This window comes from Brevibacillus formosus (assembly GCF_003013405.1).
Taxonomy (GTDB): domain Bacteria; phylum Bacillota; class Bacilli; order Brevibacillales; family Brevibacillaceae; genus Brevibacillus; species Brevibacillus formosus.
In genome coordinates this window covers 113,346-171,016 of record NZ_PXZL01000012.1, presented here as the reverse complement: position 1 = coordinate 171,016, position 57,671 = coordinate 113,346, and the positions used below count along the sequence as shown (strand labels likewise).

The 57,671-nt window shown below is 48.9% G+C and carries 59 protein-coding genes and 1 riboswitch (1 of these 60 only partly in view); of the genes, 13 read left to right on the top strand and 46 right to left on the bottom strand.

Annotation, left to right across the window (positions count from 1 at the left end):
- The first annotated feature begins 210 nt into the window (after positions 1-210).
- A complete protein-coding gene (locus tag C7R91_RS12385) occupies positions 211-492 on the top strand; it encodes a DUF5983 family protein (RefSeq protein ID WP_047070541.1) in 282 nt (93 codons plus the stop codon).
- 336 nt (positions 493-828) lie between these two features.
- Here C7R91_RS12385 and C7R91_RS12380 read toward each other — a convergent pair whose 3' ends face one another.
- From C7R91_RS12380 to C7R91_RS12320, 16 genes are all read right to left on the bottom strand, one after another.
- Positions 829-1,158, bottom strand: coding sequence for a hypothetical protein (locus tag C7R91_RS12380; RefSeq protein WP_047070540.1), 330 nt, complete (start codon positions 1,156-1,158; stop codon positions 829-831).
- Positions 1,159-1,344: 186 nt separating this feature from the next.
- Entirely contained in the window at positions 1,345-2,025 is a 681-nt protein-coding gene (locus C7R91_RS12375; RefSeq protein ID WP_047070539.1) for an SOS response-associated peptidase, read from the bottom strand.
- A 361-nt stretch (positions 2,026-2,386) separates the two neighbouring features.
- Positions 2,387-2,548 (bottom strand): putative holin-like toxin, encoded by a 162-nt coding sequence (locus C7R91_RS29335; protein WP_160309984.1) that lies wholly within the window; start codon positions 2,546-2,548, stop codon positions 2,387-2,389.
- Positions 2,549-3,183: 635 nt separating this feature from the next.
- Positions 3,184-3,582 carry a hypothetical protein gene (locus C7R91_RS12370; RefSeq protein ID WP_052773407.1) on the bottom strand — a complete coding sequence of 133 codons (399 nt, stop codon included), beginning with the start codon at positions 3,580-3,582 and terminating at the stop codon, positions 3,184-3,186.
- A 449-nt stretch (positions 3,583-4,031) separates the two neighbouring features.
- On the bottom strand, positions 4,032-4,277 hold the full coding sequence (locus C7R91_RS29140; protein ID WP_141336881.1) for a hypothetical protein: 246 nt from the start codon (positions 4,275-4,277) through the stop codon (positions 4,032-4,034).
- Positions 4,228-5,568 (bottom strand): hypothetical protein, encoded by a 1,341-nt coding sequence (locus C7R91_RS12365; RefSeq protein ID WP_047070538.1) that lies wholly within the window; start codon positions 5,566-5,568, stop codon positions 4,228-4,230. The genes C7R91_RS29140 and C7R91_RS12365 overlap by 50 nt, the downstream gene beginning before the upstream one ends.
- A 254-nt stretch (positions 5,569-5,822) precedes the next feature.
- Entirely contained in the window at positions 5,823-6,152 is a 330-nt protein-coding gene (gene cdiI / locus C7R91_RS12360; protein ID WP_047070537.1) for a ribonuclease toxin immunity protein CdiI, read from the bottom strand.
- Between the two features lie 9 nt (positions 6,153-6,161).
- Positions 6,162-7,046, bottom strand: coding sequence for a CdiA family toxin C-terminal domain-containing protein (locus tag C7R91_RS29685; protein ID WP_047070536.1), 885 nt, complete (start codon positions 7,044-7,046; stop codon positions 6,162-6,164).
- 40 nt (positions 7,047-7,086) lie between these two features.
- Positions 7,087-7,428: a hypothetical protein gene (locus C7R91_RS29325; RefSeq protein WP_047070534.1), complete on the bottom strand. Its 342-nt coding sequence runs from the start codon at positions 7,426-7,428 to the stop codon at positions 7,087-7,089.
- Positions 7,429-7,771: 343 nt separating this feature from the next.
- Positions 7,772-8,608 (bottom strand): hypothetical protein, encoded by an 837-nt coding sequence (locus C7R91_RS12350; RefSeq protein WP_047074956.1) that lies wholly within the window; start codon positions 8,606-8,608, stop codon positions 7,772-7,774.
- Between the two features lie 104 nt (positions 8,609-8,712).
- Positions 8,713-11,487 (bottom strand): late control protein, encoded by a 2,775-nt coding sequence (locus C7R91_RS12345; RefSeq protein WP_106786193.1) that lies wholly within the window; start codon positions 11,485-11,487, stop codon positions 8,713-8,715.
- A gap of 37 nt (positions 11,488-11,524) precedes the next feature.
- The gene (locus tag C7R91_RS12340) at positions 11,525-11,899 is read right to left on the bottom strand and encodes a DUF4280 domain-containing protein (protein WP_047070533.1); all 375 of its coding nucleotides are present in this window, start codon (positions 11,897-11,899) and stop codon (positions 11,525-11,527) included.
- Between the two features lie 211 nt (positions 11,900-12,110).
- Complete coding sequence (locus C7R91_RS12335; RefSeq protein ID WP_047070532.1) at positions 12,111-13,040, bottom strand: S66 peptidase family protein; 930 nt, start codon at positions 13,038-13,040, stop codon at positions 12,111-12,113.
- Positions 13,041-13,089: 49 nt separating this feature from the next.
- A complete protein-coding gene (locus C7R91_RS12330; RefSeq protein ID WP_047070531.1) occupies positions 13,090-14,457 on the bottom strand; it encodes a sigma-54 interaction domain-containing protein in 1,368 nt (455 codons plus the stop codon).
- Complete coding sequence (locus C7R91_RS12325; RefSeq protein WP_047070530.1) at positions 14,444-15,205, bottom strand: response regulator; 762 nt, start codon at positions 15,203-15,205, stop codon at positions 14,444-14,446. The genes C7R91_RS12330 and C7R91_RS12325 overlap by 14 nt, the downstream gene beginning before the upstream one ends.
- A complete protein-coding gene (locus C7R91_RS12320) occupies positions 15,192-16,763 on the bottom strand; it encodes an ATP-binding protein (protein WP_047070529.1) in 1,572 nt (523 codons plus the stop codon). Before C7R91_RS12320 ends, C7R91_RS12325 begins: the two co-directional genes overlap by 14 nt.
- 98 nt (positions 16,764-16,861) lie before the next feature.
- On the opposite strand from C7R91_RS12320, the gene C7R91_RS12315 reads away from it, so the two are divergent.
- Positions 16,862-17,911 carry a DctP family TRAP transporter solute-binding subunit gene (locus tag C7R91_RS12315; protein ID WP_047070528.1) on the top strand — a complete coding sequence of 350 codons (1,050 nt, stop codon included), beginning with the start codon at positions 16,862-16,864 and terminating at the stop codon, positions 17,909-17,911.
- A 5-nt stretch (positions 17,912-17,916) separates the two neighbouring features.
- Here C7R91_RS12315 and C7R91_RS12310 read toward each other — a convergent pair whose 3' ends face one another.
- The 3 genes from C7R91_RS12310 to C7R91_RS12300 all read right to left on the bottom strand — a co-directional run bounded on the left by C7R91_RS12310 (position 17,917) and on the right by C7R91_RS12300 (position 20,981).
- On the bottom strand, positions 17,917-19,371 hold the full coding sequence (locus C7R91_RS12310; RefSeq protein ID WP_047070527.1) for a HAMP domain-containing sensor histidine kinase: 1,455 nt from the start codon (positions 19,369-19,371) through the stop codon (positions 17,917-17,919).
- Complete coding sequence (locus C7R91_RS12305) at positions 19,337-20,026, bottom strand: response regulator transcription factor (protein WP_047070526.1); 690 nt, start codon at positions 20,024-20,026, stop codon at positions 19,337-19,339. Before C7R91_RS12305 ends, C7R91_RS12310 begins: the two co-directional genes overlap by 35 nt.
- A gap of 211 nt (positions 20,027-20,237) precedes the next feature.
- Positions 20,238-20,981 carry a stalk domain-containing protein gene (locus C7R91_RS12300; protein ID WP_047070525.1) on the bottom strand — a complete coding sequence of 248 codons (744 nt, stop codon included), beginning with the start codon at positions 20,979-20,981 and terminating at the stop codon, positions 20,238-20,240.
- Between the two features lie 248 nt (positions 20,982-21,229).
- On the opposite strand from C7R91_RS12300, the gene C7R91_RS12295 reads away from it, so the two are divergent.
- Positions 21,230-22,522, top strand: a complete 1,293-nt coding sequence (locus tag C7R91_RS12295; protein ID WP_047070524.1) for a dicarboxylate/amino acid:cation symporter — start codon at positions 21,230-21,232, stop codon at positions 22,520-22,522.
- A gap of 48 nt (positions 22,523-22,570) precedes the next feature.
- On the opposite strand, the gene C7R91_RS12290 is transcribed toward C7R91_RS12295, so the two are convergent.
- Positions 22,571-22,825 (bottom strand): hypothetical protein, encoded by a 255-nt coding sequence (locus tag C7R91_RS12290; protein ID WP_047070523.1) that lies wholly within the window; start codon positions 22,823-22,825, stop codon positions 22,571-22,573.
- A 328-nt stretch (positions 22,826-23,153) separates the two neighbouring features.
- Here C7R91_RS12290 and C7R91_RS12285 point away from each other — a divergent pair, with 328 nt between their 5' ends.
- Together C7R91_RS12285 and C7R91_RS12280 are read left to right on the top strand one after the other, a co-directional pair.
- The gene (locus C7R91_RS12285) at positions 23,154-23,651 is read left to right on the top strand and encodes a cation:proton antiporter regulatory subunit (RefSeq protein ID WP_047070522.1); all 498 of its coding nucleotides are present in this window, start codon (positions 23,154-23,156) and stop codon (positions 23,649-23,651) included.
- 2 nt (positions 23,652-23,653) lie between these two features.
- Entirely contained in the window at positions 23,654-24,886 is a 1,233-nt protein-coding gene (locus C7R91_RS12280; protein WP_047070521.1) for a cation:proton antiporter, read from the top strand.
- Positions 24,887-24,933: 47 nt separating this feature from the next.
- Here C7R91_RS12280 and C7R91_RS12275 read toward each other — a convergent pair whose 3' ends face one another.
- Together C7R91_RS12275 and C7R91_RS12270 are read right to left on the bottom strand one after the other, a co-directional pair.
- Positions 24,934-25,494, bottom strand: coding sequence for a peroxiredoxin family protein (locus C7R91_RS12275; RefSeq protein WP_047070520.1), 561 nt, complete (start codon positions 25,492-25,494; stop codon positions 24,934-24,936).
- The gene (locus tag C7R91_RS12270; RefSeq protein ID WP_047070519.1) at positions 25,478-26,173 is read right to left on the bottom strand and encodes a hypothetical protein; all 696 of its coding nucleotides are present in this window, start codon (positions 26,171-26,173) and stop codon (positions 25,478-25,480) included. Before C7R91_RS12270 ends, C7R91_RS12275 begins: the two co-directional genes overlap by 17 nt.
- 90 nt (positions 26,174-26,263) lie before the next feature.
- On the opposite strand from C7R91_RS12270, the gene C7R91_RS12265 reads away from it, so the two are divergent.
- The gene (locus C7R91_RS12265) at positions 26,264-27,043 is read left to right on the top strand and encodes a GNAT family N-acetyltransferase (RefSeq protein WP_047070518.1); all 780 of its coding nucleotides are present in this window, start codon (positions 26,264-26,266) and stop codon (positions 27,041-27,043) included.
- Positions 27,044-27,097: 54 nt separating this feature from the next.
- On the opposite strand, the gene C7R91_RS12260 is transcribed toward C7R91_RS12265, so the two are convergent.
- From C7R91_RS12260 to cobO, 20 genes are read right to left on the bottom strand one after another with little or no spacing between them, the layout of a single operon-like run.
- The gene (locus C7R91_RS12260) at positions 27,098-27,733 is read right to left on the bottom strand and encodes a precorrin-2 dehydrogenase/sirohydrochlorin ferrochelatase family protein (RefSeq protein WP_047070517.1); all 636 of its coding nucleotides are present in this window, start codon (positions 27,731-27,733) and stop codon (positions 27,098-27,100) included.
- Between the two features lie 23 nt (positions 27,734-27,756).
- Entirely contained in the window at positions 27,757-28,542 is a 786-nt protein-coding gene (gene cobA, locus C7R91_RS12255) for a uroporphyrinogen-III C-methyltransferase (RefSeq protein WP_047070516.1), read from the bottom strand.
- On the bottom strand, positions 28,539-29,579 hold the full coding sequence (cobT, locus tag C7R91_RS12250; protein ID WP_047070515.1) for a nicotinate-nucleotide--dimethylbenzimidazole phosphoribosyltransferase: 1,041 nt from the start codon (positions 29,577-29,579) through the stop codon (positions 28,539-28,541). Before cobT ends, cobA begins: the two co-directional genes overlap by 4 nt.
- A complete protein-coding gene (locus C7R91_RS12245; RefSeq protein WP_047070514.1) occupies positions 29,579-31,096 on the bottom strand; it encodes a cobyric acid synthase in 1,518 nt (505 codons plus the stop codon). The genes cobT and C7R91_RS12245 overlap by 1 nt, the downstream gene beginning before the upstream one ends.
- A complete protein-coding gene (locus C7R91_RS12240; RefSeq protein WP_047070513.1) occupies positions 31,089-32,465 on the bottom strand; it encodes a cobyrinic acid a,c-diamide synthase CobB in 1,377 nt (458 codons plus the stop codon). The genes C7R91_RS12245 and C7R91_RS12240 overlap by 8 nt, the downstream gene beginning before the upstream one ends.
- Positions 32,462-33,607: a cobalt-precorrin 5A hydrolase gene (locus tag C7R91_RS12235; protein WP_047070512.1), complete on the bottom strand. Its 1,146-nt coding sequence runs from the start codon at positions 33,605-33,607 to the stop codon at positions 32,462-32,464. Before C7R91_RS12235 ends, C7R91_RS12240 begins: the two co-directional genes overlap by 4 nt.
- Positions 33,607-34,386, bottom strand: a complete 780-nt coding sequence (cobM, locus tag C7R91_RS12230) for a precorrin-4 C(11)-methyltransferase (RefSeq protein ID WP_047070511.1) — start codon at positions 34,384-34,386, stop codon at positions 33,607-33,609. Before cobM ends, C7R91_RS12235 begins: the two co-directional genes overlap by 1 nt.
- The gene (cobI, locus tag C7R91_RS12225) at positions 34,386-35,096 is read right to left on the bottom strand and encodes a precorrin-2 C(20)-methyltransferase (protein ID WP_047070510.1); all 711 of its coding nucleotides are present in this window, start codon (positions 35,094-35,096) and stop codon (positions 34,386-34,388) included. Before cobI ends, cobM begins: the two co-directional genes overlap by 1 nt.
- The gene (locus C7R91_RS12220) at positions 35,093-36,322 is read right to left on the bottom strand and encodes a bifunctional cobalt-precorrin-7 (C(5))-methyltransferase/cobalt-precorrin-6B (C(15))-methyltransferase (protein WP_047070509.1); all 1,230 of its coding nucleotides are present in this window, start codon (positions 36,320-36,322) and stop codon (positions 35,093-35,095) included. The genes cobI and C7R91_RS12220 overlap by 4 nt, the downstream gene beginning before the upstream one ends.
- Positions 36,285-37,421 carry a cobalt-precorrin-5B (C(1))-methyltransferase gene (locus tag C7R91_RS12215; RefSeq protein WP_047070508.1) on the bottom strand — a complete coding sequence of 379 codons (1,137 nt, stop codon included), beginning with the start codon at positions 37,419-37,421 and terminating at the stop codon, positions 36,285-36,287. The genes C7R91_RS12220 and C7R91_RS12215 overlap by 38 nt, the downstream gene beginning before the upstream one ends.
- 4 nt (positions 37,422-37,425) lie before the next feature.
- Positions 37,426-38,076, bottom strand: a complete 651-nt coding sequence (locus tag C7R91_RS12210; protein WP_047070507.1) for a precorrin-8X methylmutase — start codon at positions 38,074-38,076, stop codon at positions 37,426-37,428.
- Positions 38,077-38,078: 2 nt separating this feature from the next.
- The gene (gene cobK, locus C7R91_RS12205; RefSeq protein WP_047070506.1) at positions 38,079-38,852 is read right to left on the bottom strand and encodes a precorrin-6A reductase; all 774 of its coding nucleotides are present in this window, start codon (positions 38,850-38,852) and stop codon (positions 38,079-38,081) included.
- 12 nt (positions 38,853-38,864) lie between these two features.
- Entirely contained in the window at positions 38,865-39,833 is a 969-nt protein-coding gene (locus C7R91_RS12200; RefSeq protein ID WP_047070505.1) for a sirohydrochlorin chelatase, read from the bottom strand.
- A 36-nt stretch (positions 39,834-39,869) separates the two neighbouring features.
- Positions 39,870-41,636 (bottom strand): precorrin-3B C(17)-methyltransferase, encoded by a 1,767-nt coding sequence (cobJ, locus tag C7R91_RS12195; RefSeq protein ID WP_047070504.1) that lies wholly within the window; start codon positions 41,634-41,636, stop codon positions 39,870-39,872.
- 27 nt (positions 41,637-41,663) lie between these two features.
- On the bottom strand, positions 41,664-42,614 hold the full coding sequence (gene cbiB / locus C7R91_RS12190) for an adenosylcobinamide-phosphate synthase CbiB (RefSeq protein ID WP_047070503.1): 951 nt from the start codon (positions 42,612-42,614) through the stop codon (positions 41,664-41,666).
- Entirely contained in the window at positions 42,611-43,243 is a 633-nt protein-coding gene (locus C7R91_RS12185) for a histidine phosphatase family protein (RefSeq protein ID WP_047070502.1), read from the bottom strand. The genes cbiB and C7R91_RS12185 overlap by 4 nt, the downstream gene beginning before the upstream one ends.
- The gene (gene cobS, locus C7R91_RS12180) at positions 43,240-43,980 is read right to left on the bottom strand and encodes an adenosylcobinamide-GDP ribazoletransferase (RefSeq protein ID WP_047070501.1); all 741 of its coding nucleotides are present in this window, start codon (positions 43,978-43,980) and stop codon (positions 43,240-43,242) included. The genes C7R91_RS12185 and cobS overlap by 4 nt, the downstream gene beginning before the upstream one ends.
- Entirely contained in the window at positions 43,977-44,516 is a 540-nt protein-coding gene (cobU, locus tag C7R91_RS12175) for a bifunctional adenosylcobinamide kinase/adenosylcobinamide-phosphate guanylyltransferase (protein WP_047070500.1), read from the bottom strand. Before cobU ends, cobS begins: the two co-directional genes overlap by 4 nt.
- Entirely contained in the window at positions 44,513-45,628 is a 1,116-nt protein-coding gene (gene cobD, locus C7R91_RS12170) for a threonine-phosphate decarboxylase CobD (protein WP_047070499.1), read from the bottom strand. Before cobD ends, cobU begins: the two co-directional genes overlap by 4 nt.
- Positions 45,625-46,173 carry a cob(I)yrinic acid a,c-diamide adenosyltransferase gene (cobO, locus tag C7R91_RS12165; protein WP_047070498.1) on the bottom strand — a complete coding sequence of 183 codons (549 nt, stop codon included), beginning with the start codon at positions 46,171-46,173 and terminating at the stop codon, positions 45,625-45,627. The genes cobD and cobO overlap by 4 nt, the downstream gene beginning before the upstream one ends.
- A 240-nt stretch (positions 46,174-46,413) precedes the next feature.
- A riboswitch (cobalamin riboswitch) is annotated at positions 46,414-46,629 on the bottom strand.
- 183 nt (positions 46,630-46,812) lie between these two features.
- Here cobO and C7R91_RS12155 point away from each other — a divergent pair.
- Positions 46,813-47,505, top strand: coding sequence for a M15 family metallopeptidase (locus C7R91_RS12155; protein WP_047070497.1), 693 nt, complete (start codon positions 46,813-46,815; stop codon positions 47,503-47,505).
- Positions 47,506-47,567: 62 nt separating this feature from the next.
- Here the strand turns inward: C7R91_RS12155 and C7R91_RS12150 are convergent, their stop codons facing one another.
- The gene (locus C7R91_RS12150; RefSeq protein WP_047070496.1) at positions 47,568-49,655 is read right to left on the bottom strand and encodes a TerD family protein; all 2,088 of its coding nucleotides are present in this window, start codon (positions 49,653-49,655) and stop codon (positions 47,568-47,570) included.
- Positions 49,656-49,934: 279 nt separating this feature from the next.
- Here C7R91_RS12150 and C7R91_RS12145 point away from each other — a divergent pair, with 279 nt between their 5' ends.
- On the top strand, positions 49,935-50,819 hold the full coding sequence (locus tag C7R91_RS12145) for a hypothetical protein (protein ID WP_047070495.1): 885 nt from the start codon (positions 49,935-49,937) through the stop codon (positions 50,817-50,819).
- Positions 50,820-50,894: 75 nt separating this feature from the next.
- Positions 50,895-51,425 (top strand): peroxiredoxin, encoded by a 531-nt coding sequence (locus C7R91_RS12140; protein WP_047070494.1) that lies wholly within the window; start codon positions 50,895-50,897, stop codon positions 51,423-51,425.
- A gap of 182 nt (positions 51,426-51,607) precedes the next feature.
- Here C7R91_RS12140 and C7R91_RS12135 read toward each other — a convergent pair whose 3' ends face one another.
- Together C7R91_RS12135 and C7R91_RS12130 are read right to left on the bottom strand one after the other, a co-directional pair.
- Positions 51,608-53,182, bottom strand: a complete 1,575-nt coding sequence (locus tag C7R91_RS12135; RefSeq protein WP_047070493.1) for an FMN-binding glutamate synthase family protein — start codon at positions 53,180-53,182, stop codon at positions 51,608-51,610.
- Between the two features lie 72 nt (positions 53,183-53,254).
- Positions 53,255-53,566, bottom strand: a complete 312-nt coding sequence (locus C7R91_RS12130) for a hypothetical protein (protein ID WP_047070492.1) — start codon at positions 53,564-53,566, stop codon at positions 53,255-53,257.
- 369 nt (positions 53,567-53,935) lie between these two features.
- Between C7R91_RS12130 and C7R91_RS12125 the strand changes: the two genes are divergently transcribed.
- The 4 genes from C7R91_RS12125 to C7R91_RS12110 are packed head-to-tail and all read left to right on the top strand — an operon-like array spanning position 53,936 to position 57,360.
- A complete protein-coding gene (locus C7R91_RS12125) occupies positions 53,936-55,228 on the top strand; it encodes a right-handed parallel beta-helix repeat-containing protein (protein ID WP_047070491.1) in 1,293 nt (430 codons plus the stop codon).
- Positions 55,225-55,806: a nitrous oxide reductase accessory protein NosL gene (locus C7R91_RS12120; protein WP_047070490.1), complete on the top strand. Its 582-nt coding sequence runs from the start codon at positions 55,225-55,227 to the stop codon at positions 55,804-55,806. Before C7R91_RS12125 ends, C7R91_RS12120 begins: the two co-directional genes overlap by 4 nt.
- A 17-nt stretch (positions 55,807-55,823) precedes the next feature.
- Positions 55,824-56,630 carry an ABC transporter permease gene (locus C7R91_RS12115; RefSeq protein WP_047070489.1) on the top strand — a complete coding sequence of 269 codons (807 nt, stop codon included), beginning with the start codon at positions 55,824-55,826 and terminating at the stop codon, positions 56,628-56,630.
- Positions 56,631-56,634: 4 nt separating this feature from the next.
- The gene (locus tag C7R91_RS12110) at positions 56,635-57,360 is read left to right on the top strand and encodes an ABC transporter ATP-binding protein (RefSeq protein WP_047070488.1); all 726 of its coding nucleotides are present in this window, start codon (positions 56,635-56,637) and stop codon (positions 57,358-57,360) included.
- Between the two features lie 53 nt (positions 57,361-57,413).
- Here C7R91_RS12110 and C7R91_RS12105 read toward each other — a convergent pair whose 3' ends face one another.
- Positions 57,414-57,671: the 3' end of a response regulator gene (locus C7R91_RS12105; RefSeq protein ID WP_047070487.1), read on the bottom strand. It continues 660 nt past the right edge of the window; only the last 258 of its 918 coding nucleotides appear in the window; the start codon falls outside the window, past its right edge; it ends in the stop codon at positions 57,414-57,416.

Below are 57,671 nucleotides of genomic sequence, written 5' to 3'. Positions count from 1 at the left end.
CCGCTGAAAGTTGAATTTTGCCGTATCGCCTACGAAGACCATGATCCCTAAGGGTTTGCTGCTTATACGTTGAAATGCTCTGTTGTTTGATAATAAACATTATGTACAGAAACGTCCGAATCCTCGGGCGTTATTGCTGTTTTTGGAGAAAGGTATGGCACCAATTGGTGCCATACTCACCATAACAACAGGATGAAGGAGCGTGCATGTATGAGCCTAACCGTCTTTGCTATGTTGGAATTGTCAACCGTGCACATTTCATTAGAAACCAATCAGATGTTAGAAAAGGACACACTTAGCCTTCCATTCTTTGCAAAGAGCGATATGAACATGCAGTATGGGTGGTTTATATCGGTGCCTTATGATGACGAGGATTGGTTGCCGGATGACTTGCAGAGAATCATGAATCTTGCAAAGGAAAAAAATTTTAAATGGGTCATGCTGGATTGTGAGGGTGCTAGGAGTGAGCATCTTCCTGTTTTTGGTTGGTAGTGCGCCTGCTTAAAAAGAAAACGTTACGGTCGTTCAAGCCGCGACAATCGAGGGAATGGAGGTTCAAGCTGGTAGCCGTATCATCGTGGTTCCGCCTGACGCCGAAGGAGATCAAATAAATATGGGATTGCTGCTGCTTTGGGGCGTGCAGAAGTGGAAGAAGCCATTATGGAGTACAAAAATTTACAGATTGATAGTTATGGGGTACCACCAGCAAATCGCGATTTGCTGGTGGTACCCCATTTTAGAAAAGAATCTTTAGAGAAGAATCTAGTTTCAACCAAAACACTACTTTTGAAGTGCTCTCATAATAGGGGCCTTCTAATCCAATTCCCCTTAGGGAGTTACTGTGACAGAATAAACAACTCTATGACCACTGTTCCATTCAGCAACTACAACACCATTTCCAGGTTTGAAAGCAGTTAATTTTCCGTATCCGTCTAAGCCAATGCAGTCTGTTGGATTTGAATAGGAAAGGGACACAATATCACCAGCAAGTAACCTGTATTCACCGACTCTCATAGAGATGGAAGAATACATTGTAGAATTAGCTACAATCTGATCAGGATTATTTCTTTGTGATGATGCGGCAGATACATCGTTAGCAAATAAATTAAACGAGAAAATGCTTGCAAGTGCTGTTAGAGTTAAGACTGCTTTTTTCATACTATCATCTCCTAATAATGTTATTTATTTTGGAGTTGATCTAGTTGTTGCTCTATACGAATAATAACACCGAACGTGTAAAATAGAAACAAAAAAGTAAGAAAATGGAAATAAATTTATAAATGCTATTGGTAAAATAGTGTTTAAATTCGATCTGACATATTCAATTTAATAACCCGTCCCTTTTTATAGGGACGGGTCAGCTATTTCTTGTATGCATTCTGGCTGATCGTTTTTGGGGTTTCCTACTATTGTGGCCACGGGATAGGCTCTCATTTGATCATGGTCATATGGAACGAGTAACGACTGTAACAAGTCGGCATCGAACTTTTCGCGATCAAGCCATAATTGCTCATCCTGTTTCTTCAATATTACGGGCATGCGGTCGTGTATATCAGCCACAACTTCATTAGGCTTAGTCGTGATAATCGTACAGGAGTGCAGTTTTTCTCCTTCTGGACTTGTCCAAGTATCGTATAAGCCAGCGAACGCAAACGGTTCACCGGTTTTCATCATGATCCGCATAGGCTGCTTATCCTTCCCGACTTTCTTCCATTCATAGAAGCCATCAGCTGGGATGATACAACGCTTACGAGTAAACAAATTTCTGAAAGCAGGTTTTTCCTGGATCGTCTCCGATTTTGCATTGATCATCTTGTAGCCAATCTTTTCGTCTTTTGACCAGAATGGAACCAAGCCCCACTTCAATTGGCCAATGCGCCGTTCTTCTTTATTTTCAATGATGGCAGGTATTTTCTGCCCAGGTGCTACGTTATAAATCTCTCGCCAGTCGAATGGAATGTCCTCAATATCGAAACGATTAAGCAACGTTTCCGCATCAAATACAATCGTAAATCGTCCGCACATTGCGATCACCTCTAACAATCATCATAGCCTACTGAACACGTTACCAACCAGTGCAATACAGACCTCGATGCAATTCCTTTGATCAAATCTAATAACACTTCTTTTGCGGACAAATCAGTTAGTTGATAACCGAATTTTGTTCAAAGTTGTTTACGAGCGTATCAGCCCAGTGATACTATGGATGTAGTAAAGTTGCAGGTAATCCTTTTATACTCAAGGGATTACGGACAAAATAAAAAGACCGACATGGCGCTACCAACACCATGCCGGTTCGTACAGAGAAGGTTCCCTCATGGGATCAGCTCGGCAAACATCAGAGTGTTATAGAACCTAGACCGCCAGGCCGCAAGCATAAGGCGGTCTACTTCTTTTTGGTCAGCATCACGATCAGTGTTCCGAACGTAAGCATAAGCATTAATGCCTCGAATACTGTCATGCTCTCACCCCCCTTGTTATTGGACGTGAGGATGAACTGACCACCTCTGAGAAACCCGTTATCTGTACCGTAGAGACAGTATAGCACGGCAAAAAGCTTCTCCTAGGAGGAGTTTCATAAAAACTTGGAAAAAATTTCAAGATTCCTTTCAGAATGCTATTCAATGTAACGTTAGACACCCCGTATTTAGTCTTCAATTTGACCTGCCCGGATCTCCAATTTGATCCTCCTATTTCTAACATTTATACACCCCATTACGCTCAATTTCGTTCTCATTCGTTCTCGTTTAGGAAGCATTGCATGCCATCATTATGTGTCGATTAACTGGTTACATTAGAAACAAGTTACGTACATAGAAATCGCATGAATTTTTTCTCGTCGTATCACCTACATGTAGTGCTCTGTCCAAGATAAAAGTGTGGGGGCCTCTCTTACAGTGGCGGGACGGCTCATCTGTTTCACCGTATTTTCCACTTTAATTCCTCTCAATGTAACAATCGCGCTTTGCCTCAAAATAGTTGTGATTTGGCTACAAACAAATTTTGGGTGAAAAATGACATTAGAATTTCTGGTTACTCAATCATTCCATATAAAAATGCCCTCCAATAAGGAGGGCATTGAAGGTATCTGCCATGAGGTTTGTAACCATCGAAGAGAGAACAGGCATGGTCGAGAGTGGGTGGAAGTGGAAGGCGGTACGGAGTTCCAAAAAGTGTAACAATTTAAAATGAGAATTTATCCATATTGAATTCATGCCAGTCATCATCTGTCGGTTCTCTAAGAACATATTGAAAACCTGTAAGAAGTATTTCCTTGTATTTCGTAAAGGCATCTTCTGAGATATTACTTTCATGTAAATTGTTCATTATAGCCATTGTATTCTGCATAAATAACAGTGGGTTAGTGAAATCTGTTATGTCTTTCCAGCCACCATAACCGTGTTTTTGTTGCAAAATATCATCGCACTGTCCTTTGCAACTTGGAATTACCTTGGTTATAACGTCTTGGTTGTTCTCAAGAATAATAATGATACCAGGTCCTTTGTCTTCGCTACCCTTGATAATGTCTTTACCACAATTTTCGCATACGATCGTTTTTTCATTACCGTATAAATTTAACATTTCATTTCTCCTCACATTTTTATATTAGGTAAATTGTACTACATCTACTACGCACGGAATTTCTTATAGGCAGCAACAATCTAACTCGCATTCAGAGGAAGACTCATAGACATAGAGAATACGTTTGTTCCACACAAGTTTCATCCTTTCTTTTTTGTATTTCGTTCTACTTTCTACTATCATTTTCGCTGAAATAGTCGTAACGGAACAGGGCGAAAGTATTACGACCTGAGTAATCGTTAAAAAAAATGAGAAGGAAGGGATTAAAAGGAGTTAAAACTGAAAGGTACGAGGTCATTAAAAAACCCCCTTATGCTATGGAAGCAATAAGGGAGTTTGTCTTCAACCGCAGCTTAGATTATAAAGTTACTCTATGGAGTTTCTTATAGTTCCTGTTGTACTACGGGATTCAGATGCAAATAATTCAATTTTATACTGCCAACCGTTATTCATGTAAAATGAAGATAATCTGAGCCGCCTGATTTAGGAAGAAATATCCAACCTGCTCCTGGATCATCTTTTGTCCACTGCTTCCAAACTCCGTCTCCTTTGTTGTAATAAACAAATAAACTCGCATTACCATCCGCTGAAAGTTGAATTTTGCCGTACTTCCCCTTACCATCAACGGCACTTGTCATGCCAACACTATAAGGACCTCCAGTAACACCAGCATCTACTATGAGAATAAAATTCATCCTTGTCAATTCCTTCAATTTCTACCTTCGCATACGCAAAATTTAGATCACCTTTAATCCTATTAGAAAGCTTACTTCTTAACACTTTAACTTTATCAATAATAAAACCTTCTGTTTCTAAATCAATTACTCTTGTTGGGAAAACTTTTCCATGACTTACATTTGGAACTTTACCCGTCCCCTCAGTATCCGGCTTCTTATCTCCTTGAGGATTATTTTTCTTAGTACTATCACCCTTACCCTTAGGAGGCGTAGAATGATTCGAATTCCCAAAATCGCCGTTCACTACCTTTGGTAAATCCTTCTCATCAGGAATCTCGTAAGGTTTTTCAGCATGTTGAGCATGCCCTGTCCTCGATTCAGTATCTGGCTTATTACTTCCTTGAGAATTATTTTTGTTAGCACTATTAGCCTTGCTATTCAGCGACGGAGAATAATTCGAATGTCCAGAATCCTCGTTCACTACCTTTGGTAATACATTTTTATTAGGAATATCGAGAGATTTTGCAGCGTGTCCCGTTTGGGTTTCTGGGGCACGAGAACCAGTATGAACCTTCCCGCCATCCAGTCTATCATCAACCTCTTTATTCGACTGTTCTTTCATTTTCATTTGTAACTTTTCAACTATTGCTTGAATATCTGTCTGCTTATCACCCAGTGTCTTAGCACTCGTCTTCATCTTCCCATCAAAAATCGAGGCGCCACCATCCAAACCCTTTCGACCACCTGGCCCATCCAGCTTATTAGCCAGTTTCACTGTCCGCGTAACGGCTGTACCTGTACCAGCACTAAGAGCGCTTACCGCTACTTCTGCAACCACCATGTCTTTCTTAAACTCATTCTGGCCCTTCGCATAGCTTTGTTCTTCTGATCTGGTCCACAGACCGCCTTTAAACAAGTTATCTTGATCATATTGGGCGTCTTTCACGAATGGGTCGATATAGTCATCGTATAGCCCTTGTCCAAACGACTTTGCATCAGATTTAATTTGTTCCCACGATTTATTGCCCGTTACCGTATCTCCCACGTAATTGACTGCATTCGTAGCGGTTTCTACAGCTCCTCTCGCGAGATCATTTCGTTCGAGGAGTGAAGGTCGCTCTTCCCCAGTCACCCCTTCGTAAATGGCGTCTACCAGATACGATGTTGGTAACGCGGTCGACGCAATATCTCCGGCATCTACTACCACATTCCACAAGCCTAACAAGGTATCTCCGAGAGCATCTAACTTCCCTTTCAGCTCTGAAATCTGGTTATTAATGAGCCCACATTGCCAAGTTGGCAGCCACACTACTTCCCTCCATGCACTTGGCATTTATGCAAATGTTCCTAGGGAAATCTAATCGCCCTCCGTCCCATACAAAACAGGCTCATTCCCTCTCATCGTTCGAGTTGGAATAAGCCATTGAAAGTTTATCAAGTGTTTTTGTCAAGTTTTTAAGAGTTTGGTTTATTGGTTGTATTGTACGATCATATGTGTAATATGTAAACCCTGCCTAATTTTCTTGGTTTTTTTGCTGGTTTATCTAGCGCTGGGTGGAGTTTTTACAAATTTAAAACAACCTTTATCTTGTCGATAAGTAGATTCACTTGAACTTTTTGTTCCGGGTTTTCCCCAATAAATTCTACACATATTTCTTTCAAGCAATCATAGAAATCTGTACTTTTCATAATGATTTCGTTATACGAAGAAGTGTTAATGAATATCATTATGCCTTCTTTAAATTCAATCTCCTCAGAATGCTCTGGAAGTTCATATCCCATCATATGATCTTGCCACGGCTCTCCATTGGATAAACACTCTAGCATATCAAGTAAATCGCTCTTCAAAAAGGAAAAAAAATCTTGAATGACCGGCTGTTTATCTATTAACATAAAACCCTCCTAGTTGCCATAATTTTTCCATTCTAATACAGGGTATACACTCTCTATTTCTCCAGTAGTTGGATTTTTCCATCCTTCAAACTTTAATCCATTTGATGCGGTGCCTTGTATTACCTGTTGCCCACCTCTAGTTAAATATTCGGTTCCGTTATCCATTGCCTCTTGACAATATTTATACATTTGCTCATCAGTAAACACAGTTTCATCGTAAACTGTCTTTTTATGAGTTGATGCTTTAAATTCACTTGTGTATACACCACGTTCTTGTTTTGCTATCTTATAGTACACATCATATACACCAGGGACGGAAGGATGCGGAACCTTGTTCTCTACTTTATATGGAATTCCATTGGCTTCCAAATAGTCGAAAAACTGCTTTGCATTATGACCGCCACTTACGCCTGTTTTATTAACACCCTCAGGTTTTATCAAATGATTTTTGCTGTTAGCAGAATAGTTGTGTTTAGGTACACTATTACCCGTCCCCTCATTACCATTATCACTTCGACGATGATTACCACCACCACCGCCTCCATTACCAGACAAATCATCATGCCGAGCCCAATAAACCCTAGATTGACCCGTATGAGCGTCTCTGAGAAAAACAACTTTCCCCATCTGCTTGAGAAGCTTTTCAACCTCTTTTTGTAATTCAGGAAACGACTCTGGAAAACTTTTAGCCTGTGTCTTTAGCTTCCCACCCTTTAGTGATGAGCTACTGTTCCGGTTGTTATCTGCGCCATCGAGAAGTAATCCCGTTCCATTTCCACCGTCTCGTTTTCCACGTTGGGAATCCCCATCTGGACCTAGGTCAATTGTCTGTTTAGCTGCCTGTTTGTAGGCAGACAAAGCCCCACGGCTTACCACTAGCTCGGCGATAATCAAATCTTGCTTGCCTCTATTTCGACCTTTTTCATAGCTTTCTTCAATCGACCTGGTCCAACGTGCCGCCTTGTGTTTCTTCCAACATGTATTGCCCATCTTTTACAAAGGGTTCTATGAAATCGCTATAGACTCCTTTTGCACCCGACCAAGCCGCTTCTAATGCATCTGTTCCCATTTCTTTCGCCGATTTATTCCCCGTGAGTACATCTCCAGCGTAATTCAAGGCATTGGTAGCACGATCCGCGACTCCCTTTGCCATGATATTTCGCTCGGTAAGTGAACCTACGTCTTCTCCACTCACCCATTCATAAATTTCTTCTGAGCCACCGAACGTTGCTGTGGTAAACACAATATCTACTGTATCAACCACGGCACCCCACAACGCATATCTCCAGAATTATCTAGCTTTGAAAACAAACTTACAAAAAGAAACAAAATATGGTGGATTCCTCTGCAAACAGAAAAGGCTCATTCCCCCTCACCGTTCAAGTTGGAATAGGCCTTTGAAAGTTTATCAAGTTTAGTTTTGTTGATCGTATGGTACGATCCGCTATCAACATCAAATTCAATTCGTAAATATTGTATGTATCACCAGTTAAATTACCATTCATTGTAAAATATGTTATTTAACACAAAATCAATCAATACTTTCTAAATAATCTATGCTTCTTCCTTAGTAATCCAAGGAACATTTCATGAGTCGTTTGATAGATCACTTAAATTTGCTACACCGGCAGAGTAAAGATGACCTCGAATGGATCTTTATTTTGGAAAAAATCATCATACAATTTTCTGACTTCCATCGAATCTAAGTCTTTTCCTTGCATGTTGATTAAACTATCCAACTCTTCTAAAATACTTATTTCCTTTAATGACAATATCTTTGACTTAATAAGTGTGTCTTTCATATTAGGAAGTAAGCCTCTTGGCCAGCAGTCCTCATACACGCCTCTGTATGAATCATACAAGAAAGTGATCTGACTTATTCCCGCATATTTCTGAACGTATGGATTCACTAATAATAAAAATTGCGCAATGATGCCAGAACGCTGACTTAAATAATATGCCTCCTGAGCTTCTTTCAGCAAGGTAGATTTAGCTTCTACAGAATTAGCAAGATAATTCGTATACATTTTTGAGAGTACACTTATTACATATTCTTTCTCTAAATTCTCCTCCAACTTCTTAATTACTTCTTTTTCACTTATTCCCGCTTGTAAAAAACTTATTAAACATGCTGACATCCCTTTCACATTAACAGCTTTTTCGGCTATACATAACACATATTCATCAAAAATTTCCTTGAGGTAGCTTTGACTAAATGTGTAAATATCCAAGCATTCCATAATCGTTTCTATTAGTAAAGCTCTATCATACTTATCTTCTATATGTGGGAGAATCTCTATCATATGCTCTACAAATTCTTTTCCGTAATACTCTAGCAAGCTGGAGTTGTTTTTTATTCTTTCAAGTAGTGCAAAAAACGTATGATATTCGTTTGTATCATTATTTTGCGTTAAATGTTTGAAGAACTCATTTATATATTTGACTTTCTCGTCCACCAGACTGTCTCCCCTTCTCTAGTTAGTGATCCTCAATTTTCACTTTTTTTACGATTTTAAATCAAATTACTATCAATAAAAAGTGGACTCCACCACATAAAAATCTAGTGCCATTGTACTACATTCCATTCAATGCCTTCAGAAGTTTGCCTATAAATAATGCGCATTACACCATTGTTTCCATATTCATCTCGAATATATACAGAATTCCACCCTGCGTAGTTTTGCCCATTTCTTCTATTTTCAAGCACATGATCATTCAATGCCTCTAAACGTGCTCTGGCACTTGCATCACCGCGAGCTTGCGCTGAAATATCATCCAGAATTTGATTAGCTAAATTTCTCTCATGTTTAGTTAAATGACGACTTGCAGGTTTTCCTGATACGCCTCCTCTTATTTGAACTTTTTGATATAAAGCATCTCTAGGATTTAGTATATTTGCATGTTTAATCCCTAATAATTTCTCTGGTGGTATAGATTCTGTCTTAGCAGTGCCAGTCCCCTCATTATCCCCATCTCCACGACGATGATTTCCTCCACCACCGCCATTACCACCAGCCAAATCATCATGCCGAACAAAATAAACCCTATATTCACCCGTATAAGCCTCTCTGAAAACAGCAACTCCACCAAGCATGTTCCCCATCTGCTTAAGAAGCTTATTAACCTCTTTTTGTAAATCAGCAAACGACTCTGTGAAGCTCTTAGCCTGCGTCTTTAGCTTCCCACCCCTTAGGGATGGGCTACTGTTCCGATTGTTATCTGCGCCATCGAGAAGTATTCCCGTCCTAATCCCACTGTCTCGTTTTCCACGTTGGGCATCCCCATCTGGCTCTAAGTCAATTACCTTCTTGGCTCCCTGCTTATAGGCAGACGCAGCCCCACGGCTGAGTAGCAGCTCGGCAATAACTAAATCTTGCTTGCCTCTATTTCGACCTTTTTCGTAGCTTTCTTCAATAGACCTGGTCCACATGCCGCCTTGTGTGTCTTCCAACATGTATTGCCCATCTTTTACAAAGGGTTCTATGAAATCGCTATAGACTCCTTTTGCACCCGACCAAGCCGCTTCTAATGCATCTGTTCCCATTTCTTTCGCCGATTTATTCCCCGTGAGTACATCTCCAGCGTAATTCAAGGCATTGGTAGCACGATCCGAGACTCCCTTTGCCATGATATTTCGCTCGGTAAGTGTACCTACGTCTTCTCCACTCACCCATTCATAAATTTCTTCTGAGCCACCGAACGTTGCTGTGGTAAACACAATATCTGCTGTATCAACCACAGCACCCCACAACGAAGATAAACTATCTCCCCAGAACTCTTTGTTCCCCTGCGTTTCTGCGTCAAAATTTGCCCGCATTCGCTCTTTTTTCACCGTTTCAATACCTTTAGCCTGCACTTGTTTTTCAAATTCACTAAATAGCTGGTTGTACTTCGTTCGTTTGCTCGCCTCTAGCTTAATCTCCTCACTACTGGATTTGTTTTCCTCCAACAGTTCTATCGTATCCGACGCCGTTTTCACGTTCAAGCTCTCAGTCCCGGACAAAGACACGGCTGCCCCTTTCAAGGTCAGGACACCACTCGCACTGATATTCACATTCGAGGTGCTTTTCAGACTGACGCCAACATCCTTGTTCATCGAGATGTAGAGCATCCCTTCCTTGGCCGTCATCGTCAGCTCTTTATCCCCGAGCGTAAACTCTTTTCCCTGCGGATTCCCAAACGTCTTTACACCGGGGTCCTGCATTTGCCGCTCCTGCTTCTCGGCAGCGGCTCCTTTAGGCGCATGGCGCACGGAGTTCATGACCATGCCGTCGTCTTCTTCGGCGCTCGGGAAGTACAGCTTTACCTTTGACCCGATCTCGGGCATGAGGTACAAAATCTGGTTGCCTTCCGCTGCATACGGGAACCACTGGGCCTTGCTTGGCTCTTGCTTTTTGTCCATGTTCAGGTGGAGCTTGACCTGATTCCGTCCGATTTGAATTACTTTTCCGTCGATCGCCGCACCGATAATGGCCTTGTTGTACAGCTTCGTTTGCTTGACGGCTTCTGGCACGGCGCATATGTAGCTCCACCTCAGGAGTCCCTGCTCCAGCTTTCCAGTCACTTTTGTAATGACAAACGTTTGCCCTTCCCGCTGCACCTCATCCCCGATTTGGAGCAGGTCGTCATAATCGAAGGCGTATGTCGTGTACTGGTACTCGCTGACAGACGAGGAGCCGTTTGCGGCTTTTTTCATGTACGGTGCGATGGCCCGGTTGACCTCGTATGGCGATTCATCTTCCAGCTTGATTTGCTTGCGTCCCTCGGGCATACCGATCCACAAGCGTACCTTATGCGCACTCAAATCCGGGACGAGAACGGCTCCAACATGGGACGCGATTCGTTTTAAAAAGGTCCAGTCTGTCTCTTCGTACTGCATGATGAATTTGCCCTGCTGGCGGTCGTCGAAGGCTTGATCGATGACATCTCCACCGTGATAGACGGACATGATTTCGTCTACGACATCCCTGTACAACCGATTCACCTGTTGAAACGAACGTGTTTTCACGCTCATGTCCAACGCATATGTATGCGACACGGCCTTTATCGTGACGTAGTGAATGTCCCGTACGACCTTGATCTCCACATGATCCAGCCGCCCCATGAATATCGGCTGTTTTTGCCCGCCTTCCACCTTGTACAGCTCGATGGGATCGTGGGTGCCAGCACGATTGATGATCTCGTCCTCTTTGTCTTCCGGGACAATTCCTGTGATCGTAAGCTTGGCATGCGTGCCTGTTTGATGGACGAACTCCAGCTGATCCAGCCGGATCAGTCCATATGGCCAGACGACTTTTATATCCTGATAGGTCATGACGCCGCTTGTACGCTGCATGTTCTCTCCCCTCCTTCTCTAGCAAGCGCGATAAGCGTCAATCCTGACCGTCTTTTTCAATCGTGATGATGCCTGAACGATTGCAAACCAGCTGCGACCTGCTCAGCAAAGCATGCTCGTTGTCGATGAGCACATCGTGTTTTCCATCTGTCCATTTCGAGAACGTCTGTGGTATACACTCATCTCCTCCTGCCGCTTTGCAAAACCCAAAGCATCCGATATTCACGCCGGGGACGTGATCGGCGACATTCATGACAGGCTTGTTAAGACTATAAACGCCATGGCACAAGGGTAAATTCAAAATGCCGGGGTCGGTTCCCTGACTGCACTTGAGGGTCGCTCCCCGCACGACATATGAGTACTCGGGGCTGAACAACCCCATTGTAAGTGCTTGAAGTAACGCTAGCATCATTAGACCTATCTCCCCTTCCAAAAAAATCCTCCGCAAGCAACTTCCATATTCCGTCTTATTTTTACATTCCATCTAATAATCGGGATAAATTGGAAAATAATTTATGGGTCAAATGTCCTGTTTCCTTATTTTTCTAAGAAACCCAAAAAGGCCTCCACCAACTCTGCAATGGTTGGGGAAGCCTTCTTGAATTCAAACATATTTACGCTAGCTATATCGTTACGCTCTCTTCGATCACCAGTTCACCGTTTGTCGCATCGAGATTAGCTTCTACGCCCAGGGGGAGAGCGATGTTGCACGCGCCATGTCCGATCTGAATGTTCCAGATGGTCGGCTTTCCGTACGGTACGACGATATTATGAAACACATCCCAGACAGAGAAGCCTTCGCGCTTTTTCGGCTCACAATCGGTCCATGTCCCGAGGACGACGCCCGCACAATCATCAAATAAGCCTCCTTGAGCAAGCTGTGTCAGCATGCGGTCAATCCGGTACGGCTCTTCGTCGATATCCTCCAGGAACAACAGCTTGCCTCTCGTATCGAGCTGGTAAGGCGTCCCCATCAAGGCGGAGACGAGGGCGAGATTTCCGCCGACTACGGGTCCAGCTGCCTGACCTTCGACGAGACAGACGATTTCTTCCCCCGGCGGATTCATGATCGATCCCAATGGCTCGGGGCGAGTCATAGCGCGCAGCAAATATTGCTTGGACCAGTCATCCAGACCATGCGCGATGTCTGAAGTAGCCATCGGCCCGTGAAGGGTAGCCAGATTCGAACGCTGTCCGAAAACAGTATGCAGCGCCGTAATGTCACTATAGCCGATAAACAGCTTTGGGTTTTGGGCGATGAGGTCATAGTCGAGCAAAGGAAGTATTTGCGGGGAACCGTAACCGCCGCGCATGCACATGATCCCGTCCACTTCCTCGTCGACGAACATGGCATTCAGCTCAGCCGCCCGTTGCTCAGGAGTTCCCGCCAAATACCCACCGTACGATTCCCGGCATGTATCCGATATTTTCACCTTGTATCCCAAACCTTGCAGTTCTCCCATTGCTTTGTTCAGCACTTCTTCTGTAGCAGGGCTAGAAGTCGCCACTACTCCGATTGTATCTCCCGCTCGCAATGCTTTCCCTTTGTTCATCTGTCCAGTCTCCTCCTCCGGGTTCTCTCCCCAGTATCGTACATCTATGTCACATGGTGCATAGCCATTTTCGCAGCTTGCGACTTGCAGAAGGCTGGCTGATTCCGAGCGCTTCCGCTACCTTTGTCGTCGTCTTATGCTGCTCATACGCCCGGTGCACGAGCTGCCGCTCCACCTCGTCCATGGCTTCCTGCATCTGCATTACGCGATCGACCTTGATCCCTTTGTGCTCCCTGTACTCTTGGTTATGAATGTAACGTGGAATTTGCGTGGGTGTAATTAGGACATCGTGAGACGTGACGACGAGCCGTTCCACTACATTTTCCAACTCCCGCACATTGCCAGGCCAATCGTATTCACTGAGGATGCGGTAGCAGGTGTCTGCGAGCTGTCTTTCCAAACAGTACTTTTGCGAAAAGACATTGAGAAAGTAATGAACGAGCACGGGTATCTCTTCCCGCCGTTCGCGCAGCGGCGGAATTTCCAATGGGACGACATGAATGCGATAGTACAAATCCTCGCGAAACCTGCCTTCCTTGACCATTTGCCGCAGGTTTTTATTCGTCGCCGTGATCAGCTTTACATCTACTTTTCGCGAAACAGAGCTGCCTACGGGCGTTATCGTTTTTTCTTGCAACACATTCAACAGCTTCACTTGCAAGGAGAGTGACATCTCCCCGATCTCGTCCAAGAACAGCGTGCCTCCGTTTGCCTTTTCAATCAAACCTGCCTTGCCATCTTTGAATGCTCCCGTAAAAGCACCCTTTTCATAGCCAAACAGCTCTGACTCCAGCAATGTCTCGGGAATGGCTCCGCAGTTGATGTGCACGAATGGCTTGTCCACCCGCGGACTGCACTCATGGATGTATTTTGCCAGCACGCCTTTTCCAACGCCTGATTCTCCCAACAAGATCATGGATGATTCTACCTGAGACAGCTTTTTGGCCATCATGGCGACCTGCTCCATGGACTGACTGCGGTAGATCAAGCTAGTCTCTCCTTTTTGCCTGTTGTTCTCCTTGGTCATTTCACTCTGCAAGACCGTCCCGACGTACTTGACTTCATGTAATTCCTGCTGGAGTTGCTCCTGACTCGTTATATCAATGAACGTATGGATCACTCCGCTAAACTCCCCGTCCTGATCCCAAATCGGTGTGCCTTCCACAAAAAGCTTGCGATTTTTGCGGGTGGTTTGAATCGTATGTATCTTTTTCTTGTCGCGAATGACCCGCATCGTGATCGATGGCGCAAAATAACCGAGAGGATAAAACTCCTCGATCGGTTTGCCCATCATCTCCCTGGGATCGATTCCGAAAAATTCCTCGTATCGTCCCGAGCAAAACAAGGTTCTGCCTTCAGCGTCTGTTACGTGCACGATATCAAACAGCGAGCCTAATAACGCTTCATAATCGATCATGGCGCCCTTTACCTCCCGTGCCCCCCGCATCTTGTGAGGTGACACGTACATAGCGATTCGTCGGTCTGCCTACCCCACCATAGCTGACATCCATTCTGACACTCCCGCTCTTCTCCAGATAGTCCAAGTACCGTCTGGCCGTCACTCTCGCGATCCCTACGCGTTCCGCCACGTCATCTGCCGAGAGCGGCTGGCTCTCTTTTTCGATCTGGCGCATGATTTGCTCCATGGTGACAGCGTGCAGTCCCTTCGGCAGCACTCCCCTGCCCGCAGTGGCATCGAATTGTTCTTTTTCTGGACTTTTACGGAATAGCAGCTGGTCAACCTCATCCTGGGATACGGTGCCCTCCCAATCAATCCGTCGGCGAAACTCTCGATAGTTTTCCAACGACTGCTTAATCCGTTCAAACTGAAACGGCTTGATAATATAGTCCATCGCCCCATTGCGCAGCATCGATTGGATCGTGGTTTTGTCCTTTGCAGCTGTTACGACGATGACGTCCACAGCATGTTTGGCGGCGCGCAGCTCCATCAGCGCCTTCACCCCGTCCTGGATCGGCATGAAAATATCAATGATCACCAAGTCGGGAGTAAGCTCATTCACTAGCTTCAGTCCATCTGCCCCGTTGGCTGCAATTCCGACCACGACGAAGCCCGGGACGCGCTCAATGAACTGCTTGTTGATTTCCTGTACCATCGGATCGTCTTCCATAATCAGTACGCGAATGTTATCGTTATCCTTCTCCATGACTCTCCACCTCCCCCATCGGAAACGTTATGAGAAAGCTGGCCCCTTCTCCGCGTGCCGAATGGCAAACCAGCTCGCCTCCCCCTTTATTGACCAACTGATGCACCAGATGCAGACCAAGTCCACGGTGCGCACGTTCTTTCGTAGAAAATCCTCGTTCCAGCATGTGTCGGCGCGTCTCTTCGTCCATGCCGATTCCGTTGTCCTCCACCAGGATGGAGCATATCTCTTCGTCTTGCTCGATGCTAATCATGATCTCCTTCTCCTCGCGTTCGATTCGCTCCAGTGAATCAAAGGCATTCTCGATCAGATTCCCCAAAATAAGCACGAAATTATGATGATCCATGTACGGCGGAAAACGTTCCAGATGACTCCTGCGATCAATGACAACACGAATGCCCAGCTCTCTTCCGCGGCTTACTTTGCCAATCAAGAGCCCAGATAAATTCTCATCCATGATCCGCGTCGTTAAAAAGGAGGTGAGCTCCTCCTGCTGCTCGTTGACCTCGAACAAATACGCGAGTGCCTTTTCATGCTGATGAAGCTGGAGCAAGCCTGCGATGGTGTGCAAATGGTTCATGTGCTCGTGATTTTGTACCCGCAGCGCACCGACGAATTCTTTTACGCCCGTCAGTTCCTCCGCCATTCTCGCCACTTCTGTTCTGTCCTGAAAAATCGCAATGGCGCCGACGATCTTTTCCTCGACCTTGATCAGAAAACGGTTGGACCAGAGCAGCGTATTGCCGACGTGAATTTCCGTGTTGGTAAAATTCTGGCGAAGCTCCAGCACTTCTGGTAATCTGGTGTCGTGCAGGACAGACCGTATGTGCTTGCCCAGCACCTCTCCTTCTATGCCAAAAATTTGCTTCGCCCTGTCGTTAAAGATTGTGATTCGCTCCCGATTATCGATGGCGATAACTCCCTCATGCATGGCATGGAAGGTTGCGGTTCTCTCTACCAGGATTCGCGCGATTTCGTCCGGCTCCAGGTCGAGCATCTGCTTTTTCATGTGACGGGCCAACTGATAGGAGCCCCACACCCCGAACAACAAGGAGAGGAAAAAGGTCAGCGCGATATTGTTTCGCTCGCTGTACAAGATCCCCCAAACATCTGGCATGACACGTCCGACCAAGACAACACCCACCTGCTGATGTTGGTCATCCATGATCGGCACGTAGGCCCGCAGAGCCATCCCCATCTCTCCTTTGACTTTTTGAAAATAGGAGTGCTCGGCATAGGCCTCATCAACCGCAGGGTCCATAAACACCGTACCAATCCGCTCATCTAGCGGGTCTGAGTAACGGACACGCTCCTTATTCAGCACGACGATATACGTCACATCATTAACGACGCGCAGATTGTTTGCTGTCGGTTGGATCACCTTCCAGCCGTCTGGTTCCTGAATGCTTTTTTGTACATTTGGAATCGTCGCAACCGTGCGCGCTGTGGTCATCAGCCGTTGTCCCAATTGGGTTTCTGTAATCCGAATAATCCCTCCGGCCATGATCAGGTTTCCGATGATCAAGGAAAAAAGAACGATTCCGACGGAGAGCAGCATAATCTTCCATTTGATTGTTAAGCGTTCGAACAGGTTCGTTCTTTCCTTTCCATTGGGTTTGCAACTCACATTCATTCAACATAAGCAGGTGTTTGAAAATGAAATCGTTAGTAACCAGTACATTCATTGTCATACTCGGACTTGTGAGCGCTGTCATGATAGGCTTCGGTCCAGATTTCCTGATGGAAAACAGAGGATACGACGAAGAACAGGTAGGGCTGTCCAATCAAATTATCATCAAGTTCAGCCACGTGATCGCGGAAAATACGCCGAAGGGACTGACTATCGAACGCTTTTCCCAGCTAGTGAAGGAAAAGACAAACGGGCGTGTAGAGGTACAGGTCTTTCCCAACAGTATCCTTCACACCGAGAAAACCGAGATGACTGCTTTGCAAAACGGTGAAATCCAGATGATCGCCCCTGCATTCTCCTATCTGTCGAACACGATTCCCGAGTGGGCTGTCCTTGATCTGCCTTATCTGTTTCGATCGCAGGAGGACGTCGAGACCGTATTCAATGGAGAAATCGGCCAAATACTATTTGATAAGCTTGAAGATTCCGACATGAAAGGGCTGGCCTTCTGGGCAAGCGGCTTTAAGCAAGTGACAGCCAACCGACCGTTGATCATGCCTTCCGACTTTGTCGGCCAACGCTTGCGCATCATTCCTGGCGACGTGATCGAAGCTCAGTTTCGTACGCTCCAGGCAATCCCTGTAGGCTCTTCCTTCAATGAATTATACAGCATGCTGGCTGCCGGAAAAGTAGACGGCGAAGAAAATACGATCTCCAATGTGTACACCAAACGGCTCTACCAAGTACAAAAGCACATGACGATCAGCAACCACAGCTATCTGGGCTACGCCGTCGTGATTAATAAAACGTTTTGGAACAACCTCCCCGCCGATATTCAGCAGGCCATATCGGAAGCGATGCAGGAAGCAACAGCGTACAATAATCAATTGGCTGTCTCGATGAATGACAAACAGCTGCGCTTGCTCCAAGAAAATAGGGGGATGCACATCCACGTACAGACAGCAGAAGAACGTGCGGCCTGGATCGAAGCGTTGCAGCCAGTCTACGATCAATTCGCTCCGAGTATCGGAGAGCCCTTGATGCAGAAAATCAGAGAGCTCCACCAACGCCGGTGAAGCTCTCACGCAATCTCCTCGCTCTGCTCCTTGCGCATGGGCAAAATGAGCGTAAAAACAGATCCCTCAGGCGTGCTCTTTGTGAGGAGGAGATCTCCGCCAAGAGCCTTCGCCATCATACGAGAATAGGACAGCCCCAAACCAAGTCCACGTACTTTGTCTTTTTTATTGCTTCCCCGGAAGAAACGCTCAAACACAAGTGGCTGTTCCTTTGCGGGTATTCCTGGTCCATCGTCTTTGACATCGATTCGTAAATCGGTATCCGTTTTGTAAAGTGTGAGCGCAATGTTTCCAGCCTCACCAACAGCCTGTTTCGCGTTGTTCAAAAGGTTAATCAAGATTTGCTGGACACGGCCCGGATCGACATAGATCATCGTCTGCTTTTCCAGAACCCCAACGGTAAGCGTGACGTGACCGAGGTCGTGGACAATCTGCCATTGTGAGGCGATCTCGCGGATCAGCTTGTTCACGTTTTGCTCTTCCTGACAAACGGTGATCGCTCCTACGGCAAATGAATTGAAGTCTAGCAAATCCTCTACCATTTTTTGCAGGCGCTTTGTTTCCTTCAAACAGATTTCCAAAAACTCCTTCTGCTCCTCACCGGAAACCACCTCGTCGTTAATTGCCTGGATCAATCCGCTAATCGACGTAACAGGGGTTTTCAGCTCGTGCGTCACCCCAGCCAAAAGCTCTGTTCGCATGCTTTCCAACTGCCGAAGACGGTCGGCCATTTCCGCAAACGTATGCACCAGCTCGTGAATTTCTTTTTCCTTGATCGTTTTATTGATCAAGACGTCGTAGTTTCCTTCTACGATCTGTCGTGCGGACATCACCACATTTTGAATCGGTTCAGACAGCTTCCGAGCATGAAAATAAATAACTGCCCAACCAAGCACACCCAAACTCCCCAGCATGACGACCAAATATTGAATTTCCTCTTTCCCTACCTTGATATCTGTTTCTGGGAAAAGCAAGATCACCTTGCCAATAATTTGGTCATTGAACTCCAAATTCTTCCTGATTACATACAGGGTCTCACCCGACGGATGCCTCACTTTATTTCGCTTATCTGCCTGCTCCAACAACTCAGGCGCTGCCTGCTGCAAAGGAGGCGGCAGCTTGGTTGGCCGACTGTATACGACCTCGCCTTTTACATCTTCAATGAACAAAATCAGGTTGCGATCAACACCCATAAACTTGCGTCGGTTATCCAATACCTGGTGAAGCTTTTCCCCTACCAAAATATTTCCAACATCATCGACGACTCGATCAGCCACTTCCTCGGCAAACAGCCGCGTGACCTCGATCTGCTTTTCAATCGCAGCGTACTTGATCCAATAGGCAGAGACAGCCCCAATGATGAGCAGTCCGATCACGAGGGTGAGTAGATAGCGTGTAGTCCAATAGCGCAGCAGCGATACGGGCTCATTGTTTTTTATAAACACAGAATTGATACCCAACCCCTCTTTGCGTCTTGATCTCGCCTTCCTGAACTGGCCAATTCTCCAGCGTCTTTCTGACCCGCTTGATCGCCAGGTCTACAGCACGGTCACTCCCGCCATAGTCCATTCCCCATACTTGTTCGATCAATTGCTCGCGGGTAAAGGTTTGATTCGGATTTTGTGCCAGAAAAAGCAGCAAGGACAAATCGCGCGGGTGAAACGTCAGCTCGAGACCGTGCAGCGTCACATGATGGGACTGAAAGTTTATTTTTAAGCTTCCAAATAGTCGGGTTTCCTGATCTTTCACCAAAATAACAGAGCGGCGCAGCACCGCATTGACTCGTGCAACTACTTCATCTGCGACAAAAGGCTTCGTTATGTAGTCATCTGCCCCTTGATTGAGTCCTTTGAGCTTCTGGTCTGTCTGACCGAGCGCCGTCATCATAATGACCGGACAGGAGCTCTTTTCGCGAATGTACTGGAGAATCTCCCAGCCGTTGCGCTCAGGGAGCATGACATCCAACAGAACAAGATCCGGCTTTTTTTCGTCAAAAAGCTCCACTGCCTCGATTCCGTCGTTCGCTTGCCAGACCTCATACCCTGCCTTTTGCAAGTAAGCCTTCAGCACGCGCGATATCACCAGTTCATCTTCTACCAACAAAATGCTTTTCATATCTTCCCTACCTGATTTACAGACATATGATCATTCCTATTCGAGAATTCTCGCATGGTCTCTCTAATAGTCTACGTACTTCTATTCTATCAGTTTACAACCTTGTATTTAAATTTGGCTTTGATGTTTTTGGAAAATAGGAAAAAAGCCTTGCATCCTGTGAAAAGGAGCAAGGCTTTTTTTGTGAGAAATGTCCCCACTTTCGATCATTTTACACGTCAAAGTTGATGTCTTCGTCGCTAGCATCGCCTTCGAACTCATAAATCGTATCGTCAGTATCGCTGTCGATGATTTCACCTGTAATGTCGGCATCTTCGAAATCCTTGTCGTCCCAGATATCTTTGATGATATCTTCAACGAGAGCTTCTACATCGCCATCGTCATCCAGATCATCGAATTCATCTTGGTATTTATCCAGATTGATCTCGATTTCTACATCGACATCATCTTCATCGCCACTCAGGGAGATACTCCATTTGAGGTCTTTGTAGTCATCGTAATCAGAATTCAGATCATCTTCCAGATCATCCAAGGCATCCTGAATATCATCATCATCGTTGTTATTGTTTTTCTTGCTGTTTTTCAAATCAGAGATCTCTTTGTTCAGGCTATCGATGGTGTTTTGCAGGCTTCTGATTTGAGCATCACGTGCAGCCAACTCGTTTGCGTGCTGGGAGTTCGGCTTGTCTTTTACCGTGATGGTGTACTTCGTGCCATCCCATGCTACATCCTTGCTGAACACGTCCGCCATCATACGAAGTGGAATGTACGTCGTTCCGTTTACGATGAATGGTTCGATTGTAGTTGGAACAGCTGCGCCGTTATAAATAACTTTAATGTTGTTGTACTTAGCTTGCAGATTCTTCGTTCCAGTAGCCGCTTGAGAGCTCGTCGGAATAAGTGTGGTAGTCAGAATCAACGCTGAGGCAATCGCCAGATATTGCTTCTTGAACATAGAAAATCCTCCATTCTCCCGGTTGTCTGTTTCTTTCGTGTCACTATGTACATCTCCTACTTTACCTATTGTTCGTGTCGAGAGTATGTCAACAATTGATTTTTTCCTTTCCAATTTGAGGGGATTTCTATGACCAAAAGGACCAAAACAACCAATATGACCGTATCATTTTCAATTTTCCTCACCATTTATACAATGCGAAGGAGAGGAATAAAGCGCTTTCAATTCTTGGAGGAGGAGTGGATTCGATGCGGATCAACTTTAAAAATCTGACCGTACAGGTCGTTATTGCCATCATTCTCGGTATCTTAGTTGGTCATTTTGCACCCAAATTCGGCGCAGAGCTGAAGGTGTTGGCCGATATTTTTGTGAAACTGATCAAAATGGTCATTCCACCGATTGTCTTCTTCACTGTAGTGAATGGAATCGCCAGTATGGGAGACATGAAAAAGGTCGGTAAGATCGGCGGCAAAGCGCTGCTCTATTTTGAAATCGTTACCACAATCGCATTAGCGATCGGATTATTGGTTGTCAACCTGATCAAGCCTGGGGTAGGCTTTGACAAAACGGGACTGACCAGCGGGGACGTCTCCAAGTACACGGAGGCTGCTGCCCAGAGTAACAACGGTTTTATTGATTTTATTGTGAAGATCATCCCGGAAAACGTCGTCGGAGCTATGGCAAATGGCGAGCTGTTGCCGATTCTGTTCTTCGCTGTCCTGTTTGGTCTCTCACTCGCTGCCATGGGGCAAGCGTCCCAGCCTGTCATCAAGCTGTTTGACAAGCTGACACACGGATTTTTTGGCGTCGTCAACATGATCATGAAGGTTTCTCCAATAGCTGCATTTGGCGCGATGGCGTACACGATTGGCAAATTCGGCATCGGATCGCTGACCAGACTGGGCCTTTTAATGACGGCTGTCTATATCACGATGTTTTTGTTCATTATTCTCGTCCTGGGCGGGATCGCGCGCTACTACAAGTTCAGCATCTTCTCGTTTATCAAATACATTCGGGAGGAAATCCTGCTGGTGCTCGGAACATCCTCCTCAGAGTCCGCTCTTCCGAGAATGATGGATCGGCTGGAGAAATACGGCTGTTCCAAATCCGTTGTCGGTCTGGTCGTACCGACGGGCTACTCGTTTAACCTGGATGGTACCTCGATCTATTTATCCATGGCTGCCATTTTTATTGCTCAGGCATATGGTATTGAGCTCAGCTTCTGGGAACAGATCACCCTTTTAGGAATCCTGATGATTACGTCAAAAGGGGCTGCGGGTGTCACAGGTTCTGGTTTCATTACACTCGCCGCTACCTTGGCAGCCTTCCCTGTCATTCCGGTCGAAGGCATTGCCCTCTTGCTCGGCGTTGATCGATTCATGTCAGAAGCTCGTGCCATCACGAATCTGATTGGAAATGGCGTAGCTGCCGTGGTCATAGCCAAGCATGAAAATGAGTTCCATCCGGGACGCGTCCAGCAAACAGACGAAACTGCCAGCGAGTCGGACAACGAGTCAGAAGCAAAACCGCTCATGGCCTAGTCCCTATAAAAAAGAGGTTCTCCTATTGCGAGAGAACCTCTTTTTGCTTTAGTCATTTGGCCATGTTTTACGAAGCTCAACCTCAAATTGGCGCAGGTGATTAATTCGCTTCTGTGCTGCCTGATACTCCTCCTGCCAGCCCTCTTTCTCGCGCTCTCTGATCAGCTCCGCCTTTTTCTCCAGCTCCCTTACCTCATTGCGCAATGCGATCACGATGTCCAATAGCTCATCCATATCCATGGAGCGCATGTCTTGAATAAAGATCCATTCCGCTTCTGTTAATCGATACTGTTTGTTCGCCATGTTTCATCATCCTTAAAATAACCTCTATCGAAGCCCACTCATGGAGGAGCGGCCACATTTTAGAGGAAAGTTAATATTCCTATTCGTTTATAAGTGTGTCATTTTTTAATAAAAGTGTTTCATTTTGAAGAAAAATGACGTCATCTCGTGTATAATGGTTGTTGTAGGTATGAATGTCGACAATAATCCGCACAACGGGGGGGATTATTACTAAAATATCACCGGGATGGATATAATTCCAAATAATTATTGACGACTTGTTGCCTCACTGGTAAAAAAGAGCAGCTATCTAAGCCAATACAGTGTTTTGCGCGAAGGAGGATCTTACATGTTCTCGATCAGAGAATCCGATTTACCAGGAATCGGCAGGAAGTACCAGGTCGAAACCAGAAGTGGCGACAAGCTGGTAATCGTCATTCACGATGACGGCCGCCGTGAAATGTATCACTTTGACCGTGATGATCTGGACGAAACGATCTCCATGGTTACCCTTGATGATGATGAGGCGAGACAAATTGCTGCCATCGTAGGCGGCTTGACGTACAAACCATCTGCACTGGAAACAGTCGAGGTTGCGTTAGACAAACTCATGATCGAATGGTACAAGATTGAATCGAAAGCTCCTGCCATCGGCAAGACGATTGGGGAACTCAACATTCGTCAAGAAACAGGCGCTACCATCATCGCTGTTATTGAAAAAGACCACAAACAAACGATTAATCCCGGCCCCGAGTATATCCTTTGTACAGGATCTACATTGGTCGTTGCAGGTGAACGGAAGCAGGTGAAGGCTCTCAAGACTATTCTCAGCAACGGAGGTGAGTGATATTGGAGCATATCGTTTTTGAAGTCGGTCTTGCCCTCGCACTCATAGCAATGGCGGGGTTCCTCTCTATGAAGTTAAAATTCTCCATCGTACCCTTCTACATTCTCGTCGGGATGATCGTGGGTCCACACGCTCCCGACATCGGTTTGTTTGATCTCCGCTTTATTGAAAGCGCCCCGCTCATCGAATTTATGGGCAGAATTGGCGTACTCTTCCTGTTGTTTTACCTCGGACTTGAATTTTCAGTAGGTCGCCTGATCAAGGCTGGTCGATCCATTGCCGTTGGCGGTACCATTTACATCATCATCAACTTTACCCTCGGCCTCTTGTTTGGTTGGGCCGCTGGATTCCCACTCAAAGAAGTTTTGATTATCGCCGGTATTACCACTATTTCCTCCAGCGCCATTGTGGCAAAAGTACTGGTGGATCTCAAACGTACAGCAAATCGCGAAACAGAGATGATTTTGGGGATCATCATGTTCGAAGACATATTCCTGGCCGTCTATATCTCGATCGTGTCCGGCTTGGTGCTAAGCGGTGCAACTTCCCTTGCTGGCGTACTCTCATCCGCATTGATTGCACTCGGCTACATGCTCCTCCTCATTATCGTAGGCCGCAAGCTCGTTCCTTTCCTGAATCGAGTATTGAACATCAAATCAAACGAAGTATTTATGATTACAGTGTTTGCCGCTCTGTTTCTGATTGCGGGTTTTTCCGAAACGATCCATGTTGCCGAAGCTATCGGAGCATTGCTCGTAGGTCTCGTCCTGGCAGAAACACAACACATGAAGCGCATCGAGCACCTTATCCTGCCGTTTCGTGACTTCTTCGGAGCCATGTTCTTCTTCAGCTTCGGTTTGACAATTGATCCATTGTCATTAGGTGGAGCCGTATGGTTGTCCATTGGTGCAGTTGCCCTCACCCTTTTCGGTAACGTCGTCGCCGGGCTTTTGGCTGGGCGGAGTGCCGGATTGTCGCCCAAGGCTTCTACCAATATCGGACTGACCATCGTATCTCGCGGTGAGTTCTCCATCATCATGGCTAATCTCGGAAAAGCGGGCGCACTCATGGAAATTTTGCAACCATTTGCGGCTCTTTACGTTTTGATTCTCGCTATTTTAGGTCCACTGCTGACCAAGGAATCCAAGCATATTTACAAGTTGCTCAATGCTGTGTTTCGTCTGGATCGAAAGACACCCGTCAAAGAACCAGCAAACAAAGCAGACGCTGGATAATCGGAGAAGCATGACTACCGACAGCAATATGCCTGCTGTCGGTTTTTCTATTTGATTGCAGACAACATGTTCTCCATGATTTCTTCACTCATCGGGCCGATGTATTTATTCTGGACCACACCGTTGGAATCAATAATGTAGCTGGTCGGAATCGAAATGGCTTTATACACATTCGCCACTTCTTTATCGGGATCGAGCAAGATCGGGAAGCTAATGCCGTACAGCTTCACAAAATCCGCCACCGCTTCCGGGCTCGACTCCGTATCGGTCAGATTGACCCCGAGAATAACTGCGCCTTTTTCCTTGTTCTCTTCGTAATAACGTTGCATGTCTGGCATTTCTGCACGGCAAGGAGGACACCACGTCGCCCACAGATTGAGAATGACTTTTTTCCCCCGTAAATCGGACAGCTTGACCGTCCCCCCACCTATCTGCTGGAGTTCAAAATCCGGAGCGGTATTTCCTTTTTCAACTCCGATCTGCCCGTTGGCTTGCTCGCCAGATGAAGCGATAGGTTCCTGCCTGTTCAAGATTTCCGCATCAATAATGCCCCATCCCAAAAGCCCCAAGAGTACAGCAATCGCCCAAACATTATGATGCTTCTTCATTGGTCGTTCCCCCTATCGGCTTCACTCGTCTGGACAAAAAGAGCAGCAAGAGAGCGAATGCATAATACATGAGCTGATCTCCGGAAAGTCCTGCAAACACAGCTTCTCGATTCGGTACAAAAAAGTGCACATACACTTGGCTAATGGCAAACCACATTACAGGCGCTAGCCAAGCCGCCAAATGAATGAGTCCTTCCTTTGCCCGATGCAGCCACCAAAGAAAGAAGCCGCATAGGGCGACCTGCTGTACGTGATACCACATGCTGCTCTGTTCTAACACGACCGTGAGCAGCTGGTAAACGCCAGTTGCAGCAAAAAAGCCTGTCGCCATTCCCAAGGCGACGAAATGAACAGGAATCGCTTTTTTGTGTACCGTCTTAGTAAGGTAGACGACAACTGCCACGACTGCCAGCATGGCTCCGTTTTCTCCCCCGGAAAAGTAAAGAATGGATGAGGGATTCTCCACCGCTTTCGAAAAATAAAACAGGACGTAGCTGAACTTCCAAACGAGAAATGCCAGCACCAGTGCATTACTCAACAGCTCAATAACTGCTGATTTCATTTCTCTGTTATTTTTAAGCTGAGCGGATATAGCCACAAAGCCGAGCGAAAGCGAAACAATGACCGCCAGCATGCTCATTTTCAACAAAAAGGGGCCTATTTGAAAAGCATCCGACATTTTCGTTTCCTCCTTCAGGAAAATGGCTTACTCTAGGGAAGACAAGTATTCAAACAACTATCACCATATCAGGAAATGGGGAATAAAGGAATGCTCACGAATATTTTAACTTTGCAGGAGCGCTATGCCCTTGCTTTTTCTACGCGAACGGAGCATCCACAAGTGCGCGTATATCGCGATGAATCGGTCCCAGACATGTATAGCCATAATTATACAGAAATTTCGTCGGTTTCCTCGCAAGACTGGGTGCAAGCTTATATCGAGCAAGAGCTTCGGCGTGCCAAAGAGCAGCAGCTCGGCCACTTGAAGCTGGAACTGCACCCGTCGTTACCTTTTTCAGAAGAGTTAGTGTCTTTTGCGACCCGGCTTGGGTTTGAAGTGAATACGATGCTGTACATGCTCGCTCCGCTGGAGGTTGCCGATAAACTGGCGCCGATTCCACAATGCTCCGTTTTACGAGGAGATTCAGCTGACGTCATGGAAGCAGGCATTCGCTGCCTTACTGCTTATGATTCTGTTATGATCAACCCTGATTTTGCTGTTCGTAAGGCGAATCGGAAAAGAGAAGTTTATGAAACCGGTGAGATCATCCCGTATGTGTGCTTTGTCGATCAGGAGCCCGTCGGCGCATGTGAATGGCATCTTCACAAGGAGCTTGTTCGTATGGAGGAATTTTTTATACTGGATGCCTGGCAGCGTAGAGGACTCGGTACGGAAATGATTCGGGTCATGATGCAGGACGCCAAAAAGCTCGGCGCCACCCATATGTACTTGACGACCTATGCAGATGATACGCCGCAGGAAATGTACAGAAAGCTCGGCTTTCAAGAGGTCGGGAGGCATTTGGAAATGATCTGGCGAAAGAGCTAGAAAAAAGCTCCCACCAAGTAGCTTAGTGGGAGCCATACAATCTTTTGCGTTGATCTACTCTTTTATTATGGTAAGCAGCGCTTCGGCCTCCCGATCTCTTCGGTCGGTTTCGCCATTTTTGGTCCATTGTAAAAAGCGGTCGTCCAAAAGCTCTGCCAAGATTGCCCGTTTATTCGCTTCGCTCACCGCCAGCGAGAGGACTTGTCTTCTCATGCTGCCGAGAAAAAGCGTGTAGTCCTCGTATTCCGGTCCCACCCACTCCTCGAGCTGGCGGCGCATTTTCTTCGCCAGTCCCGGGTTGTTCCCACCCGTAGAGATCGCAATCTGCAAGTCTCCACGTGCAACGACAGATGGAACGGTAAAGGAACAGAGGTCTGGGCGATCAACGATATTGATCCACTGATGCGGACGGCACGCTTCGTATACAGCCAGATTGACAGTGGGATCACTCGTCGCCGCGATGATGAGCACTGCCTCTTCAACGTCCTGTGGGGTAAAGGGGCGCAGTGCTACCCTCAGCTTCTTAGCGTGTTCCCATTCCAGGATGGTTGCCGTACAGGAGGGACTCACAACGGTGACATCCGCACCAGCAGCAAGCAGACTGCCGATTTTCCGCTCGGCTACCTGTCCGCCACCGACCACCAAGCAACGCTTGTTTTGTAGATTGACCATCATGGCATAGTGCGTCATCAGGTTCCCTCCCCCTCGGCTTGCTATTGTTGTACTTGCTCTATTCCAAGCGTAGCTTCAAACCAGTTGATTTTCTCACGCATCTTCACGACATCCCCGACCAGAATGATAGCTGGATTCGTGATGTGACTGTTTTGGGCCAAACGTTCCTCAATATCAGCCAAGGTACCTGTTACCACCGCTTGCTGCGGGAGTGTTCCCCAAGAGATGACGGCTACTGGCGTATGTGGATCGCGTCCGTGCTTGATTAATTGGGTCCGGATCAACGGCAGATTGGCTACTCCCATGTAAAAGGCAACGGTGTCGATGCCATTTGCGAGAGCACTCCATTTTTCTACCGCCAGCTCCGGCTTGTCTTCGCGCAAATGTCCCGTCACGACAGCGAATGACGAGCCGTGATCGCGGTGTGTCACCGGAATACCCGCGTACGCCGAGGCTGCAATTCCAGCCGTTACTCCCGGGACGATTTCAAAGGCAATTCCTCGCTCAGCCAAATGCTGCGCTTCCTCTCCCGCACGGCCAAACACACAAGGATCGCCGCCTTTTAGCCGTACGACGACTTTTCCTTCCAGCGCTTTTTCCGCTAACAGCTCATTAATCGATTCCTGTCTCATCGTGTGATGATCTGGCAGCTTGCCGCAGTAGATGCGTTCTGCCGTCTGTGGCGCATACTCCAGCAGCGCTGGATTTGCCAGACGATCATACACAACCACCTCTGCCTTTTGCAGGCATTCCATTCCTTTTACGGTAATCAGCTTTGGATCGCCAGGGCCAGCTCCTACGAGATAGACTTTCCCCGCGCCGCTCATCGGTCACTTACTCCTGCTGATGCGAATGTCGCCATCTCACGAACCATCCGTGTCGCTGCTTCCACGATTGGAAACGCTAATGTTGCTCCACTTCCTTCGCCCAGTCGCAAATTCAGGCTAAGCAGTGGCTCCTTGCCTAATGCCTGCAGGACAAAATCATGCCCTGGCTCCTCAGAACGGTGACCCGCGATCAAGAAATCAGCAACGAGTGGCTCCATTCGAACAGCAAGCAAAGCCGCTACCGTAGCAATAAAGCCGTCCAGCAACACAGGGACACGGCGAGAGGCTGCTCCCATGATCGCCCCTGCCATTGCTCCGATTTCCAGTCCGCCGACTTTTGCCAAAACGTCCAACGGATTGGTTGCATCCGGGCGATGCAAGGCGAGTGCTTCACGAACAACTGTCTTTTTACGCTGCCAGCCTGCGTCATCCAGCCCTGTTCCCCGTCCGACGATTTGCTCAGGATCAGCTCCGGTTAAGGCTGACAGGATCGCACTGCTCGCTGTCGTGTTGCCAATGCCCACTTCACCGACGATCACGACTTTGGCGCCTTCCCCGATAATCGCTTCTGCCATCTCGAGGCCAACTGCGATGGAGCGCTGCGCTTCGTCTGCGGTCATCGCTGCTTCTTTCAGCATATTGCCCGAGCCTGCTCTGATTCGCTTGTTGTAAACACCCGGTGCTTCGACCTCGACCGCTACACCGACATCTACGATTTTTTGAATGGCTCCGATTTGTCTGGCAAAGACGTTGACTCCAGCTCCGCCATGAATCATATTCAGCACCATCTGCGCTGTCACTTCCTGCGGATAGGCAGAGACACCTTCCCGTGCCACACCGTGATCGGCCGCAAAAACAAGCACGCCCGGCGGTGTTACAACAGGCATTGTCTCACCTGTCATCCCAGCCAGCTCAATAGCCAATTGCTCCAAGCGACCAAGGCTGCCAAGCGGTTTGGTCAACTGATCCACATGCTGTCTCGTTTGCTCACTTGCTTCCTGATTTCGTGGCTCAATCGCCGGATAAATGACTGCCATTATATTTGCACCTCTTTTTCTTGAAAAGCCTTCATGTACTCTTCGATCGTATCCAACTTCACATGGCGGCGAACGGTATCCGCCAACAGATCGTACCCCTGCTCTCGTAGAGCGACAAAAGATGGGCGATCGGTGATGGGTGGGAGACCTTTTTTCTCACGGATGGCATTCAGCAACAGCGTGCGGAAGTGGTCATTGTGGAACAGGCCATGAAAATACGTGCCGATCAACTGCCGCTCCTCCTGACAATAGCCCTCTGTACGCCCCTCCATCTGGATAAAAGGAAAATCATTGCGCGAATAAGCGGATTGCCCCATGTGAATCTCGTAGCCTTCCACCGTCAGCTTTTCCTTCGCAAATACTGCTTCACCGCGGGACAAAACGGTCGTTTTCTTCTGCTCCATCGTCGTGATCATCGGGATGAGACCCAGCCCATCAAGCTGCTGCAACGGAGACTCGACCCCAGCCGGATCATGAATGGCTTCTCCCAGCATTTGATAGCCGCCGCACAATCCGACGATATACGTTTTCCCTTTATGATGAAGGTCATTGACCGCCGCGGCAAGACCTGTCTCTCGTAAGAACTGCAAATCCTCGAGTGTATTCTTGCTGCCCGGCAAGACAATCAGGTCAGGTTCACCCAGCTCTTCCAAACGTGTCACAAAGCGCATCCGGCAATCCGGCTCTACAAAAAACGGGTCCACATCTGTAAAGTTGGAAATTCGCGGGTAGCGCAAAACCGCAATGTCAATCTCACGCGGTGTCTCACGCTGACCTTGATAGCGGTGCAAAATCAGCGAATCCTCCGCATCGATCCACAAGTCTGGAATAAATGGCACGACACCAAGGACAGGCTTGCCCGTATACTCCTCGAACCAGTCCAGCCCCGGCTGCAAAAGCGTCAGGTCTCCGCGAAAACGATTGATGATGACGCCGATCACGCGGTCCCGGTCTTCGGGCTCGAGCAGTTGGAGGGTACCGACCAAGCTGGCAAACACACCCCCGCGCTCGATGTCTGCCACCAAAATGACGGGCGCGTTCGTGAGACGAGCGACCCGCATATTGACGAGCTCGCGGTCATTCAGATTGACCTCCGCCGGACTGCCAGCCCCTTCAATGACGATCCGCTCATAGGTACTGGCAAGTCGTTGATACGCTTGCTCAATGATCCGCAAGCCCTCGTCATAAAACTCCGTCCGATAGGCAAAAGCTTTCATGTTGCCGTATGGCTCGCCGTTGACGACAATTTGTGATTCGGAATCTCGCGTCGGCTTGATCAAAATGGGGTTCATGTCAGTCGTTGCCAGAATTCCCGCTGCCTCTGCCTGAACGCCCTGTGCCCGCCCGATTTCTTTTCCATCCAGCGTCACGTAGGAATTCAGGGCCATATTTTGCGATTTGAACGGAGCTGTCTTGTAGCCATCTTGGGCAAAAATCCGGCACAGCGCTGTTGCAATCGCACTTTTTCCTGCATCCGAGCTGGTACCTTGCACCATCAACGGGAGGGTTTTAGGCACGAGCGGCCACCTCCGCACATCGGTTCAGCCAACGCTCAACCAGTTCGGGATTGGAGCCGAAATGCAAGTGAGTATAGCCTGCGACCAGGTTATCCTGGGCATAGCCCTCCGGTTTCGTGCCGCGAAGTCCTTTTGTTTCGTAGGCTGTTGGCAATTGCTGATCCGATGCATACGTAGAGTAGTGGAATTCATGCCCTTTTGCCTGTTCTTCGGTGCCGAGCAAGAAATTGCCTTCCTTGCCGCGCACTTCCCGATAGCCGAGCGCTGCGAGCTTTTTCTGCATGGTCACCTTTCCCGGGATGAGCCCCACCATCGGATAGCTGTCGCCTTCGGTCGTCACGATTGCCTCTGTCAAAAACATGTAACCGCCGCATTCAGCCAAGGTTGGCAAGCCTTTTGTGATCGCAGATCGGATCGATTGTTTCACCGCTTCATTTTGCGATAGCTCTGCTGCAAATTCCTCCGGGAAGCCTCCCCCGATGTACAAGCCATCCGCATCCTCAGGCACTCCCTCTCCGGCTAACGGAGAAAAGAACGCGAGCTTCGCGCCATATGCTTCGAGTAGCTCCAAATTTTCCGGATAGTAAAAATGAAAAGCAGGGTCCTTCGCTACAGCAATGGTGACATTGGCAGATGCTTTTCGCGGAGCAAACAGGGTAGGTTCCGCTTGCAGCGGCTCTGCCTTTGCCAGTTCCCAGATTTGCTCCAAATCGACTGTCTCCGCAATCAGATCAGCCAGCTTTTCAAACAAAGGAGTCAACTCTCCACGCTCGACAGATGGCACCAATCCGAGATGACGTTCCGGTATTTCCAGCTCGTTTTCCCGCTTCAGGTAACCCACGACCGGAATCCCGCACTCCTGCTCAATAGCTGCCTTCACGATTTTGTGATGCCCTTCGCTGCCGACCTTGTTCGCGATGACACCGACAATTCTCGCCTGTGGATTAAGCAATTGAAAGCCTTTGACAATCGCAGCCGCACTGCGTGCCATGCTCTGACAATTGACCACCAGCAAAACCGGAGAGCCAGTCAGGATGCTGATTTCGGCCGTGCTGCCTTTATCGCTGGTCGCTTCCTTGCCATCGTACATGCCCATGACGCCCTCGATAATCGAGATGTCCGCACCCTCGCTGCCGCGGACAAAGATCTCCTTCACGATCTCATGCTCCAGCATAAAGCTGTCCAGATTGCGCGAGGCTCTCCCCGTCACAGCCGTATGATACGTAGGATCGATGTAGTCAGGTCCGCACTTGAAGCCCTGAACGGTGTGCCCTTTTCTTTTCAGAGCAGCCATCAGTCCGATGGTAACGGTTGTCTTACCCGCTCCGCTGCCTGTTCCGGCAATCACAATACGGCGGCTATCCGTCATGCGCGCTCCTCCTCGTGATAGGACATCAATCCGACCGAAATGGTGGTATTGCCCGACTTCTTCTTGGTCAAAACGAGTTCTCCCACGCCAGCGTACAGCTTCGCGGCAGGCTCACTCACTCCATACGCCCCCGTGAACTTGAAGACGGTATCAGATGGATCGCTGATTTCGACCTTGTTTAATTCTTCCGGCGAATACCAGACGAACGGCCAGCCGTATTTTTCGCAAACGGCGATGAGACCCGCTTCATCCTTTTTCAGCTCGATGGTCACTAGCGCTTTAACACTTTTAATCGAAAATTGCAGTTCATCCAGCGTTTCCTTGATGACTGCTTCGATCTCTTCCGCGGAGGTTCCCCGGTTGCAGCCCATCCCGAGCACGATTACCTTTGGACGATAAAGGACGCCGTTGTCCAAAATCGTTTGTTCCTCCGGTGTAAGCAGGCGATGAGAAACGACGAGAGCAGCTTGCGGCTGATCGGCTTTTGCCTCAGCGATTGTCGCGTATTCCTTGATGGACGGCGGCATTGGGGTGTCATGCATCCACCAGTCGCGTTCACCGGATTCATTGATGACGGCTACGCGCTCCTCGTTTACAACAGAAGCACTGACAGGGGTCAGCTTTTCAGCGGAATCCCACTGCCAGCCAAAACGTCTACCGAATAGATCGACCGGAATCGTCTTTTGTACATCAGATGCTGTCGTGATAATCGGACGAGCACCCATGACTGCCGCTACCTCGCGAGCCAGCTCATTGGCACCGCCCAAATGACCGGACAGCACACTGATGACATTCTCCCCACGGTCATCGACGACAACGACACCTGGGTCTTTCTTTTTGTCTTCGAGCAAAGGTGCGATCATCCGAATAACCGCACCCAGTGAAATAATGATGATTAAACCTTTATAAGCAGGCCAGAGAGCGGGAAACAGCATCCGTACACTGTTGGAAAACAGCTGGATGCCGCGCGCTTCCTCATCTCCGCGCTCGAACTTGCTCATGTAGTACAGGTCTGTCCCAGGGAATTTCTGTGCCAGATCCCGCGCCATCTCTACCCCGTGCTTCGTGATCGCGACGATCGCATAGTCTCCGCGCTGCTCGATAACAGGGATTTCTCCCTCGATCAGTTTGATGATCTTCATTATTCCTTCACACCTTTTCTGAACCCGTGTGTAAAGGTTTTATCGTACAGCTTGGAACGGTATTGCTCGCTCTTGTCGTGGATGTTCGGGTCCAGAGCCCAGCCAGCCAAAATCATCGCGTGCTTGCGGATGCCGTTTTTGCCCATGTCTTCGTCCAAATTTTTCAGCGTGGTGCGAACGATCAATTGATCCGGCCAGCTTGCGCGTTGTACGACTGCTACTGGTGTATCCTCACTCCAACCAGCATCGACTAGCTCGCGGACTACTTTTTTCGTCAAAGTCGCGCTTAGGTACAGAGCCAACGTACAATGATGCTCAGCAAGTGCACGCAGCTTTTCTCTTTCTGGCACTGGCGTGCGACCTTCCGCGCGGGTGAGGATAATCGTTTGTGTCAGATCAGGAATCGTCAGCTCGGCGCCTACTGCTGCCGCTGCCGCAAATACGGAGCTCACACCTGGAACGATTTCTACCTCAATGCCTTGTGCTTTTAGCAGGGCGATCTGTTCCATGATCGCGCCATAAATGGACGGATCACCTGTATGCAGACGTACGACTGTTTTTCCGCTGCGAATCCGGTCTACCAACAGCTCTACCATTTCTTCCAATGCCATACCCGAGCTTTGCAGCACCTCTGCATCGGGATTGCTCATTGCGACCAAATCCTCATTCACGAGAGAGTCGGTATACATAATGACGTCTGCCTTTTGCAGCAGCTTCAAGCCTTTTACCGTAATCAAATCAGGGTCGCCGGGACCCGCTCCTACTATGTACAATTTCATTACTTTTTCACCACCATCAGTGTAAGATAGCTAAGCTCTGCCCGCTCCAGTTCACGCATATCGGTCCAAACCATTTCTTCGGAGGAAGTGACCTTGGTCGCTACCGCTGCCTTTTCAGCCAGCCCCATTTCTTTCAGCAAGCCAATGATCATTGGCAGTACTTTTGCTACCTTCAGGAACACGACGGTATCGTGGTTCTCAAGCGCTTTGCGCATGGCTTCCTTGTCTTCTGTTGCCGGGATGATGCCGATCTGCTCGTCGCCATCCGCCAGTGGCAGATTAAAGCGGGAAGCTGCTCCCAGAAACGAAGAGACCCCTGGTACGGTCACGATTGGCACCTCCGGGTGCTCCTCGTGCATGACGCGCATCATATGGATAAACGTGCTGTAAAACATCGGATCGCCTTCCGTTACAAAAGCGACATCCTTGCCTTCAGACAGGCGCTCCCAGACGATCTCCACTGTGTTGTTCCACTCGCGCTCCAAAATCTCTTTGTCCCGCGTCATCGGGAATACGAGTCCGAGCATTTCCTTGTCTGGTGACTGCACGTACAGCTCTGCGATTTGATGCGCGTAGCTTTTGCTGCCCATTCGTTTTTTCGGGTACGCAACCACTGGCGATTGCTGTAATAGACGAAATGCCTTGACGGTAATCAATTCAGGGTCGCCGGGACCTACGCCCAGTCCGTACAATGTTCCGATCTTAGTCACTTGCTGTCTCCTCCTTGTTCTTCTACCTGCTTGGCCCAGGCCGTAATGATGTAGATCGGATTCAATGCTTCAAAACGCGTCAGAGACAAAATCGGCTTGCTCCGCGATAGCTGCGCCAATGTCACCGATGTCTCGAATCCTTCCTGCGCGAATGCTTGTGTCGCTTCGTACAATGTCTCAATGGTCGCTGCGTTCACCACAATCCGGCCATTCGGGCGCAGTCGTGTGCAGCAGATGTTCAACAGCTCGCGCAATTCTCCGCCACTGCCGCCGATAAATACGGCATCCGGGTCCGGGAACTCGTCCAAGCCATGTGGGGCACGTGCGCCCACCACTGTCAAATCCGTGCGAAACTTCGCCATGTTCTGGCGGCAGTTTTCCAGATCGTCCGCGTTCTTCTCTACGCCGTACACTTCACCCTCACGCGCAATTCGTGCCGCTTCAATAGCGACAGAGCCTGTGCAGGTGCCGATGTCCCAGACGATGCTTTTCGCATGCAATTGCAGCTGCGCAATGCTTAAAATGCGCACTTCTTTTTTTGTAATGAGTCCCTTGTCCGGCTTGCGCTGGGAAAACTCCTCATCTGCGATTCCAAACGGCCATACCGGGTTTGGACGGCGTTTTTTCAAAATCACAACATTCAGATCAGAGAAGAGTCCATCTGCCATTTCCTCAAGGGAATACCAGCCTGTCCGCTCTTCCGCGCTACCCAGATTCTCCGCCACGAACGCATCGTACTCGGTCATCTGGAACGAAAGGAGATAGCGGGCGATCGCTGCTGGCGAGTTTTCCCGATCCGTCAACAGTGCGACCTTTTCCTTCCCGTCGATCCGCTGTGCCAGACCTTTGATACTGCGTCCGTGCACACTAGCCAGTGTCGCATCCTGCCATGCTTCGCCCATTTTGGCAAAGGCGAGCTGGATGGAGCTTAGGTGCGGGTAAATCTCCACGTTCAGCTTTTTGGAAAGCAAGCCGCCAATCCCGTAAAAGAGCGGATCGCCTGACGCCAGAATGACCGTCTTGCGCGTCTCTGTGCGCAACTCCTCCACCATGGCAGTCAGTCCGCCTTTCAGCACCCGCTTTTCCCCTGTATACTCCGGGAAAAAGCTGAGGTGCCGCTCTCCACCAACCAACAGTTCACTTTCCTCTATCCAAGTCCGGTACAACGGCAGCAGGCTCTGCTGTCCATCATCCCCGATTCCAATTACTTTCATCGCCTGTGTCATTGATCGTCACCCTTCCCAATAGGGACCCTTTCATTGTGATGATGATGGTTTCGACCTCGATGCCGCCGCCCACTTCCTTTAGTGCAGCGCGGCAGCAGTTTTCGCACATGATCTCGAAAAAGGCGGGCGTGTCCACCATCATATCGCCTACCTGCGAAGCGGTGTTGGCTCCCAAAATTTCGTCAATACGCTCCTGCGAAGCTCCTGCATCCGCTGCCATTTGAGCGAGGAAGCCGAAATCGACGGGTGCGCTTTTGGAATGAACCATCATGACGCCCTGCGCTACCTTGGAAAACTTGCCCATCATCCCGACCAAGGTCACTTTGCGCATACCCTTGTTCTTGCACTGCTTGAGGGAAAAGCCGACGAAATCGCCCATTTCCACGAATGCTTCTTCCGACAGCTCAGGATAAGTAGCGACCCCGTAGGATTCACTCTTTCCGCCTGTCGACAGCACAATATGATCGCAGCCGGCTTCCTTGGCGACGTTGACCGCTTGCGCCACACTCGCCTTGTAAGCAGAAGTGGAAAACGGCACCACGATTCCACGCGTCCCCAATATGGAGATGCCGCCGAGTATGCCGAGTCGTCCATTCAATGTTTTTTTGGCGATTTCCTCGCCCGCAGGCACGGAGATGACGATTTTGACCCCACGCTGGGTCCCGTACTCATCCAGAACAGCCTGCGCGGTTTCCCTGATCATTTTGCGCGGGACGGGATTGATCGCTGCCTCGCCAATCGGAACGGGCAACCCTGGCTTGGTCACCCGTCCCACTCCGAGTCCGCCATCCAAAATAATGCCGGGCTCATCCGACCATTCCACGGTTGAGAGAATAAGGGCACCGTGTGTCGCGTCTGGATCGTCTCCCCCATCTTTGATCGTGCTTGCGGTCGCCTTCTCCAATGAAAACTCACAGCTCTCCATCTGAAAGGTGACGTCCTCACCGATTGGCAGGCGAATCGTCGCTTGGCTTTGCTCTTCCTGAGTAATCAGCGCGATCAAAGCAGCCTTGGTCGTCGCCGTTGCGCATGATCCAGTCGTATATCCGTGGCGGAGGGGCTTTGCCTCTTTTTCGTCCGTTGCTGCTTTGGCTGCCATCTGCTTAGCCCAACCGTTCCGCCATGATCGAAATGGCATTCAATGCTGCTACCGTTACTGGACTTCCGCCTTTGCGTCCCATGTTTGTGATGAATGGGATATCGAGCTTCGCCAGCTCTTCCTTGGATTCTGCCGCAGATACAAAGCCAACTGGCATCCCGATCACCAGACCTGGCTTTGCTTCGCCTTCCTTCACCATGCGGATCAGCTCCAGGAGTGCCGTAGGTGCGTTTCCGATGCAAAAGATTCCGCCATCCGCTTCCTTGATCGCTTTGCGCATGGAAATGATCGCACGGGTCGTATTCAGGCGCTTCGCCTCTTCCATCACATCGCGGTCAGAGATGTACACCTTCACTTGTCCGCCGAATTTTTCAATGCGGTTTTTGCTGATGCCGACTTGTACCATCTGTACATCTGCTACGACGATTTTGCCGCTGCGGATCGCTTCGATTCCCGATTTTACTGCGTCCGGGTGGAAAACAAGGCTGCGTCCAAGATCAAAGTCTGCGGATGCGTGAATGACGCGTTGTACTACCGGAAATTGTTCCTCTGTAAAAGAATGCTCGCCCAGCTCATCTGTAATGATTTGAAAGCTCAAGTCCTCAATCTCTTGCGGTTGTACGGTCATCGGTTTAAATTCTGTTTTGAAATCCATGGTTAGTTTCCTCCAGTCACTTGTTTGAGTTCGCCCAGCACGCTGGCGTAATCCGAAAACTTCGTTCCATAATCGATCTTCGGACGACCGATGACGATTGTTTCGATGCCCATTTCCAGTGCCGCTTCCACCTTTTCGTCAAAAGCGCCTACCTTGCCGCTCTCCTTGGTGATCATCAGCGTGACACCATAATGATCGTAGAGCGCTTTGTTCAGCTCCTTGGAAAAAGGACCTTGCATCGCGACAATGTTTTTTTGCTCGACACCGAGCTCTTCGCATTTCTGCATATTGTCAAGACGCGGCAGCATGCGTGCTACCAGCGTCGTGTCTGGCAAGCCCAGAAGCCGATCCGTGAAGGTTTTCAGCGTTTTGCTGCCCGTCGTCAGCATGATGACGCCGCGCTTTTCTGCCGCCAGCTCAGCCGCCTGGACGTAGTCTTCTACCACAATCAGCTTCTCACTGCCCGGTGAGGAGATGCTTTCCCGCTCGTAGCGAATGTAGGGGACTCCCGCGCCCTGTGCTCCTGCCATGGCGTTTTTGGAGGCTTCCTCTGCGAAGGGATGACTCGCGTCGACCACGCATTGGACGGCCTTGTCTTGGATCAGCTGCTGGATATCGTCGGCAGTCAGTCGTCCGACCTGGACAGGCACGCCCGCCTCCTCCATACTTTTCGCAGCATTGTCAGTGACGACCGTCGTCAACAGCTCGTAGCCCTTGTTCTTGATTTGCAAAGCCAACTCGCGCGCGTCGCTCGTTCCAGCCAGTACCAGAATCATGCTGTCTCCCTCCTACTTGGTAACGTGGTCGTGCTTGTGATCATGTTTGTGGTCATGTTTGTGGTCATGGTCATGGTCGTGATCGTGATGATGGTCATGGTCATGATGATGATGGTGGTGGTGACCATGGTGGTGATGATGCCCATGCTCGTCATCGTGGTGGTGATGGTGATGGTCGATGTGCTCCATCGCTGCCAGTCTGTACTGACAGGTATCACAGTTCAGCTTCACTTCACCTTGCAACGCTTCCATCACACGATCCTTGAGTACTTCTTTCAACAACGGATGGAAGCCAAAATACTCGGCCATTTCGAACTGGGCTTCTGGATATTGCTCACGGAACTTCTCCAGCTGGTCGCTCATTCGTTTGATCAACACACCTGTGAACAGGAAATACGGCAAGAGAACGATACGCTTCGCACCCAGCTTCAGACAACGCTCAACACCCTCGTCGTACAGTGGATACGTCACGCCCATAAAGGCGGTCTCTACCCACTTGGCTTTGTAGCGCTCCCAGAACAGTCGGGACATTTTGTAAATATCGCTGTTAGCATCTGCATCGCTGCTGCCGCGTCCGATCACGAGTACTGCCAGGTCATCATGGTCTTCCCCCGAGGCAAAGCCTGCCTCTTCCATGCGAGCGGTCAAAATATTGATGACTTCGTCGTGAATGCCGATCGGGCGTCCGTAGATGAACTGAACGTGTGGGTGCAGCTCCTTGGCCTCGTCGATGGCAGCTGGAATATGAATTTTTGCATGTCCGGCAGAGAACAAGATGATTGGAATCACCGCTACGCGGGTTGCACCCCGTGCCACGCAGGTATTCAAGCCTTGCAGCATGTCAGGACGGGCAAACTCCAGAAAGCACGTCTCGATAATCGGTACATCCAAGTCCGGTGTTAGCGTCGCCACAAACTGGCGAATCTCTTCATTGCCTTCCGGGTCCTTGCTTCCATGACCTACAAATAATACTGCGTCCATTTTATGTCCCCCTCGTTTTTATTCGGTGTTCTTGCATTAATCTCCGCATGCAGCATTCTCGATTTCAGCTTTTGCTGGCTCGTACCATGCGAAGCCCTCTAGCTCACCTACACGTTGGAAAAACTTGTGGAACCGCTCGTTCGGAAATGCTTCTTTTTTGAATCGGTTCACGATTCGCTCCACGAGTGGAACAATCTCATCTTTTTCGATACCTTCTGCTACCGGAATGCCGGAGTGTGCATTGCGCCCCACCGTTTTTGCTCCCAGGAATAAATCGAACTTGCCTTTGCGGAATACGATCCCGATATCCTCTTGAACCGCGCCGTAGCACGCCATCCCGCAGCCGTTGAAGCCGATTTTCAGTTCCTTCGGCATTTCTTTTCCACCCAGCTTTTGGTGCAGCTCGTCGGCATAAGGGATGCTGTCTTTTTTCTCGCCGTCGCAGAAATCACACGCTTTTACCTGCAAAACGTCTCCAATCGGGCTGAGAATCAGTCCAAGCTCTCGCAAACGGCTCGTGATGCTGTCAGGGTTGGCAGTCGGCACGCGCAAAATCATTTGGTGGTGTGGGGTATATTCGATCTCGCCTTTTTCGCCAGCCACTTCGGCAATCGCCATCATTTGCTGCGGCGTGATTTTTTTGTTGGCAACACCCGGACTTACCGCGCATTCGAAAATCATCTCTGGTGTAAAGGTAGATACCGGACGATGGACTTGGCCTACAGCTGGCTTGGTTTCAATACCTTTCGCCGCATTGATAGCCGTCAACGCCTCCATGGCCCATGCGAAAGGAGCTTTTGGTGCATCTTCTTCTGTTACAGGCGGCGCTTCCAGTACTGCCGTGCTTGTTGCTGCACGATTTGCCGGTTCTGTAGCAGTTACTCTGTCCTCGGTAACGGCTACTGGTCTTTCTGTTCTCGGTGTTGCTGGTGTTGCTGGTGCTGCCGGAGCTGACGCAAGGCTCTCCTCGGAGGCCTCAAGCGACCAAGGCTCATTTTCTACACGCAGACGCTGATGCGGCTTCAGTGGCTGCTCATCGGCAGACAGCGTATATTTGCGCTGATAACCGCGCGGCGTAATCATTTTGCCGTCGTATACAAACGTCGATGTATTTCCGATAATCACAGTGGTCAGCATGCCGATATCATGCTCCAGCATTTGCGCCAAGGTCGTCACGACAACGGTTTCACGTTCGCGATAAGCACTTTTCACGATACCGACTGGCGTATCTGGTGAGCGGTACTGCAACAGGATGCGTTGCGCTTCGACGATCTGGCGTGTACGTCGTCCGCTGCGCGGGTTGTACAACGCGATAACAAAGTCAGCCATCCCTGCTGCGTCAATCCGTTTGGCAATCAGATCCCACGGCGTCAAGTGATCGCTCAGACTGATCGTGCATGCGTCGTGCATGATAGGTGCACCGAGGATCGCCCCACAGGAATTGATCGCCGAGATGCCCGGTACGATTTCGATGGGTACGCCGGTAGCTTCTGTCCAGCCTTTTTCCACCAACACCTCGTATACGAGACCTGCCATCCCGTAAACACCTGAGTCTCCACTAGAAATGACCGCTACCTTTTTGCCTTCCTCTTCCGCCTGACGCACGGCTTCTCGTGCACGCGCCACTTCTTCCGTCATCCCTGTGCTGACGATTTGCTGATTCGTCAAAAGTCCGCGGATCAAGTCTACGTAGGTGGAATAGCCGATAATGACATCGGACTCCTGCAAGGCTTCCCGCGCCCGCTTGGTGATATGCTCAAAACTTCCTGGACCAAACCCGATCACAAACAATTTGCCGCTCATAAGGCCCCTCCCCTTTTCGCTTCCTGTTTATAATAAAATCGATATCATCACGCTAACGAGCAGACATAAGAGCGAAACAAGATACATCAAACGAATCGTCGCGACAATATCACTTGCCTGCAATGGTCGCTTCGCATCTCCCATTTTTGCCCGATTCGACGCAACACCTTGGTAATAATTCAGTCCCCCGAGCTGCACGCCTAATGCGCCAGCGACTCCTGCTTCCGGCAAACCGCTGTTTGGACTCGGATGCAAATGCGCATCTCTTCTGATCATTGCCCAGCACTGCTTCCCATCCAATCGCTGCAGCCAGCTTGCGGCAACAAGTAACAAAGCTGTCAAACGGGCGGGTATGTAGTTCAGTACATCGTCAAAGCGGGCAGAGGCCCAGCCCAGATTCAGATACTTCTCGTTTTTATAGCCAACCATGGAGTCAAGGGTGTTGGCGGCTCGATACGCCATTGCCAACGGTGCTCCCCCAATTGCTGCGTAAATCAGCGGAGAGACGATCGCATCGACGATGTTTTCCGCCACGGTTTCCACCGCTCCCCGACATACTTCCGGTTCATCTAGCCGCTCTGTATCGCGTCCTACTACCATGGACAAGGAGCGTCTCGCCGCTTCCATATCCCCAGCCACGAGATGGCGGGCAATCTCCATCCCCGCATCGGCCAAGCCTTTTGTCGCGATCGTCGTGGAAATCAACCAGGCACCCAAGATCCAGGCAAGCACCGGATGGATGAACGTCGCTACCCACAAAAGCAGCCAAACAACAGCGTAGCTGCCGCCAACGATCACGAGCGGGAACAGGACTCCTGCCAGCTTCAAATGCGACTCCTCTATGACGAGAGAACGTATGACCCGTTCCAATCGTGTAATCCACCAGCCCATGATGATCACAGGATGCGGCAAGCTCCGGGGGTCGCCTACCACCCGATCAATCAAGTAGGCCGCGCATAGTATCCATACTTCTGTCATGTTGTCCCTCTCTTACTCTTCAGGGGTTGTCGCATCCAACTCTGCCCTGCCGCATCCAAGCATTCCGCTACCAGAGCCTCCCCATGCTTAATGCCATCGACCTGCCAATATCGGTCAGGATTGTTTTCGAGCCACGCGGCCTGAAACCAGCGGATCACGCCGCCATGTGTGACGATGACGACTGTACCGGATGCCTCCTCCTCGCCCGCTCCCTCCAACAAGGAACGTAGCCAACGATCCACGCGCATCCCTAACTCTTCCAGGCTCTCCCCTCGTGGAGGCCGATTTCGAAAAGGATCGTCGTACCACCTCGTGGCACGCACAGGGTCCGACTGCATCAACTCATCGTAGGTCATCAGCTCCCACTCACCGAAAGACAGCTCTCTCAAGGCTGGCTCCGAAATAACCGATAGCCCCCAAGCAGCTGCGAATGGTTCGGCAGTCTGCACGCATCTGAGCAGGTCGCTCGAGTAAATCGCAACAGGTCGTCCGATGAACACTGGTAATTCCTTGGCCAAATCACTCACGTGTAGATGCCCGTGTTCATTCAAAGGAACGTCGCTGTGCCCCAAATATCGATGCTCTCGATTGCTGTCTGTCTCCCCGTGACGTATCCAAACTAGCTTCATAACCACCAGCTCCCGACTAACACCAGCAGAACGACCGCTTCACTGCTTTCAATAACAGCCCCGTAGCAGTCTCCATTTAAACCGCCTAGTTTTTTTGCAACCGAGCTTGAAAACCATAGAGCGAACAACAACGACAGGAAAATAGCTGTGATGACCTGCAAGCCCCCAAGATACCATCCTGCGGCAAACACGATGATGTAGCTCACGATGATAGAGGAAGCGGAAAGCCCGGCGCTGATGCCTTTTCCGATTCCTTTGTCCGCTGAGAGATACGGCCAGAGCTTGATCGCCAAAAGCACATGCGTCCGCGCTGCCACTGGTGCTACGATCAAAAGGCTGCCCCATCCCGGATGTGCGAGCTCTGCGACTGCACCCGCCTTGATCAGCAACAGCATAATCGCAGCAAGTACGCCCATGGCACCTACGCGGCTGTCCTTCATAATCGCAAGGATTTGCTCTCTCGGTCTGCTGCTGCCAAGACCATCCGCGAGGTCCATCCACCCATCCATATGAAGACCACCGGTCACGTAGACCCATGCGATCAGCGTCAAAATAGCGGCGATCCATGGACTAAACAACATCAGTCCTGCCTGATGCACACCCCATAGCAATAAACCGATGACCAAACCAACTGCGGGATACCAATTGACGCTTTTTCTCCATGCCTCCTCTGAAGGACGAAGCCACGGAACCGGAATACGCGTAAAAAAAGAGACCGCGTGTAAAAATGCATTCATCCTTTGATCCTCCACGGTATCCCTGACAAAACCGCGTAGACGGCGTCTGCTTGTCTCGCACTTCTCTGATTGACATCGCCCAGCACATCCGCGAACCATCTGCCCAAACGACTCAAGGCTACCCCGCCCAATCCGACCTCGCTTGTGACAGCAATGACTTTTTGCGGGGAATTCTGAACGAGGGACAGCCATGCCTCTGCCTCCTGCAACAGGGCTTGCGTGTGCGAAGCACTTCTCCATTCCGACTCATCCACGCTCATCAATCGATTACTCACCCATGTGGACAGACAATCGATCAACACCACATCATACTGCTCACGAAATGCGTGGTAATCGGTTAAGCGCTCTCCTACCTCCACACAGCCCCATTCCAGCGGACGACGTGCCTGATGCAGCTCGATTCTTTGCTTCATTTCATCATCCCAGGCCTTGCCTGTCGCCACGTACAGGACTCGACTGCTCAACGTCATCGCAAGCTCTTCCGCGTAGCGGCTTTTTCCTGAACGGACACCGCCTGTTACCAGCACCAAGCTCATCGCTGTTCACTTCCTTCCGCATGAACCTCACGGAGCGCAGCCAGAAGCCGTTCATTTTCCTCTCGTCCACGCACTGCGATTCTCACATCATGTGCGGTCAAACCGGGATACATCGCACAGTTGCGGATCAGTACACCTTTTTTGCCGAGCCGTGCCTGCAATTGTTCGGCTGTCAATCCTTCCGGCGTGCGCAGCAGCAAAAAGTTTGCCTCAGAAGGCCATACCTGCCAGCCCAACTCACTACGGATGCAATCAGTCAAATACGCACGTTCTGCTTTTATGAGCCTGCGCGTCTGTTCCTCGTATGCCTGCTCTTGCAAGCACAGCTCTCCAGCTAATAGGGCCAGTGCGTTCACGCTCCAGGTCACTTGCTTTTGGCGCATTTTCGCAATGACATCCGGGTGCGCAATCGCATAGCCCAGGCGCAATCCCGGGATCGCGTACATTTTCGTCATCGAACGCATCAAAATCACACGGGGATAGCGCTCCAGCTCCGCCGCCAACGTATACTGCCGCTCCTCCTCCACAAAATCGAGAAAAGCCTCATCCACAATGAGCCACGTATTGGTCTCTTTCGTCCATTCCGCCATTTGGCGCAGCTCATCCGGCTGATACAGGATTCCTGTCGGATTGTTTGGTGACCCGACAAATACGAGATCAGACTGCGTAAAAAGCGTGTACAGCTCTGTAGGATCAGGCTTGTACCCGTTCGCTTCCTTCCCAAAGCAGCCAATGACACGGGCTCCATACTGCTCGGAAAGTTGCGCGTATTCCGAAAAGCAAGGATATACCACACCAACTGTTTGCGGCGAAAGACCGAGGATGGCCAATGCCATTGCCTCCGCTGCACCATTGGCAGGCAGCAGCCATTCCTCCGGCACTTGCAGCCGTTTCGCCAGCGCACGACGAAACACACGATGTCCAGGGTCTGGGTAATGCGCTACAGCAGCCAACGAAGCCATCAGCAACTCCCGGACGCTTGCTGGCATCCCCAGCGGATTAATATTGGCACTGTAATCCAGAAACTGCCCGGGCTCTCGACCAAAGCGCTGCGCTGCGGTCAGCAAGTCTCCACCATGACCGTACGTTTCTATTACACCAGCGCTTGTCAAAACTCTACCCCCAGCACGGCTGGAATCCCTTCATCGTAGTAATGCTTGATTGGCTTCATCTCTGTCACCAAATCTGCGATGTCCAAAATCTCCTGCTTTGCTGCCCGTCCCGTAATCACGAGGTGGATATGACTTGGCCTGTTTTGAATCGCTTCCAACACATCGGACAGTGGCAACACATCGTCAATCGGAAAGCGGTCAATCGCCAATGCATTATTCAGCTCATCCAGAATAACGACATCGTATGCGCCGGAAGAGAGCTTCTCGCTCGCAAAAGCCCAAGCTTCTTTCAATGCCTGACGATGCTCCTCCGGTGTCTTCGTCCAGGTGAAGCCGACGCCCATTTGCACGATTTCAATGCCCAATTTGTCGAAAATAATCTTTTCTCCGTATGTTCGCTCCGGCGACTTGATGAATTGAACCATCAGCACCTTTTTCCCGCGCCCTGTCGCTCGCACAGCCAACCCGACTGCTGCCGTTGTTTTTCCTTTGCCGTCTCCTGTGTAAACGAGGGTCAAGCCCCGCTTCTTATCGTTTTTGTCCATCGTGACCACCTCAAAAAGTGACGTATTTTACTCCGTTGTTCCATCCATACTTTCCGAAGCAACAAAACGGTCATGACCGTTTTGTTGACCGCAAGCGGTCGCATCCACTTTTATGAAAAACGTCGAGACGTTTTTCACAGAAAAAAAGCGCTCTGTTTCCCCCCAGTACGTAAGGAAAAACAAAGCGCGGATAGCTGAAAAGCAACAATCCTCACCTCTTCCTTTGACCCGAAGGAAATCAGTGTAAACATAAAACAGGCAGGTCTCCTGGCTCGAGGATCATCGCTCTTCTTCTCCTTCCCGCTCCCGGATGGGCAGTGGATGGCATGGTGCCTTGAAGAACAGCTACTCTCTTACAGTGGCGGGACCGCGTTGGCTTTTCACCAAACTTCCCTTTTAACCTTGCTCCTGCGAATCGGTTTCGCTAAAACAAGGACCTGTTTCTCTTCCATATGTAAATGTCATTCGTTTCGTTGACAAGCACTTGCTTTAATAATAGCAAAAGCTACCGAGGATTCAAGCAAAAGCTGCCGATTCGTCGCAGGTGTCTATTGGCAGAAAATTTAAGATAATGACCGTTTACTTACTTGATGTTTTTCGTTACCCTATTGGCAAAACAATCGAAAGTGGTGTGCAGTCATGCTATTTCCTCCGATTCCAAAAATACCAGACATGGTCCTGCCCAGCCCACTGCCGATCAAGGAATGCGGCGAACCGATGATCCCCCTCTCTTCCCTTGCGGAACAAATCACAGTCTATCCGGCCTACTACCACGAGGGTTATGCTGGAACACAGCCAGAAGCCTTTTTGCGAGAAGGGGCAGCACGCAGGCTCGCCGCGGCAGCCGCGAAACTGCCTGTTGGCTACAAGCTCGTCGTACTGGACGGCTGGCGCTCGTTCGAGGTACAGGCATCGTTGTATGCCCGTTTTCGTGAAGCCTTGCTTCTACAAGGCTGGCAGGAAGGGCCCGCACTCACGGAAGAATTGAGCAAATTCGTCGCTTATCCAACAACGGACCTCTCCAAACCGTCGCCTCACCTATCCGGTGGTGCAGTCGATCTGACTATCGCAGGACCTGATGGCTGGCTGGAGATGGGAACAGCCTTCGATGATTTCAGTGAAAGGGCTGAGACTCGCCATTATGAAGAACTTGTACAGCCTACCCAAAAAGACATCGAGATTCGAGACAATCGCCGACTGCTCTATCATGTGATGGCCGCTGCCGGATTCGTCAACTATCCAAAAGAATGGTGGCATTTCGAGTATGGCACGCGCACCTGGGGACAAAAAACACAGCAAGAGCCGATCTATGGCGGAGTTTTGTCGATGTAAGAAATGAAAAGACCGTCAGCGCAATACCGCCTGACGGTCTTGCTTATTCCTTTATGAAACAATCACTGCATAAAATCCGCCATGATGATCTCCGTATCAAACGGAGTAATCCCTTCCTCCAAGGAAAATACCGTATCTGCCTCTTCAGCTTGATCAGTCAGCTTCCCTCTCGCCTGTGCGTGAAGCATGAACAACTCATGCAGGGTAGGCTTCACCAACGAGGTGAGCGCTCTTCCCATCAGCTCCACCCCTCCGGCATTCGACTCCACATTGTTGGCAAAACGCGGATCGGAATTCAGGGCGATATCTGTCCAAATCACTTTTCTCTCCACGAGATCCAGAATGACCGGGATACAAATCCGCGTGTTTGCGGCGAGATCAATCTTGTCCTGTACCGTCTGTGGCTCGAAAATTTCTCCTGTCTGTGGTGCCGACCGAATCATCCAGCCTGCGTAGCATTCAGGCAAATCGCAATAAGGCTGACTCGTAAACGAATACAGGTTCATGACGACATATCGACCGCCATAGCGGATGACAGAGTCCATATCGATGTCGATGAATTCGCACGCGCCATTGGGAGCCTCCACAATATCCCCGCTATGACACGCTTGATACTTGTCGGAACGCAAATTGGTATAGGAAATATGCTCCATGTACTTCCAGTCTTCGTTATAGAGCACGGCAGACAAATCGATATCGACTCTGCCTGTAGGGACATCGTTGACGAGCCCTTCCCTCCACCACAGGAAAAAGCGAATCGTTCCTCCATCCGGTATCGATAGTCTGGAGCCGCGTGCAATCGTGCGCAGTGCTTTGCTGGCGGATCGCATCGAAAACGGAACGAGATGCTCCTGAAGCCGCGGATCGATGTAGACGTTCCCCAGCGACGGCAATTGGGCAAAACGGTACAACAGCGATGTCCGGCAAATATCCGCTGCCTTCTGTCTGATGTCCTCTGGAAGCCCTGGCACTCGGTTTTCGATTGCCTGTACTTTCGCCACTTGCCCTTTTGGAAAAAAGGTCCGCCATTCCCCGTAGCTGTCCCGTTTATCAAAGTGATTCATGACTTGCAAAAGAACCGGAGTCGATACACCATCCGCAATTTTCTCGAAGGCTGAAAGGACTGGATTCCCCTGCTCCGTCAAACGCAATAAATGATCCAGACGACGGGCAAATTCCCCTGGACGCTGTTCGAGCAGCTTGATCGCCGCATTCACATCCGTACGGACCAGCGCCTGCTCTACTTGGCTATTGAACGTCTCAACCTTGTGATTGTTGCGCAAAATATCGAATGCTTCTGCCGCTTTCGGATAACGATCCTTATATTCAAACGGATGCAAGATTTCCCCGAGACGAATCCATCTGTTTTTGTAACGATTCATGTCTTCTACGATATTCGAGCTGGCCTCCAGCAGACGGAGGAGCAATCTTCTTTCCCCGCGTTTGAACTTGCGAAATTTTGCAGGCTCTGCCAAGCTAACATCCCCATCAGACAGCGCCACCGCCAGACGCAATACATCTGTCGCCGTCTTGCAATGTTGGGCAAAAAAAGCAGCAGGCAGCTTGTCATACTTGAGCAGCAGGCAAGCAGCGATTGCCACGTTTTCCTTTTGCGGAATCTCTGCTGGCAAAGCTTCTGCGATTCCTTCATAGCTCTGAATCAAGCCCTCCAAGTCTTCCCTGTCAGTAGCAGAGAGCGAGCTATTGGAGCCCAGCAAGTTCATTCCTATCTGAATCAGCTCTTCATCTGTGCCCAAATGAATCAGCTTCAGGCGAGATTCTCTCAGCAAAGGCAACCGTTTTTTTACTTCGCTCACAGGAAGGTCCAACGTCAAATAATGAATGATTGCATTTACAAACAGCTCACCCTCGCTAGCCTCCATGACTTGCTTAGGAAAATTCGGATACATCGGCTTGTACTGGCGGGATGCCCCGATCTTTACCTTGAGCACAGTAACCACGTCCGAATAGAGCGCAAAAAACTCTCCTTCCGACAGGGTCCGAATTCTGTCTAATATTTCCAGGGAAAAGGTATAGCCCAAGCTCTCTATATTACGCAAAGCCGCAGCTAAATAAGAGACAGGCAGTTCATGCTGCCCCTGATGTACGATGATTTTATTTTTTCGGCGGAGGTAGATTTGATTTTTCATTGGCATCACGAAAAAATCAGGAAAGCAGTACCCCTCATGGTGACTAAACCTTTCGCTTAGAAGGAAGGTGTACAATAGCCTGATTTTTTATTCCTTTTTGTAATTTTTAACCATCTTACTTCAATTTTGTCAGATGGTAAAGCTCTCTCTCAGGAACGAGACATAAATCCGTCCCCGGACCTAATTCGATTTCATTCCGCTGCCCGTTATTCCGTATTCATCATCCCTGTAAAGTGAGTAGCAGAGTACCAAAAATTCACAGGAGGGAGAACTCCATTCATGAATGCATCTGTTATGAAAAGTCATACTGCACCCCCTTTCTTTCAAGGAGAGAAATGGTTAGTGTATACCGGCTTGCTTGGCTTCCTACTTGCTGCGCTATGCGCAATCTGGGTCATGCTGTACGGGGGATCCGTCGCTCCTAATGGCGATGTCTCGAAAGCGTTTTCCTTTAATGCCGCACTCGGAATATTTTTATTGTCGACAGCCGCAATCATTCCGTTATCTGCCCTGGGCGCGCGAAGCAGAGCTTTCTTTCGCTGGTCTTATATCCTGCTGGCTTTCTATTCTTACGGAGCGGAAACCGTACAAAACTTCCGAGGCGTGGACCCGAGGTTCGTCAAAAATGGCACACCCTTCGACGTCGCTGTCGGTTCCATTTTTACATTTGTGGCTCTTCTTTTGGTCCTCTTTTATGTATTCATTGCCATTCAGTTTTTCCGCAGAAAAGCGTATGAACTACGCCCAGAGCTGGCCGTTGGCATTCGTTATGCAATGCTTGCGATTATGCTATCGTTTGCGGCAGGCCTCTGGATTTCATTCAACGATGGCCGGGTAGTCGGACAGGAAGGGAATATCATTTGGCTCCATGGCATTGGCTTTCACGCGTTGCAGGCAGTACCTTTTGTCGCTTGGTTAGCTGAACGTAAAAAGCATGTGTCCAATGCTCGTACTGGATTCATCCATCTTGCAGGTATCGCCTATTTGCTCGGTTTAGCTGCAATCGGCTGGCAAACCTATCTCGGGCGGGCTGTTTTGGAAATGTCCGTATTTCCGATTCTCGCCGCCGGTTGTTTCTTGGTCGCCTTCTTTCCAATCGTTTTCTTTCTTCTTCAAAAGAACGATACAAAAAAGCTCTACGACACTTCTGATATTCCGAACTAATTGATTCTCCTTATCATTCGTGATACTTTGTTACCAGTACCTGACATTCGGTAACAGAAACGAGGAGATCGATCTATGACAGCACGTATTGGACTTCCTGCACCTGATTTTACGATGGACACCGTGACGTTTGACAACGGATTTCCCCTGCCGAAGAGCTTGGTAGACTATCGTGGAAAATGGCTTCTTTTGTTCTTTTACCCGTTTGACTTTTCGAAAGTATGCCCAACCGAAATCCTCAGCCTCAACCGCCGGATCAAGGAGTTCGCGGATTTAAATGTCGAGGTGCTTGGCATTAGCGGCGACAGCATACATACGCACAAAGCATGGATGAGATCGAGCGAAGGCATAGGTCCACTCTCGTTCCCGCTCGCTTCCGATTACAGCAAAGAAGCAACCCTTGCATACGGTGTGCTGGACGAAGCAACCAAAGCTCCGCTGCGCGGCAGCTTCATCATCGATCCAGAAGGCATCCTGCAATACGCAGTCATTTCCAATTCCAAGGTTGGCAGAAGTGTTGATGAAACGCTCCGTGTGATCGAAGCTCTGCAATCAGGCGGATTGTGCCCAATGGACTGGAAGCCTGGGCAAAACACGATATCCTAATCGATAGACAAAAAACAAAGGCCGCATGATCGCTAGTACAGGATCATACGGCCTTTTTCATTTTTTAATTGACATAAAAAAAATCAGGAAAGCAGTACCCCTAATTTCAAGTTAGGTTAGAAGGAAGGTGTACTATAGCCTGATTCATTCACTCTACCATTATTTATCTTCTTTGTAAATACTTATCTGGATGCGACCGGATACGGAAACAAGTCAACCACACGTATGGTCTCCCCGCTCTCGTTGGTAAACACGACATGCTCTCTCCGAAGCTCGGTCGGACTCTCCAAGCCACATGCTGCTGCCAGCGAGAACAAGCCTTCCCTCAACTGCAAAATATAGTTCATGACACGCCACTGCTTTTCTGCCGGAACCAATGCCTCTTGGTATTTGGAATCCGTCGTAGTGACTCCTGTGGGACATTTACCTGTATGGCATTGCATCGCCATGATGCAGCCAGTTGCAATCATAAAGCCGCGCGCAGAGTTGACGCAATCCGCTCCCAATGCCATGGCGATTGCTACTTTGTCAGGGGTAACGAGCTTGCCGGAAGCAAAAATCCTGATGCGGTCCCGGACGCCGAATCTCCTCATCGTATCATCGAGAATGATGAGCGCAGCGAAAAGCGGCAAGCCCATGCCATCTGCCATTGCTTTGAACATTGCGCCTGAACCACCCTCAGAACCGTCAACCGTAATGAAATCCGGGTAAATGGACAGCTCCAGCATTTTCTCAAAAAAATGCTCCAATCGCTTCGGATCGCCGACGACGATTTTGACTCCCACCGGTTTGCCTCCCGCCTCCTGCAAACTGCCGATGAAACGCAAAGCTTCATCTGGATTGGTGAGGAACTCGAAGCGGTTTGGTGAATTGACGGTTTGTCCCACAGGTACCAGCCTTGCTGCCGCGACTTTTTCCGTGACCTTGGTGCCCTCGAGGTGTCCTCCGCGTATTTTGGCTCCTTGATGAAATTTCAGTTCGAATGCTTTGATGTTCGGAATGCTAGCCTTTTTCTTGTATTCTTCGATCGAAAACTTGCCCTCGTCATCACGGAAGCCAAACATCCCCGGCCCGATTTGCGAAATAATATCTACGCCGGTTGAAAGGTGAACTTCTGCAACGCCACCCTCTCCTGTATTGATCCAAGAGCCACCTGCCATACGTGCCCCATACCCAGTGGACATGATATAGTTCTCTCCCACTGCTCCAAAAGAGGTAGCGGAAGCACCGAACATCCCTTTGAGCCGCCAGGGCTGCCTTCTGTTTTCGCCCACAACAATGACATCCTCGTCATGCAGCATCCACGGCTTAACCTCTTGTTCCTCGATAAACTTTTCTCTTCTTGTAAACAGTCCTTCATGGGTAATCTCATACTTTTTGCCAGGGACGACTTTCTCGTTATCTACCCGCAGCTCACTCGTCAGCCTCGGGAACATCGCATTGGACAAGTAAAAGCCAGGCTTCTCGTAATCGCGTTTTCCACCAAACGAAATCAGGTCGGTCCTGTATTTGGCCGCATAAACCATACCGACAAAGTCAGAACGGGAGAATGGTTTCCCTTCTGTATCCGATTCAAACCAATACTGGCGAAACTCAGGCCCGAGCTTTTCTAGCAAATAACGCATCCACCCCAAAAAAGGATGGGAACGAATAATGGAGTGCTTCGGTTGTTTAGACAGGGCGTACATATAACCGAAAAATACAATGGGTGGCAGAAGAAGGATGATGATAATGACGCATAACAGAGTGGGTACCACTTGTTCTTGTCCTCCCCAACACAATAATCTAGTAAATCATGTCAAGGATAGGATGCAACAAGTTTTCTGTTTTTAATCGTATTTCTCATCATCCTCCCTAATTTGCCCATCTACGATCAATTCCAGCTCCGTCTCAAAATTCAGGATGATCTCTACAGGCAGCTGCTCCGCAACCTCTGCCATGTCAGGAAGAAGCAGTGCATCCTCTAACGTATCAGGCTTCGTTTCCAAATGATCGTACCACTCGCGGATTAGCTCCATCATGCGATAGAACGAAGCCTCAAACTGATTCGCATCGTCCTCCGCGTCGTCCTCGTGGCTCTTTTTCATCCGCTCCCAATATTCCAGCGTCGTGCGTAGTGCTTTTTCTATGTTTGTATCCATTTATCGTCTCTCCTTTTCGTGTCTTCCTTCTCTTCCATTTAGTATGACCGCTTTGATTGCACAATGCCACCTCAGGTGTAATCCTCTCGACCCTTCCATTTTTTCATAATCGTTGCGTTTTTTGACACGTTTTATAGCCCGGTTGAGTCATACGAAAATGAAAAGAGGCTGTTATCCTAAATGTAGCTAGCAGCCGATGATCCGGCAATAAACAAGAGAGCTCTCTAGTGGAATAGGGGAGGATGCACCCTGTCATTACGATGGAAAGATCGAAAATTATCTCTCCCGCTACTTTTCGTCTTCGTCATTTGTATCGTTGCTTTACAGCTGCCAATTACAGCTAAGGCGACGCCTGCGGATTCTGACTCCTTGCAGGCGATGATTGATCAAGCACGCCCTAACGATACCGTTACCATCCCGTATGGTTTGTACAAAGGTCCAATCCGTATTACCAAGCCGATTCAATTGGTAGCCAATGATCCGGTAAAGATCATCAATCCAACCGAGGAAGAGGCAACGCTCACGATTGAAAGCGACAATGTGAGCGTGCAAGGAATCCATATCGTGGACAAACGAATCAACAGTGACGTAGCCGCTCTTGTCATCCGTGGCGATCAAAACTTCCTGGAAAATGTCATTGTTGAAACGAAAGGGATCGGTATTCAATTACGGCAAGCAGACTACAACACGCTGCACAACGTTCAAGTCATCGGAAAAATCAAAGGCGATGGCAGCCCAACGACCAGTTCTGGACATAATCACGGAGCACAGCCCGAAGTAAAGCCAAAACAAACGGAAAAAGCGAAACGAGGAAACGGAATTGACGTGCGTGAATCGGATCATAACCGTTTCATTAAAAATCAGGTAACGAATGTCGAGGATGGCTTTTACGTCGAAAATAGCGATCGAAACCATCTGGAACAAAATCTGGTGACGAAATCGCGGTACGGCTATCATTTCATGGGCACCTCTGATACGACGGTCATCAACAACATTGGAATGGAAAATGTGACGGGCTCCCAGCTTATGGAGTCGCGCAAATTGACGGTTACCGGGAATCAATTTTTGAAACAGCAAAAAAATCCTGGTTCGCAAGGAATTCTTCTCATTACCGTACAGGATACGCTGATTGCAAACAACACGATTGAGGGGAACCGGGTTGGACTGTATTTAGAGCAATCATCCGGCATTACGGTCAAAAACAATTTGCTCAGTCTCAACTTTATCGGCATGCAGTTTTTATCCTCCTCTGACAACGTTTTAACCGATAATCAATTTGTCTCCAACGTCATCCAAGCACAAGCCCAGGATAGTCAGAACAACAACTTAAACAAAAACTACTGGGACAATCTGCAAGGATTAGATGTGAACGGGGATTCCCGCAGTGATTTGCCGTACGAAATGAATCCTTTTTATCTGGGTTTGACCGATGCGGTTCCTGCCTATCAGCTGTTTTTCCAAGCACCGGGATTCGTGTTTTTGGAAGGCTTGTTTACAAGTGGGGCCGGCTCAGCAATCAAGGACGCATCTCCTTTAATGCAACCCTCGGACACCGTTCTAATGGAATCCGGGGAAACGAGCAGTTGGGGTGCAGGCATTCTTGGACTTATCTTGTTAATAGGAAGCTGTTCGATCATTTATATAGGAGTGAGAAAATCATGAACAAAATGAAAAAATGGGGCACAACAATCGGAGCAATTATCGGCATTAGCCTACTTATGGTCGGCTGCGGAAGCGAAGAGCCGAAACCTGTAGATATCGCGGAAGGCGTAGATAAATGCGACCTTTGCAAAATGCATGTTCCTAACGATCACAATGCTACTGAAATCGTCTTAAAAGATGGAAAAGCACTGAAGTTCGATGATCTCGGCTGCATGTACAACTGGACGAAAGAGAATGGAACGGATAACGTAGCTGTACAATTTGTCCGCGATTACTACACAGCAGAATGGACAAAAGCAGAGCAAGCTACCTACGCTTACGACAAAGACTTCAAAACGCCAATGACATATGGCATCTATTCCTTCAAAGAGAAGTCTGCTGCAGACAGCTTCGTTCAGGAACAAAAGAAAGGCATTGTTATGAGTGCGGATGAGTTGAAAAATCATAGCTGGGAAAATGGCATGAGCAAGCACATGAACAAAGACGGTCATTCTTCCGAAGGTCAACATAATGGCGGTCACGAAAGCAAGCCAGCCGATCACGGAAGCAGCAGTACTACCCCAACCACACATAACTAACAGAGGGAGTGGAGTCTTTGCACATCAATCTGATTGCCAAACGAGAAGTGAAGGTAGGCTTTCGCAATCCATGGTCCTACTCGTTTATGGCTCTGTTCTCCCTGTTTAGCTTGGGACTCTTGATCATCCAATCGCAGTCCTACATGAAGGGTTATACGTATACGACTGGTACCATGCTGAATCTGATTTTGTATTTGCTGCCACTGATGACGATGCTTCTCTCCTCTTTTTCTTTGACGGCGGAAAAAGAAGAGGGAAGCTGGCAGCTCCTCTCTACCTACTCCATGACGACCTTTTCGTTCTTGGTGGGGAAATACTTGGGACAAGCACTCGTGTTAGTTGCGATTGTCAGCTTCGGGTATGGGTTGTCTGGTGTGGCTGGCATGCTGTTAGGGAAAAGCTTTGCATTCTCGACTCTCTTGTTTTTGCTTGCCTTTTCCATCTGTCTCATTCTGTTATTTTTAGGAATTGCCATGCTGATTGGCGCCATCAGTAAAAACCGTTGGCAGGCTTTGACAATGGGGGTCAGCATCTGGTTCTTCTATATTCTGGCGTGGCCTACTTTGCTCATCTCAGTGCTCAGCTTCGTCCCTTATACATGGATCAAGCCTCTGCTTCAGCTCGCAACGTTTCTCAACCCAGCGGAGTTTGTACGAATCTTTTCCGTTGCCAGATTAGGCGGTGGCTCGATCTTTGGACCTGAATACTACAAATGGGTGTACTGGGCTGATTCTCCGCTTGGTGATCTCATCTTTGTCGCACTCAGTCTTGTCTGGATCAGTGCGACCTTGTTCATAGCCATCCGGGTATGGGAAAGAAGGTAATGCAATGAATACGTTTGGACTTACCATCGATCAGGTCTCCAAGGAAATCAATGGCAAAACAATCGTCCACCCATTCAGTATGAACATTGAACCCGGTCAGGTCGTTGCCTTATGCGGCGGTAACGGCGCAGGGAAAAGTACGATCCTGCGGATGCTGGTCGGTATTCTCCCGCCTACTTCGGGAACCATTCAGCTAAACGGGTTAAACTGGAACGATAATCGCGTAGAGTATCTTCAAGAAATCGGTTATATGCCGGATCACTTTACGTTTTCTGCTGGACTTACTGCCAAAGAAACGCTCGAATTTTACGCTTCCCTGCGCAATCGAACCCCAGGAGAGGCGGATCGACTGCTGAAAATGGTAGGACTGCATGAAGTGAGAAACAAACGGGTGTCTCAGTTCTCCAAAGGCATGCAGCAGCGTCTCTTGTTTGCTCAAGCGATATTGGCAAAGCCTGCACTCGTCGTTCTCGATGAACCGACCAACGGACTCGATCCATATTGGATGGATGCATTTGTCGATCTCGTGCGCGAAGTAAAGCTCGCGGGTCAATCCGTTCTCTTTACGACACACCAGCTGCAGGTGGCAGATGCGGTAGCGGATCGCGCGATTTTTTTGATGAACGGGAAAATTGTGCGTGATGGGTCGATAAAGGAGTACCAGCAGCAGTACGGGGCAATTGGTTTGTATGGTGCCTTTTCCGAGCTTGTGAATCAGGCAAAGGCATGAATAAAAAACGCGGGAGATTTGATCGTTTTGATCGGCTCCCGCGTTTTTGCTATTTATAGCGCTTTTGCTTCCATATAAAAGACAGATAAAAACTTTTTTACACTAATCCGGCACTTCGTCGTTTTTTCGCCCGCCTCCAGCTCTTGCATCCGTTGGCGAATTTCTTGAAAGTCAAACAGTCGGGGTGCAAAGTGTTCAAAGGTAGGGTTGGCATAATCGGTCAACCCCAATGAGGAAAGATGCGTAAAGGCTTGCAGGACCATCCGGCGAATCCGTTGTTCCATGGCACGCACCTCTTTGGTAATCCCATG

Bases quoted from the DNA above. Each gene is read 5' to 3' on its own strand.
- C7R91_RS12385 (WP_047070541.1), top strand. From the start codon at position 211: ATGAGCCTAACCGTCTTTGCTATGTTGGAATTGTCAACCGTGCACATT.
- C7R91_RS12380 (WP_047070540.1), bottom strand. From the start codon at position 1,158: ATGAAAAAAGCAGTCTTAACTCTAACAGCACTTGCAAGCATTTTCTCG.
- C7R91_RS12375 (WP_047070539.1), bottom strand. From the start codon at position 2,025: ATGTGCGGACGATTTACGATTGTATTTGATGCGGAAACGTTGCTTAAT.
- C7R91_RS12370 (WP_052773407.1), bottom strand. From the start codon at position 3,582: ATGTTAAATTTATACGGTAATGAAAAAACGATCGTATGCGAAAATTGT.
- C7R91_RS29140 (WP_141336881.1), bottom strand. From the start codon at position 4,277: ATGAATTTTATTCTCATAGTAGATGCTGGTGTTACTGGAGGTCCTTAT.
- cdiI (WP_047070537.1), bottom strand. From the start codon at position 6,152: ATGTTAATAGATAAACAGCCGGTCATTCAAGATTTTTTTTCCTTTTTG.
- C7R91_RS12345 (WP_106786193.1), bottom strand. From the start codon at position 11,487: ATGCAGCGTACAAGCGGCGTCATGACCTATCAGGATATAAAAGTCGTC.
- C7R91_RS12340 (WP_047070533.1), bottom strand. From the start codon at position 11,899: ATGATGCTAGCGTTACTTCAAGCACTTACAATGGGGTTGTTCAGCCCC.
- C7R91_RS12335 (WP_047070532.1), bottom strand. From the start codon at position 13,040: ATGAACAAAGGGAAAGCATTGCGAGCGGGAGATACAATCGGAGTAGTG.
- C7R91_RS12330 (WP_047070531.1), bottom strand. From the start codon at position 14,457: ATGATCGATTATGAAGCGTTATTAGGCTCGCTGTTTGATATCGTGCAC.
- C7R91_RS12325 (WP_047070530.1), bottom strand. From the start codon at position 15,205: ATGGAGAAGGATAACGATAACATTCGCGTACTGATTATGGAAGACGAT.
- C7R91_RS12320 (WP_047070529.1), bottom strand. From the start codon at position 16,763: ATGCTGCTCTCCGTCGGAATCGTTCTTTTTTCCTTGATCATCGGAAAC.
- C7R91_RS12315 (WP_047070528.1), top strand. From the start codon at position 16,862: ATGAAATCGTTAGTAACCAGTACATTCATTGTCATACTCGGACTTGTG.
- C7R91_RS12305 (WP_047070526.1), bottom strand. From the start codon at position 20,026: ATGAAAAGCATTTTGTTGGTAGAAGATGAACTGGTGATATCGCGCGTG.
- C7R91_RS12300 (WP_047070525.1), bottom strand. From the start codon at position 20,981: ATGTTCAAGAAGCAATATCTGGCGATTGCCTCAGCGTTGATTCTGACT.
- C7R91_RS12295 (WP_047070524.1), top strand. From the start codon at position 21,230: ATGCGGATCAACTTTAAAAATCTGACCGTACAGGTCGTTATTGCCATC.
- C7R91_RS12290 (WP_047070523.1), bottom strand. From the start codon at position 22,825: ATGGCGAACAAACAGTATCGATTAACAGAAGCGGAATGGATCTTTATT.
- C7R91_RS12285 (WP_047070522.1), top strand. From the start codon at position 23,154: ATGTTCTCGATCAGAGAATCCGATTTACCAGGAATCGGCAGGAAGTAC.
- C7R91_RS12275 (WP_047070520.1), bottom strand. From the start codon at position 25,494: ATGAAGAAGCATCATAATGTTTGGGCGATTGCTGTACTCTTGGGGCTT.
- C7R91_RS12270 (WP_047070519.1), bottom strand. From the start codon at position 26,173: ATGTCGGATGCTTTTCAAATAGGCCCCTTTTTGTTGAAAATGAGCATG.
- C7R91_RS12265 (WP_047070518.1), top strand. From the start codon at position 26,264: ATGCTCACGAATATTTTAACTTTGCAGGAGCGCTATGCCCTTGCTTTT.
- C7R91_RS12260 (WP_047070517.1), bottom strand. From the start codon at position 27,733: ATGACGCACTATGCCATGATGGTCAATCTACAAAACAAGCGTTGCTTG.
- cobA (WP_047070516.1), bottom strand. From the start codon at position 28,542: ATGAGCGGCGCGGGGAAAGTCTATCTCGTAGGAGCTGGCCCTGGCGAT.
- cobT (WP_047070515.1), bottom strand. From the start codon at position 29,579: ATGGCAGTCATTTATCCGGCGATTGAGCCACGAAATCAGGAAGCAAGT.
- C7R91_RS12240 (WP_047070513.1), bottom strand. From the start codon at position 32,465: ATGACGGATAGCCGCCGTATTGTGATTGCCGGAACAGGCAGCGGAGCG.
- C7R91_RS12235 (WP_047070512.1), bottom strand. From the start codon at position 33,607: ATGAAGATCATCAAACTGATCGAGGGAGAAATCCCTGTTATCGAGCAG.
- cobM (WP_047070511.1), bottom strand. From the start codon at position 34,386: ATGAAATTGTACATAGTAGGAGCGGGTCCCGGCGACCCTGATTTGATT.
- C7R91_RS12220 (WP_047070509.1), bottom strand. From the start codon at position 36,322: ATGACACAGGCGATGAAAGTAATTGGAATCGGGGATGATGGACAGCAG.
- C7R91_RS12215 (WP_047070508.1), bottom strand. From the start codon at position 37,421: ATGGCAGCCAAAGCAGCAACGGACGAAAAAGAGGCAAAGCCCCTCCGC.
- C7R91_RS12210 (WP_047070507.1), bottom strand. From the start codon at position 38,076: ATGGATTTCAAAACAGAATTTAAACCGATGACCGTACAACCGCAAGAG.
- cobK (WP_047070506.1), bottom strand. From the start codon at position 38,852: ATGATTCTGGTACTGGCTGGAACGAGCGACGCGCGCGAGTTGGCTTTG.
- C7R91_RS12200 (WP_047070505.1), bottom strand. From the start codon at position 39,833: ATGGACGCAGTATTATTTGTAGGTCATGGAAGCAAGGACCCGGAAGGC.
- cobJ (WP_047070504.1), bottom strand. From the start codon at position 41,636: ATGAGCGGCAAATTGTTTGTGATCGGGTTTGGTCCAGGAAGTTTTGAG.
- cbiB (WP_047070503.1), bottom strand. From the start codon at position 42,614: ATGACAGAAGTATGGATACTATGCGCGGCCTACTTGATTGATCGGGTG.
- C7R91_RS12185 (WP_047070502.1), bottom strand. From the start codon at position 43,243: ATGAAGCTAGTTTGGATACGTCACGGGGAGACAGACAGCAATCGAGAG.
- cobS (WP_047070501.1), bottom strand. From the start codon at position 43,980: ATGAATGCATTTTTACACGCGGTCTCTTTTTTTACGCGTATTCCGGTT.
- cobU (WP_047070500.1), bottom strand. From the start codon at position 44,516: ATGAGCTTGGTGCTGGTAACAGGCGGTGTCCGTTCAGGAAAAAGCCGC.
- cobO (WP_047070498.1), bottom strand. From the start codon at position 46,173: ATGGACAAAAACGATAAGAAGCGGGGCTTGACCCTCGTTTACACAGGA.
- C7R91_RS12155 (WP_047070497.1), top strand. From the start codon at position 46,813: ATGCTATTTCCTCCGATTCCAAAAATACCAGACATGGTCCTGCCCAGC.
- C7R91_RS12150 (WP_047070496.1), bottom strand. From the start codon at position 49,655: ATGAAAAATCAAATCTACCTCCGCCGAAAAAATAAAATCATCGTACAT.
- C7R91_RS12145 (WP_047070495.1), top strand. From the start codon at position 49,935: ATGAATGCATCTGTTATGAAAAGTCATACTGCACCCCCTTTCTTTCAA.
- C7R91_RS12140 (WP_047070494.1), top strand. From the start codon at position 50,895: ATGACAGCACGTATTGGACTTCCTGCACCTGATTTTACGATGGACACC.
- C7R91_RS12130 (WP_047070492.1), bottom strand. From the start codon at position 53,566: ATGGATACAAACATAGAAAAAGCACTACGCACGACGCTGGAATATTGG.
- C7R91_RS12120 (WP_047070490.1), top strand. From the start codon at position 55,225: ATGAACAAAATGAAAAAATGGGGCACAACAATCGGAGCAATTATCGGC.
- C7R91_RS12110 (WP_047070488.1), top strand. From the start codon at position 56,635: ATGAATACGTTTGGACTTACCATCGATCAGGTCTCCAAGGAAATCAAT.